The sequence below is a fragment of the Vibrio sp. genome (assembly GCF_038138445.1).
GTDB lineage: Bacteria > Pseudomonadota > Gammaproteobacteria > Enterobacterales > Vibrionaceae > Vibrio.
Genome location: NZ_JAYQDQ010000019.1, coordinates 1 through 54,250 on the forward strand (window position 1 = coordinate 1; position 54,250 = coordinate 54,250).

Below are 54,250 nucleotides of genomic sequence, written 5' to 3' on the forward strand. Positions count from 1 at the left end.
AGGTTTTTAGCTGGTGCCAGCTTTCAGTTAAATGGGGTTTACCGCCAGCTTACAATCAAAGCGGCAACGGCAGCAAAACTGTATGCGCTGGTGACAATTCTTCTTTTCATTCCATGCTCATGAAGTAGGCTGTCAATGTCAGTGTGGTGTACATGCTCATAAGCCATTATTGCATGAGGCTTGGCGCAATATTGTTCAAGAGTTTTCGGTGGCGTCTGCTTATCTGGGTTGAAAAAGCAAACATCTTGATCAGTCAATATTTTGGTTTGAATCAAATCAGACTCGTTACTGGTGAGTTCTGGAGTCAAAACTAAATCAACATCCCCCGCTCTTAGTAACGAAGCCCACTTTTTCTGGGTACGAGCTGGTGCAATATGTAAATGACTTAAAGGCGCCTGCGTTTGAAACTGGTCAAACATGGGTTTGATGATGGTCTCAATTTCGTAATCATTGGCGGCGACAATAAAGCCTTTCTCATCGTGGGAGGGATCATAAGTTTGTGGGCATGAGAACTCCTGCATTGCAAGGATAATCGCTCTTGCTTGCCCAACTAGGTCATTGGCTTTTGGTGTCGGTGCGATACTGCGTCCACAGGCAACAAACAACTCATCGTTAACGATCTTACGTAATTGATTGAGTCCATGACTCACCGTCGATTGCGTTACTCCCATACTTGCTGCTGCCTTAGTAACGGATTGGTGCTCGTAAACGCAAATAAACATACGAAGTAGCCGTCCATCAAGTGAAGAGTAATCGAAAGTGTTCATAGGTAATAGAGAACTAATGAAATTTGTTGTTGAATCTGTTATAGCATGATTTTCTGAAATCAGACAAGTAGGCTTTTCTTTAATAATCTTTTAAGGGCTTGATTAGGTTCTGTTGAGCATAGAGTTGTCGTGTATATGTTCTATGATTTCAATCCATTTACAAAAATAATGATTTAATCCATTCGTTTAACTCTGCAATAGTCAATAGTGCGAGTGTGAGTAGGCTTGCTTATGGAGGCGCTTTTTATCTTCTAGTTGATTTTTCAAAAGCTTTAGTAGGTGTTAGTTATGAAATGGTCTTTGGTAATACTCTCTCATTTTTTCGTTGCTTGTTTTACTATGCCGGTACCTTATGCAGGTTCCCACGACTCAGAATCCGCAAGTCTAGACGAACAAGGTATTGAACTCATCGATGTTGAAGATATCGATTTCGAACAGCAGAATGAGGCTTCTTCTGAAGCATACAAAACAACTACGACATACGTAAGGTGTTGGTATCGAGCATCTGACAGCCTAGAAAAGCCTAAAACTAAATGGAAATGGGCATTAGATGACAAGGGTAAGTACTTTCGTTTAGAGGGCTATTGGTGGTCTTCATATAGCCCCAAAAATATGTTTTACACGAATACAACTCAAGAAGAGATAAGAGAAGTTTGTGAAAATACTCTAGAAGACAAAGTACGAGGGTATGAGCACGCGGATATTCGTTTCTATGCCTCTGATCACAGAGGATCATACAACCACACAATATGGACTAACGATAAGAAAATTAACTCAGCATCCTTTAATCGTATTGTCGCTTTTGGCGATAGCATATCCGAGACAGGGAACATTTATAATGCTTCACAGTGGCTTTTCCCCAACTCTAATTCATGGTTTGGAGGGAATTTCTCCAATGGTTTTGTCTGGACAGAGTATCTTGCTGCAAATATGGGTATTCCCCTCTATAATTGGGCTATTGGAGGAGCAGCTGGTTCTGATCAATATAAGGAGTTGAAAGGTGTTTCATCACAAGTCGATTCTTATGTATCTTATATGAAAAAAGCCAAGAATTATGATCCTGAGTATACTCTCTTTACACTTGAGTTCGGCTTAAATGATTTAATGAACTACAGAAGGGATGTCTATAAAATAAAAGCGGATCTGAGCCGGGCCCTAACTAAGCTTACTGAAAATGGTGCGAAAAATATTCTTATGCTGCGATTGCCTGATGTGTCTAATGCACCTCTGTTTAAAAAAGCACCGGATGAGCGTAAGATGCAGTTAGCCAAAGATATCGGTGAACTCAATGAATTTTTTATTCAGCACACAGGGCACTATTTGGCTGATAGGGTGAATGTTATGCTCTTTGCTGCTGATGAGGTTATGAATGATCTGTTAAAGAATCCTACCAACTATGGCTTTGAAAATTCGAGTGATGCATGTCTTGATCTAAAAGGAGACTCTCCAACAGGCTATTTTTTTAATCATAAATTAACTAAAGACTGCATGGAAAAGGGTTCTGATAAATATGTCTTTTGGGATGTAACCCATCCAACCACTGCAGTGCACGAGTTTCTTGCCAAAGAAGTCCTCGATCGATATCAGCTCATACAAAATTAAAATATGTAATATCAGTTCAATGTAATTCTTTTAACTCTAGAATATCAGGGCTTTGGTAAATACCAAGCCTTGTTATCTATCGTGCCAATTTTCAAATAAAAGTGGTGCTATAGGAGAAGCATCTATGTATAGTATTAAGCAGTTGAACATTGGGTAATATGGTAGATAAGTATGATTAACTGCATTGTATTTGACTTTGATGGAACCTTAGTTGACAGCGAATATATAAATAACTTCGCACTAATGAAAATTTTCCAACGTTATGGTATTGAATATGATGTGTCTGTATCTGCTCAACGTTATAAGGGCTATAAGTTAGCAAAAATTATTACAGAGGTTGAAGAAAGAAGCGGTGTGGCTGTTGATACGGATTTTATTGATCATTATCGGGAACTGGTGGAAACATATTATAGTGAACGTTTAGAGGCTATGCCGGGCGTAAAATGTTTTCTTGATGCGAATGATCTTCCCTTATGTATTGCTTCAAGTGCCCCAAAGAAAAAAATCTTACATGGCCTTGAAGTGACTGGCTTATCGAATTATTTCAGTGAACAGACAATATTTAGCTCATATGAAATCAATAGTTGGAAGCCGGAGCCAAAAATTTTTTCTCATGCAGCTTTTTCGATGGGCGTTGAGTGTAACCACTGTATTGCAGTTGATGATGCAGATATTGGTATTAAAGCAGCGGTCGCGGCTGGAATGAAGGCTTGTTATTACAACGTTGATGGCCAAGTACATGATGATGATAATGTCATTTCGATTTCACATATGTCGGAGCTTTTTAAATTATTGTCTTAAGTTTTCACATTATACTTTTAGATGTCGTTCAAATATAAAATAAAGTATATTTTTATAGTTAATACGGCGGATAAATATCTAGCTAATCATGTTTACAAATAGCCATTGATGGATCAGATTGCTATTTCTATATCAAGTAATACAATTCCCTTTATTTCATCTAGGAAATGTAATGTCATTGATAAAGGTTGAACATTTGGTAAGTAAGTTAGGTCTCAAACCTCATCCAGAAGGTGGGTATTTCAGTGAATCTTATCGCTCTAATGAAATTATAAAATGCCAACCCGAGAGGTTTATGGGTGAACATGTCTATACCACCTCGATATATTATCTTTTGCAGCAAGACAATGTGTCTATGTTTCACCGACTTAAACAAGATGAGCTTTGGCATCATTATGTAGGAAGTAGTGTCGTGATACATATTTTGCACCCAGAGGAGGGGTATCAGAAACGAATTCTAGGCTGTACTTTTGAAGACGAGTTGGCTGATTATCAAGTAGTAGTTCCGCAAAACACATGGTTTGCTGCAGAGGTGAAAGATAAAACGCACTTTTCTCTGGTCGGGTGTACGACAGCACCTGGTTTTGACTTTTCCGACTGGGAGTTAGCCAATCCAGAAGAATTGACTCAGCAATATCCACAACATCGCAGTTTAATAGAAAGAATCATGATCACTCATGAATGTTCCCTTGCGTAATAGAAAAAACCCGTACAATGGGCAGACTGTACGGGTAAATAAGGGCAACAATTTTTATTTAATTTTGTTCGTTTGGAGGTTGTTGGCTAAATATCCATATCCAAACTGTTATAAAGTATTCGTGACTCTTTGGAATAACTTCGTACCAGTGTAACCAACGTTAACTAAAGTAACACTTCTGTTACTTTTGGTTAAATGATAAATATGAAATTATAAATTTCATTTGTGAAAGCAATATTTGGTAGACAGCTCTCTAAGAACAGTCTAATTTCCTGTCCTTACGTCAGTTTACCTAAAACCGCGTTTACAACTTTTTTTGAATAACCGAGAACAAGGGCGATGATTGGTACTGGATTGGGTCTGGTTCGCCTTTTTCCTGCGCTTTCCAGTAATCCCAACCTACAGCCTTTGTTGCGCCTAGCTTATAATTCATGCCATCCCACTCATCTTCACGAAAGGAGTAAAATGCCCAGTGTAGGTTATTTTTGTCCAAAGCCTTGATGTCATCATCCAAGTAAGTTGCGCAATTGTTGAGTTTTCTTACGCACCCAAATTCACCCGCTAACAGCCTGTTCGTCGGAATTCCATGCGCTTTTGCCCAGCTAACAGGGCTATGTAAATATTCGCTTACCTTATCTGCGTTCCACATTACTTTGGGCTGATTAGCAAACGGTACTAGCCCAGGATATTGATATGGTTTTTTTCTCCTGAGGTTATACGAGCTCGTTGCTTGGTAAGGTTCGTACATATGGAAACTGTATAAAACCTTGTCATCACTGAGCGCTTTATTCCAATAGGTAAAACTGTCTGCTGTAGCGTACCAGCCAGCATCAACCATAATGGGCGTGGCGGGGTCGACCTTTCTTATTGCCTCGATAACTTTTTCGTAGAAAAGAGGTAAATCACGACTTCCTCCTTGATTTATCCTGTACCAAGTCTGCATTTCTTGATGAGATGCATGTTCTTGTAATCCACCATTTTTCTCTGGGGCAGGCTCGTTAACGATATTATAAGCGGCGATGTAAGGGTTATCTTTTAGCTTTGAAGCAAGATCGACCCAAAACTCTATCGCCTTATTCCAATTATGTTGATCTTCGAATAAGCGACCATCATAGCGACGTCCATTATTTTGTGACCAGCGCATGAAAGGCAATGATAAAGGTGTAATAACGACTTTGAGTCCTGCTTTCCCAGCCTTATTTATCTCGTTTACCAATACATTGAGATCTTGCTGGACTAAGCCCTGATAATCGTCGGCATTACCTATTAGGAAATCACGGTGATCTGATTTCCATTTGTCATACGCTAGGCGAACCCAAGTCGCATTATATGCTTTAAGGTCTGGATACAATTTTTCGGTTGCCGGCATTCGATTGAACACATTGGCACCGTGTTGCGGGGTGTCCCAAAAACTTATCAAATCCCCCGCTGTAGTGGATTGAACCGAAAGGCAGCTTAGTGCTAGTGCCATAGACTTAATTACATTTTTTAACATAGATAAACCATAGTGAGTGGTAGGAACAAGCCCAATATTAGAGAGTTGGTGGCAGGGTTTGTCCCCTATATGTCACTATTGGAATACAAGTTTATTGTTCTATAACGTAACCACCAGAAAACAACCGTTTCATGTTTAATTTTTTCTTTCCAAGGTTATTGGAGAAAAAGGTATAGATATTCTTTGCACGTACCCAACTTTAATGCCTTGCTGATATTCGTATACCGATACAGAAGCGCTTAGATGCTTTGCTTTTTGGTATTGACTTACTGGTATTGGCGCTATCTTAGCATCAATAGGTATTTTACTGCCTAGCATGGCGTAAGTCGTATCAAACCATTGCCACGATGAGAGTGCTTGACTGCAGCTGTCAATTGATTTTGGGGGAAGAGTATGAACCGTATTTGCTGTGCTGTCATAGGTAATCCAGCTTTTATTGTTTGGCATTGTGATGAGCAGCAAGTAAGGCTTTTGATTGATATTTAATGTGTAGATACCAGCCATGGGTTTATTCAGCATTTCTTCTGTTTCAAATTCCTGATATTCAGTCTTTTTAGATAAACTGGTATGCAGGAGTATTTTAGAAGAGGGAGATATTAGTTCGACTATGCTGTCTCTTGTGGTACCTTCGGCCGATAATTTAATCTGAAATCCCTGTGATGATAGGCCCGAACGTCGTATGAAGGTGACACTGATCTCTGCGGGAAGAGACTTATCACGGTTAAAAAGCTCCTGACCACAAGACGTTTGTTTGAGGATCTCTTGCTTTGCTGGTAGCCAATATTGACTATCAATATTGTTATTGCTTATGGCTAAGATAAGCTCCTGCCATGCGAGTTGAGGCTGCTGGTTGACAAGCGCTTGATACACTGGTTGAAGAGGCGTGTCCGCAAACCAGCTCGCTTGTGCACTATGGATTTGGCTAAAAGTAGAAAGCGCAATTAATAGGGTTTTTCTCATCATAATGCTTTATTAAGCCGATAGCCGACTCCACGGTGAGTTTCAATATTGAGCACAGGTAGTTTTTGCCTCAAGCGCAAAATATGATTATCTACTGTCCGAGTACTTGGGAATGCTTGATAGCCCCATACTTTGTTAAGTAATTCATCTCGATGGAATACTCGTCCTTGATTCTGGATAAGTAAGACCAATAGCTGAAATTCTTTTGGTTTGAGAGAAACGGCTTGATCCTCAAATATGGCTTGTCTTTTGGCGAGGTGTATTTCGATACTGGAATAATATATATAACTTTCACCCAAAGGCCTTAGCTGGCTTGCAATTCGCGCCAAAAGCTCTTGGTTTGAAAAAGGCTTAGTGACATAGTCTTTTGCACCCGTCATTAGTCCTTCTATTTTTTGCTGTGTTTCAACTTGAGCGGTGAGTATGATGACGGGTAGAGCTTTTAACAATAACCAAGTAGGAAGATGCTTTAAGCTGTCTCCATCACTGAGTTGCCTGTCAAGGATAACGAGATCGGCTTTATACCAGTATTTCTCTGCCTTACTCGATTCTTGAGCCCACAAGCACTGGTATCCATTAGACTCGAAAAAAGCCACCAGACCTTGGCCAAGTAAGATGTCATCTTCAATTAAAAGTAATGTTTTCATAGTGGTAGGACCAAAATACAGCGAGTTGGGTGACGATAAATTTTTAGTTTACCACCCATCATAGTTATTAAATGCCTTACAATACTTAACCCAATTCCCATGTTGTCTGAATTTGGTTTGGTCATAGCTCCGTTGATAAAGCGTGATATAACGCTAGGAAAGTCTCCTTGGTCTGATACCTCTATTTTAAGTTTGTCAGTCAAAGTGACTGCAACCAAAATGTCTCCTTTTCCATGTTGCTTGGCATTTCTCACTAAGTTATCGAGGCAAATTGAAAGCCAGTAAAAGGGTAAACTTAGCTCTCTATTCTGGTTAAGTTGATAAGCCACGCCATGTTTCTCGCACATATGATCTAGCCAATCCATGATATAGGCACTTTGTTCTAACAATTGATGGGAGCTGTGTGTGCTTAAGTAGACTTTACTGTTTTCTGTGAGTTGGGTCAGTCTTTGGTGATCAGAGACTAGCCTCCATACTACTTGTTGAGTTTCTTCTGTTAACTGTTCAAATTGATCACGCAGCATTTCAACAGTCAACCCTAAGCTGGTAATCGGTGTACGAAGTTCATGAGTGAGTAGCTGCAAAATAAAGCGTTTCTCTCGGTTTTGTTGTCGTTTTGAGTATACACCTTTACCAAATAAAAATAGCAGCATGAGTGAAATGTAGACCGTTAGAAAACGTTGTAGCAACAGGGTATTGTTTTGCTGACTGATGCAGAGGTTACTATATCTAAGCTCACAACTTGGACCTGTAAATGTGATATTTAATTCATGGGCAATAGGGCGCCATGTTTTACTGGGTATTGCTTTCCAGCCTTGTTCTGCGATCAGCCACAGTGTGTCATCTTCCATCCAAGCTCGATACCCATTAAGCAATGCTTCTCTTCCCTCAACAGAGAGGGTTGAAAGAGATTTATATAGGGGATGTCTTGAGTCATAGAGAGTTAAATAGCGCCTTAGGTTATCATCTAGAACATTTTTTGATTTCATAGACAGATAGCGCTCTAAAAAGCTACCACCAGCGGGATGTCTAGATTCATGTTTGACGAACCATGTATCATCAAGAGGCTGGTTGTTACAAAGGGCAAGCTCAAACTCGGTCGCAGTTGACAGATGTGTTTGGATAGGGCCGATAGCTTTACAAGTTTTTGAAACCTCGTATAAAAACTGGATATCCTTCCAAGAGTAGTGTTCAAAATCAGGATAACGGGCGCTTGCTCTAAGTAGTTTCTGCGAAAAAAGATTGAATTGCTCAGCGGTTACGACGAGCGAACCTGCTTGCCAATTACGCTGATAAAACGATTGCCACTGCTCTTGTACACTTGTAGCTAAACAAACACAAGGAAATAAAGCCGTGAACAAAATCGTTAGATGGAAGGCACGCATTCCTATACTCGATTGAGGAGAAGTTAATAGATTTTATAGGATAAAGAATAAAAATTGTAACCTATGTGTCAACAATGGTTCGTTTACACACTCTCTATATCAGTCGAGTTCAGTTTTTACGTGGTGTGATAATCTATAGTATTTATAGACAGTCAGATAGCTACCGATAGAAAAATCGGTAGCTATACAGAGTTTCAACATTGATACACCAAGCAATTTAATCTTGGCGATTGTTGTTTTGCTGTCTACTGATACTGACTCTTAATTTTATCTAATTCACCCGATTGCGCGATTTGGTCAAGGCCTTTTTGTAACTTGTTGACATATTCATCTGGAGTGTCTGGACTCAAACTATAGTAAAGCTGTCCTTCACTGAGAGTGTATGCAACATTAAACTTACCTGGATCAACGTTTGCAGACTTCATTAGATAAGTTGCGACACTCTGTTCATAGGCCAACATGTCAATTCTACCTGCGGCAAGTTGTTTTATTAACAAGTCGGCGCCTGGTGATACTTTCATCGCAGAAGCTGGGACACCTGCTTTTTTCAAAAGTGCTTCTCCAACATCGTCCCTAACCACGCCGATTTTGTATTTACTTAACTCCGATGGGTCGCTAATGGTGACATTTTTATTTGAAAAAACGACAACTTTTGTTGCGATAATTGGACCTACCCACTTAAACTTAGACTCTCTTTCTTCTGTTCGGGTTGTAGCAAAAAGCGCGACCTTCGGACCTTTCAGCGCAGCGTCATACCCACGGGCCCATGGTTGAAGTTTTACTTTACTGCGTGATACTGGCTCGCCTACTGCTTTAGTTGCCGCCTCTAGAACATCAACAGAAAGTCCTTTTAACTCTCTGTTTTCATTATAGTTAAATGGAGGATAGGATTCGGTAATATAGTTAAGATCATCTAGGTTATTTGCAAAGATAGATGCAGAAAAAAACGTACAAATAAACAGCAGAACTCTCATGGTTGAACCTCATTTATTGGTTAGTACACAATGCAGTATAGTTGCTTTTTATAAAACCAAGTGGGGTGATGAAATATCTGAGGGTAATTTAAAAGAATTGACTGATACTATTTCATTGTTTATTCGTAGTGTGTCGTTCATCTACTGCTACTGAAAGTATTAAGAGTATTATTGTGGATTAAACATCGGCGGATCAATACCCATTATCTCCTTATATTCTCCTGACTCAACCAAAGCTTCTAATCCTTGGGTGAAGGCTTCATTTAATAGCTTACTTCTTTCTGCGTCTTGCAGAGAGTACATTATAAACATCTCGGTCTCCATAATGGGTTTAGGGTGAATATGTAGATGTTCTGTTTGGTCGTGGGTAAGTAGAGTGGCGAGCATGTAGCTCCCGCGCTTTGACGCTGCTGGGTAGGCATCGATTCTGTACTTAGCTAGTTTGATATAGTTGGTTTCATCGGAGTTGGCAATTTCTAGGTTAACATTCTCAGATAGAAGATAATCTGTAACCGTAAATGCTTGAGTAGCTCCAACCCTGTAGTTGTTTAAATCATCTATGTCTTGCCAATCAAATTTGCTTTCCTCATGGTAGATAAACATCACTTTCTCTAAAAATAGAGGGGGAGAGAACATAAAAGATGATTCACGCTCCACTGTTCTAAACCAAGGAAATGTTCCATCATATCGTCCCGATTGAACATAGCGATATGCTCGAGCCCATGGATGGTGATCTATGGTGACCCTATACCCTTGGGTTTGATAAGCTGCTCTGACTAACTCTTCAGATATTTTGTATTTTGGGTTACTAAAGCTACTTGTATAGGGCTCCCATTCACCAACAACTAACCTGACAGACTTGTTTGTCTGACTAGCTGCGATCATATCTGAGGACAAGAAAAGTAGAAGTGTAACAAGTAACTTAAGCATATAGTGTGTCTCTGTCGCCCTTAACTTCAAAGTTAGCTGAAAAAAGAAGCTCAAGTGAGTTTGATTATGTTTATTGTTTTATTTTTATAAAAAACAATACATTATATTTTTCTAGAGGATGGTCCAAATAGGCGTAATCCATCAATCGATGCATACTAGGAATGTCAATTAGACAGTCTGCATCACTAATTTAGGCTAATTTCAAAGACTTGGTTCATAATTATACAATCTTTCATATAAATAGGTTCGACAGTGGGGCGTTGGAGAATTTGGCTGGTAGTTTATGCTCCAGCACTAGCATGGGCAGGTTTGTCACTTCTTGAATTTAATTGGTGGGTAGAGAATATTGTTTCCTATCCTGGATTGTTTTTGATTGTATATTCACTATTGACGCTGCTAATGATGTTAGGCCAAAGATGGGCTCCAAGTGCAATATGTATTGTTTTGGCTGGTGCGTTTGGGTTAATGTCCCCTAAGCCATACGAACATCTCGTTTCACAGTGTGCTAATTCTGTATCTATTATTCAGTACAATCTTTACTACGAGAACCCAAGTATCAACTCTTTTATTAATTACTTGTTGACCAAGCCTGCGGATTTGGTGGTAATGCAAGAAGTTGCTCCGGAAGTTGGGGAAAAGTTGAAGCTACTAGATGATGTTTACCCCTATTCTTATGGGGGACAGGAAGGTGTGGGCTATCCTTCGAGTCAAATGATTCTTAGTGTTTCCCCTTTAAAAAATATGTCGGTATTCAAAACTCCCGACTCTCAGAGCATTATTCGCGGCACTTGGCATCCGAACCGTCAGGCTCCCATTTCTCTCATCGTAGCTCATCCACCATCCCCACGGACAGAGGAGTTATGGTATCGACGTAATGCTCTCATCAAAACTATTGAATCTTTACTTGCTGTATACCCAAGTGATGAAGCTCTTGTGGTTGGAGACTTCAATTTGTCTGCAACAAGTTTACGCTTTGCTAGGATGCTTCCAACTTTTCAGAAAGCACCTGTGGCGAGTTGGCCGAACTGGATTGCGTCATTTAGAGCACCGACTGCCTCCATGATAGCCATTGATCACCTATGGCTGCAGTCGGTTAACGCTGGCAGGAAGATATGTCAGCGGCGCAGTTTGCCAAGGCCAACGGGGTCCGATCATTTGTTAGTCAAGACTGAAGTTGGCTATTGAAATCTCGAGTAACTATTTGCCGGCCTCCTATTATCGATTACCTTGGGGCTGGCCTATACAAAAAGCTACACCGGCGAAATCTTAATATAGTCCCTAGCTGTTTTTTATACTTGTTATTCAGCGACACCGCCCTGAGTTAGTTTAACTGGATCAAGTAAGCGCTCAAGAGTTGCTCGGTCGAGTTCAGTTTCTTGTTCCGCCACATCAATAATTGCTTGCCCATTCTGATATGCTTTTTTAGCGATCTCTGCTGCCCTCAGGTAACCTATCACTGGGTTTAATGCGGTAACAAGGATTGGATTTTTTGCCAAAGCAACTTGTAAGTTGTCCTCACGGACAGTGAAAGAAGAAATGGCTTTGTCTGCTAACGCTAAAGCACTGTTAGCAAGCAATTGGATACTTTCTAATATATTATGTGCAATAACAGGCAGCATTACATTAAGTTGAAAATTGCCTGACTGACCAGCGATGGTAATAGTTGTGTCATTACCTATTATCTGCGCTGCTGACATTGCAACGGCTTCAGGGATCACTGGGTTTACCTTGCCTGGCATAATTGAAGATCCTGGCTGAAGGCCTTGAAGTTCAATCTCACCTAAACCCGCTAATGGGCCTGAATTCATCCAGCGAAGATCATTTGAAATTTTCATCATCGACACAGCAGCGGTTTTGAGTTGCCCTGAAAGCGCGACAATAGCGTCTTGACTGCTGAGATTATAAAAAAAGTTGCTGCTTGATGTGAAGTGTAAACGTGTCGCTTGAGATAAGTTATCAGCAAATGCAGAGGCAAACCTTGGATCTGCGTTAATCCCTGTGCCTACGGCGGTACCACCTTGTGCTAGGGCCTTTACATTAATAAGGCTTTGCTCAATACCTACTTTCGCTTGCTCAAGTTGATACTGCCAGCCACCAAGTTCTTGATCAAACGTGACGGGCATTGCGTCCATTAGGTGAGTTCGGCCTGTTTTGGCAAGGTGTCCAATCTCATTTCGTTTGCTTTTTAATGCGGCAATGAGGTGATTTAACGCTGGAATAAGCTGTGCTTCGACAGACAGTGCACAACTGAGTTGGATCGCGGTGGGGATAACATCATTACTGCTTTGCCCCATATTAACATGGTCGTTTGGATTCACATCTCCGCCAAGTGTTTCACTTGCTAAGGTTGCAATCACTTCATTGGCGTTCATGTTGGAACTGGTTCCTGAACCAGTTTGAAATACATCGATAGGAAACTGGTCTAGATATTGACCATCAATAATATTTTGAGCAGCGTTTGCAATTGCATTGGCAATATCACCTTCCATCAAGCCAAGTTGTGCGTTAGTCAGAGCCGCAGACTGTTTGATGTAGGCTAGTGACTGGATAAAAGAGTTTGGCATGGTGTGACTACTAAAATGGAAGTTGTCTACAGCTCGCTGTGTTTGTGCTTGATAAAGTGCATTGGCGGGTACTTTTACGTCACCCATACTGTCTTTTTCAATACGAAATTCTGATTGAGAGGAGGTTTGTGTCATGAGAGATCCTATAAATTTAGTCAAGCGGCATGCGAATACGCTGCAAGTTTTGCTGTAGTTGTAGAAACTTTTTATCACCATCTTCTAATTGGTGGTAATAACGTTTTAAGCATAAAAGAGGTGTATGGATGGCATCTAAGCAGACTCGACGAAATACTTTACCTCTACACGGATCTTGAATAGCATCAATCAGGTGAAAGTAGACTTGGCGCAGATAGAATTCGCAGAGCAAAGTATTTTCGTGTTCAGTGCCTTGCTCATAGAAGGATGAAAGAGTTATTGCTGAATGTATATATTCATGAACGATATCGGGTTCAAACCCATAAGGGGTATAGTTATCTACAAACTTGTCTTGAGCTTTAAAGAATGCATTGTAAAGCGGTTTTTGTGAATCCATACTGACCTCTATTTTTTGTAATGATAATTATTATCGTTTTGGTGGTTATAATCAACCTTGTTTGTTATATCTATATCACAAGAGTGTGACTGAGCGCATTTAACCGATACATAACTATCTAATAAATCAGGACTTACTATACAGTTTGAGCACTAAATATAGACGCTATTTTTGGTATCTAGGTTTGTTTTGAATCATTGAAAAATCGAATTTTTGGCATGACTTACGGTAAGCAGGGATTAAGGTCTTTGGAATACTATCGATGGCAATCGGTTTGGTTAACCGACAATAGGTTAAACTATAACATAGCTTAGAGCAGTAAATTGATGTGTTAGAAGCTCACTTGTTAAGCAAAGATTCGTGTGAGTTTTAGTAAATGATTGAGGAAAGTCTGTGCTTACGAATAAAAAACTGACATTTGCGACGGCTAATCTTTTTAATTTTATTGAGCCACCTGGTGCGTTTTATGATTTTGAGAATATTTATACTGAGCAAGAGTGGAAAAATAAATATCGCTGGACAATGGAGGCCATCAAAACCTTAGATGCTGACATCATCGCCGTTCAAGAAGTGTTTAGTATAGACTGTATCAGAGCCATGTTGTTGAAGTTGGGGTTTAATTATTTTGTGAGTGTCGATGAGGCGCATGTAGAAAATGAGTATATCCATAGCCATCCAGTTGTTGCTTTGGCCTCGAAATACCCAGTGTTACATTATCATGCTGTGACGACCCCAATTAGCATGCTTGAAGGGTATGGCATTCAAGATTTAGCATTTAGCCGTCAGCCTATCTATGCAGTGGTTGATATCCCAGATATTGGACAAGTGGCTGTATACGTTTGTCACTTAAAATCACAGCGAGAAACACAGGCAAAACCAGACGCAAAAACTCATTCTATTCTGGGGCAATGGCTGTCGAGCCAACAGCGAGGTTGGGAGGCTTTGATGATTAGGATAGCCATGGAGCAGACCTATAGTAAAAAGCCTATGCCCACAGTGCTTATGGGAGATCTCAATCAGTCTATAAATAGTGAGATGGTGGGTTTGCTGACTAAACCAATAGAATGTGAAAGTCACCATTTAATATTGCGAGATAGTTGGGACATTATTAATCCAGACCTTTCCAGTACTTCTCGCCCAGCAACACACTATCATTTCTCCACTGGTAAGGTACTAGATTACGTACTGCTTTCTCAAGAGTTTCAGGCAAGCTCACACTGCTCCATGGCCGATATCATCCAGTACCGAACCTTAGATTCTCATCTCATTAGCCCTTGTTTTGAGAAAGATAATCAAGCCAGCGACCACGCTTTTATTGCGGTCACTGTGCAGTTCGTTCTATGACAGCCTATAAGGTTATGGCAGAAGAGACAATATCTTCTGCCTATATTGCATTTAGTTAGTGAACTCTGTTTCCAGCTCTTGTTCTGCTAATGCGAGCATCTCAAACTCTTCCTTTGCAGTTGAAGCTACAAGATTGTGCCTGCTATAAAGCAAGTAATAAGCTATGCCAATGATATATAGGCCCAGTGTCATGAAAAAAGCTGGCGGGGAAAAGGCATAGACACCCGTCATAGCGACCAAAGATAAAAACAGAGCAATACTTGGTGTCACTACACCTCCTGGGGTTTTATATGGGCGTACCAGATTTGGCTGCTTGTAACGCAGGAGTATATGACTTAGTGACATGAGGGCATATGACACTGTGGCACCGACTACGGCCATTGCGAGTATAAGATCGCCTTCACCTGAAAGTGATACGGCAAGTCCCAAAATACCCGGTAGGACTAATGCTTGAGCAGGCACTTTGTTTTTATTGGTCAAGGATAAGCCTTTGGGGAGGTAACCTGCTCGAGATAGAGCAAAGACTAAACGGCTATAGCCATAGATAATAGAAAAGAAAGAAGCGATAAGCCCGGCAAGGCCGAGTAAGTTGACTAAGGTCGCTATAGATGAATAACCACTTATATTAAGAGCGTCGACTAATGGAACTGGGCTATCTCCTATCACTTTGGCACCGACTGCACCGGCAAGTAGAAACACAACGAGTGCTGCTGTAAACAACAGAAACACCATGGCGCCTATGATGCCCTTGGGAACATCCTTTGCTGGATTCTTAGCCTCTTCGGCAGCAAGCGGTACTCCTTCAACTGCCAAAAATAGCCACATTGCGAATGGAAGTGCGGCCCATACTCCATACCATCCCATAGGTAAGATTTGTGTTGCTTCATAATTTTCTGGTGAGATATCAAAAAGATTATTGACGTCGAATTGCCCAATCAGGGCGACAGCGGTCAGTAAGATGGCAATAACGGCAAGAGCGCTGATTACCATCATAACTTTTAGAGCTTGGCCGATACCAGAGAGATGAATAGCAATAAAGATAGAGTAGAAACAAGCGTAGACAATAGGGCCATCAATACCGATCAGTTCGTTGACTGCGGAGCCGATAAAAATCACTATCGCTGCCGGCGCTAAAGCATATTCAATTAATACGGAGAGCCCGGTTATATAGCCGCCCAAAGGCCCCATTGCTTGCCGAGCAAAACTATAGCCACCACCTGCTGTTGGTATTGCAGCGGACATTTCAGCGAGGGACAACACAAGAGTGAAGTACATCAAAGCCATAGCTATGGCGGCAATCAGAAATCCTACCCAGCCAGCTTGAGCAATGCCAAAGTTCCACCCGGCAAAGTCGCCGGAAATAACATACGAAACACCTAGACCTGCAAGTAAAATCCATCCTGCAGAACCACGCTTAAGCTGTCTCTTAGCGAGATAATTCTGACGTTCATCAGACATGATAATTCCCTCTATCATTATTTTTTGGGTGAAGTTAAAAAGTTGGTTGAAGACTGGTTTTCGAGTGTTTGGCTGTTATCATCGCCACTACGATCTTTTAAATCTATGCCTGATACTTGTCTCTTAAGTGACTCATTGAGCAAATAATAGGCCTTCTGGCAGGCTTCTTCATATCCAAGGCCTTCAGGCCTTATGTTTGAGATACAGTTACGGCTCGAGTCTTGTTTTCCTCTAACCGGTTGCCAAGTAATATAAAGGCCCATGCTATCGGGCGAAGTTAAACCGGGGCGCTCACCAATAAGAATTAAGGTGATTTTTGCTTTAAAGCACTCTCCAACATCGTCTCCACAAGCCACTCGTCCTTGGCTAACAATTGTTATCGGAGCCAGAGTCCAATTGTGTTTGGGGTCTACACAAAGAAGGGAGATCAATCGATCAATCACAGGCGCTGCATGGTTTTGTATCGCGATAGATGAGAGACCGTCAGCGATTACAATTGATAAGTCGTAGTTGGTTTTATTCGTATCGTGGTAGTTTTGGATTTTTTCCCATGACTCTTCATCGAGTTGGCGACCTAAGTCGGGTCGCTGTAAATACATGAATCGATTAGAAACCTTACTGCTTACGACCATGGGTAAATCAGGTGTGTGTTCGTTAATATTTTCTTTCGTGCCAAGTTGTTTCACCAAGTCTTCTATATTAAGTGCCCTATGTACTGCGTCTTTCGCTCGTGCGTGATCAAGCTGAAATGCGAGCATTTCATGAGTGGGTATGCTAGTTCCTGCTCGCCCAAGTGCTATCCTAGCAGAAGTAAACTGGCGCAAAGATTGCCAAGGGTTATCTGTGACTTGTGGTGATGCTTTATCATTTTGGGTAGGGTTGTTAGCCATTTGCCTAATCCTTACTTAAAGTAGGAAGCGAGGCGGAAAAAGGTTTCGCTATACCTTGGGTGAGAACAACTTTATCTATGTCATCAAAAATGTGCATCTTGATGAGCCACTGCTCGAACTCGGGGGCGGGTTTTAGGCCAAGAACTTTCCTCGCGTACAATGCATCATGAAAAGAAGTCGTTTGGTAGTTAAGCATGATATCGTCAGAGCCGGGTATCCCCATGATAAAAGAACAGCCCGCGACACCAAGTAATGTCAGAAGATTGTCCATGTCGTTCTGATCAGCGTAAGCATGATTGGTATAACAAACATCGCATCCCATTGGCAGACCAAGCATCTTGGCACAAAAATGGTCTTCTAAACCTGCACGTATAATTTGTTTTCCATCGAATAAGTATTCGGGGCCAATGAAGCCAACTACGGTATTAACTAAAAGTGGGTCAAAATGTCTTGCAACGGCATATGCTCTCGTCTCGCAAGTTTGTTGATCTACACCAAAATAGGCATTAGCGGACAGGGCTGTCCCTTGACCAGTTTCAAAATACATGCAGTTGTTACCTACCGTGCCACGGTTTAGAGAAAGGGCGGCTTCATGGGCTTCTTTAAGGATACTAAGATTAACTCCAAATGCTTGATTAGTGCCTTCTGTTCCACCAATAGATTGGAATACAAGATCAACCGGTGCGCCTTTATCTATTGCTTCGATAGTGTTCGTCACATGGGTAAGCACGCATGATTGAGTCGGTATTTGATAGTGTTGAATCACTTCATCTAGCATTCCAAGCAATCTGATGGTCTGTGGAACATTATCTGTCGCTGGATTGATACCTATTACAGCGTCACCATTGCCATACATCAAGCCGTCAAAAATAGTGGCGGCTATGCCATCCAGAGAGTCTGTTGGATGGTTGGGCTGCAATCGAGTTGATAGTTTACCGGGCAGGCCTATAGTGTTACGAAAAGCTGTCTTCACATGGCATTTTTTAGAGATCGCGATAAGATCTTGGTTGCGCATTATTTTACTAACAGCTGCGACCATTTCTGGTGTTAGACCGAGACGGATTTTACAGAGTGTATTGTGATCGGCTTTGTCACTTAGTAACCAGTCACGAAAATCTCCCACTGTTAAATGAGAAATGGGGGCAAAGGCTTCCTTGTCATGAGTATCGACAATGAGGCGTGTAATTTCATCATCTTCATAAGGGATAACCGATTGTTGCAGAAATGCTTTGAGCGGCAGTTCTGCTAGTGTCATTTGAGCAGCAACACGTTCTGTTTCTGAGTTAGCACTCACACCAGCTAAAGCATCCCCTGATCGTTCTGGAGTCGCTTTGGCCATTAAGTCGGCCAAAGAACGGAATTGGTATATCTGGTCTCCTTGCTGCCAGCGATACCTTGATGTCATTATGCTCTCCTTTACCTCTGCGCGGTTGTGTATTTGTGCTTGATGCGAATGATTCGATCTGCGTAGTAAACAACTGGTGCAGTTAATGAACCAACCATAGATTTTTTAGAGTTACAACCAATTAAAAACTATAAATATCAATAACTTATAAGAATGCCATGCATGGCCGTTAAGAATAAAAAAGTGGTGACATAAAAACTGAGATAAGTCTCTTATTTTTCTTATCTCAGTTGCCATTGCATGCTGTTTGTTACAAGAAGTGTATGATTGAATTGTTTTAGCGGGATTTATGGCGGTTTATCAGTTCTTCTTATTTACGGTTAACAAATATTGGACTATCTGGTTGCAGCGTTTTCTGGATAGCTTAGTGCTATCGGACAGGTAGTAAGATTTTCGCTGTAATAGTTGATCTGCAATAAGCTTTATCTCGACTGGAAGGTGCTGTGTCGTTCTAAAGTAGAGGTCATCTATAATCGCAGGTGTAGCATCAAAGTCCCTCAAGCAGTAGATCATTTTCTGATTGATGACACTACGTTTTAAAAGCTGATTGTGCAGCTGCGTTTCAATTTTGTGGTCAAAACTTGAGACTGGCAAGTCAAACAAACGAGCAAGCCACTGTTTATTCTCCATCCCTTTGCTATATGAAGATACATTTGTATTAAGCCCCTGATACCATGAGTGTAATACTTGATTTAACATGTAGTGCTTAACCCATATTTCACATTCCTCGGGGGATAGTTTGCGGATAAAACGCCACACAGAGGCTTTAATAACACGAGGAGCTTTTTTGGTGTGCCAAATCTTTTCACTAAGGTATTGAGTATCATGCTGAATGATTAAGGTGTTATTGGGGGAGAGCTTTGATAGCCAGGGTCCAGGCCTTTGATAAGATTTGCTAGTATTCATTACAACTTTTATTGACTTGTCTAATGGAAGCGAAAAGTGAGAATGTCGACCTAAAGAGTCAGACATTGCAGTAATTGAGATAATCTGCATCTTTGTATTATTTTGATATAGAGATGGCATCAGTAAACCATGCAAAGCATAGTCTTGGTAAATGAAAAGTCTTGAATTATTGAAGAAATTTACGTTTGATAAAAATATGCCATAAATGCAACTATTATGTATGCGAGTGTTCGATGATTGAGCAAACAGGCTAAATCATGGAGGTCTATAATTTGATTTAATTATTTTTCTACAGTTCAGTGGGAACAAAAAAAGATAGCTTCATCATAATTCATGTTTTTTCTTGAAAATAAGTCGCTATTTTGAAACAAGGCTCTTTTTTTAATGGCGCCTTTTTTGGGGAAAGCTCTATATTTTGATATGTGTAGCGTATTTATATGTCTCTAGCAATATTACTTGTCATATGTTCCTGATATCATAAATAAATGTGGTTGGGTTATGTTTGCCTAAAATTTGATCGGGGGGGGCATATGAAAAGCAACAGTGAGCAACTGGCTATATTAAGAGATAATATCCAGTTTGGTTTGCATCAAGGGAAAGAAACTAAAGCATCATTAAGCAGAAAAACGGGTATTACTCGCTCTACAATATATAAAATATTGGATGGTAAAGTAGAACGCGTGCAAGCTGCGACGGTTGAGAAAATTGCAGATTTTTTTGGGACTACTTGCTACATCATTCAGAATGAGTCCCTTGAATCGCACTTTATTGGCTCTCCTTTAATGTCTATTGATGGCAATAAAAATCCTATCGCTGTCCCTATATTGACCGAGCATGAGTTTGTGCTGAAAGGAGACCATTTTATTAGTGAAATGGTCACTGATTACCCATTAACTTACCATTTTTCTCAGAGCAAGAATGTTGTGGCTATTCAAATAGGAACCTCACTATCTCGATATTACACAAGAGGTAATCTATTGATCATCGATCGCTCAAATCGTCATGTAGAACTGTCTAACAAATTGATTGTTCGTAACGGTTATTTATGTTCAATACCCTCTGATGAACCATTAGAGCGCAATGATTACTTTTTTGGCAGTATTCTTGAGGAGCGCTACTGTGTTTAACAGCAAGTACAAGTTAATTGGCTTTAGCGAAAACCCTAGTATGACTGCAAGCATTATGATAAAAGGTACGGGTAAAGTTGTTGATATACCACCTGCTGAACTATTAAAAAGTGATGTTGCAGATGATCTCAATCGTAATGAGTTGGTTGAGGTTTGTAAGAAAGCATACTCAAAATCGAGCTTTGAAGGCGCTTATGAATTAGAAGACCGCCATGAAAACTACTGGATGAGTTATTCATTTTTGGTTTTATGCCTTTGCTCGCTTTTTACTCTATCGAATCTTACAGGTATCAAACCGATAGAAATTTTCAACACAGGTTTAGTTGTACCGATAGCTATTTTTCTTTACCCAATATCATTTATTTTTGTTGATATTTTAAACGAATTTTATGGTCTTCGGTTAGCAAGAAGAGCGATTATTAAGTCAACAACGGTTAACGCTGTCATTCTGGCATTTATTTATTTGTCAACGCTTGTTCCTAGTATCGAGCCATGGAGAGTGATGGATGAACAATACTTAACACTTGTTGCGAGTATGATGTCAGTTTTTGTCGCATCACTTAGCTCATATTTTATTTCTGAGAATGTTAATGCATATATTTTGAACAAAATTAAGCGGATAACAAATTCTAGATGGTTAGCGGTTAGGGTTATTACAAGTACGAGTATAGCTTCAGTAGTAGATAGTGCTTTGTTTATTGGCATTGCGTTTTATAATGTGATACCTAATGATGTGTTATTGGTTATGTTTTTTAGCCAAGTATCCATTAAGGTACTTTATGCCTTAGTTAGCGTAGGGCCTATATACTATGCCAGAAAGTTGTTTGCTCGGTTAATCAATGTCAAGGAGTCATAATCAATGGCAATCTATAATAAGAATCTAGGCAAAAAGACAGAGTATGTCTCTCAATATAAACCAGAATTGCTTGATCCAATTCCGAGAGCAAGAGGGCGTGCTGAGATTAAGGAGCGCATTCAGGCTAACCATGTTGGGTTCGATTTGTGGACAGCTTTTGAGATTTCTTGGCTCAATAACAAAGGTAAACCAGTGGTAGCTATTGGAGAATTCGTCATTCCCCATACATCGGATAACTTGATTGAATCTAAGTCTTTTAAACTGTACCTCAACAGCTACAACCAAACTCGATTTGATTCTCAAGATCAGGTTATGCAGCAAATGAAACAGGATCTCAGTGAGGCTGCAGAAGCCGAAGTATTGGTATCTTTTGTTTCTGTTGATGTACCTCAAGAGACGTACGTTGATAAAAATGTATGTTGTATTGATGGACTGGATATTACAGTAGACTCATTTGATTACAATGAGGACTCTTTGTTAGGGTGTACGGAAGATCAATATGTTACAGAGTCTCTTTGCTCTCACCTCCTTAAATCTAATTGCTTGGTAACCAACCAACCAGATTGGGGCAGTGTTTATATCCGCTATACAGGAGCAAAAATTGATCACGAGGCATTACTGCGTTATTTAATATCATTCCGTGAACATAATGAATTTCATGAGCAATGTGTAGAGCGTATCTACTCCGATATTAAACGCTGCTGTAAGCCGGAGAAACTCACCGTTTTTGCTAGATATACAAGGCGAGGTGGGCTTGATATCAATCCTTACCGGAGCGATTTTGAAAGCGAGATATGTTCAGCAAGAAACCCTAGACAATAAATAAGCTCATACTGCTTTATTGTCTATAACATGGAAGTCAAGCCAACTGACTTCCATACAGCCATGGAGTGGAGTATCGCTGTCACCGCATGCATCACTCTTTCTAAAGTAACTCAGAAATTAAAATGAATGATAAGGCTGCAGACTAGGTTTAAATCAGCTCTTTTTTCGTTTATGTCTGATGTTGCCTATACTTAACACAGGACAAACTGGGCAAACCTGTCGTGAGGCGGGGACGCAAAGTGACAGCACAGCATTAGCTTTAGGGGAACCTGACTATGCTTACACTACCCACTTCATTAACTAATCAATTCAAACAGTGCATCCTAACGACTCGGATTTTGAAAAAAGAGTCGGTGCCATTTCATCAGCTAATTAATGGCCTAAATGGCTATTCAGGCCTTTTGGCTATGACTAATGAACATCTTTTATGCTGCTGTGATAAAGCGACACTGAACGAATTTCGTGAGACAGGAGTACTCTTCAGTGGCCATTTGTTTAAACTCAATGAGCTTGACGCATTGACTATTACGGAGGCTCCAGTGTTTGCTAATGCTACTAAAGGCATCAAATAGTGTAGTCAATGAGTATTCTACTACTTTCTAACTTTTAGCTTCTTTGAGCTGAATATGGCAGTTAGGGAGGGTGTTGTACCATAGAGTAAATATTCTGAATATTTTGAGCAATAGCTTGAATTTTTGTTTTAACCATCTGATTATAAAGGCTTTAAATCTGAAATTTGCTGAATTTATGTGATGGGGCCGCATCTGCTTTGGACTAGTCCAGCTGAGTTTTTGGTGGGTAGATAAAAAAGCGAAAAACAAAACTTCACATGTATTCATGTCACAATATTCCATCAAGCGTTTATATTGATGGAGTCTAATTCAGCTAGGAAAATAAATATGATAACAATAGAGCGTAATGAGTCCTTGTTTCAGAACATGGTAAGCCACACTGATAAAGATGATTCAACAGTTGGTGTGACTATATTTATGGGAGAGAAAATTTTAACAGGAGAACTCATATCTGAACGCCGGTACTTTGAGCTAGTTAATGAACACCTTTGTGATAGTACAGAAAATCTGGCTTTTGATTGCCAACTGGCATTGAACACCAATAATTCCGGTGACAGCCAATACTTTCACCTAAAGAATGCGATTTATATCGATTCTAATGGTCGTTCTATGCCAGCAGAAGGATGCCTCCTTCGAGGAAGAGTGTCGGGTGTGCAGGCTGTTTCTATTGGGTCATGGTTGTTGCCAAAGGGATAAGTGTACATAGCCGCATTGGTGTCGTATCGAGTCCGTATACGAGCTGAGGTTTATCTTAGTATATTTGATTCAAACGGTCGTATTCTTTTGGTGCTTAAAGCCGTTAAAAACTATTATAAAAATCGACTACTGAATACAGGTACTCTTAACCCCAAGAAACGAACTTTATTTAGAGCTTAGACCTGCTCAATTGCTGATAAACAAATGGTTTGAGTAATAAATTGAAAATAAGCAAGTAGCCCTCTTTTTGAGGGCTACTTGAGTATAAAAGTTATCTGTAGTAATTCAGGAATTACTTAGATTTTCTTTGTTGTTCCTTACGTGCAAGTTTTTCTTGTCTACGCTTCATTATTATTTGATCAGCATCTCCACCAACGTGGGATTCGCCGCGTGTCTTTGCCAACTGAACTTGTTTTTCACGTTCGCGGAACCGTGCTTTTTGCTCATCTGTATGCTCAGCAGCACATTTAGGGCAGCTTACTCCTTTTTCGTATAATGGTGACATTATATCCTGTGGAGTTATAGGTAGACGGCATGCATTACACATTTCGTAACCGCTTTTTTCTAACTGATGATTAACCGCAACTCGTCCATCAAAAACGTAGCAATCACCCTGCCACATACTTTCCTCTACTGGGATTTCTTCTAGGTATTTTAGAATACCTCCTTCGAGGTGATAAACTTCTTCAAAACCTTGCTCTTTCATATAGGCCGTCGACTTTTCACAGCGAATGCCCCCAGTACAGAACATGGCGACTTTCTTGTGCTTTGATGGGTCCATATTTGCCGCAACATAGTCGGGGAATTCACGGAAAGTATCTGTGTTAGGATTAACCGCATTTTCAAACGTTCCAATTTCTATTTCGTAGTTATTACGAGTATCGACGACAAATACTTCTGGATCTGATATTAACTCATTCCATTCATTGGGTTTGACATAGGTTCCAACTACATGGCGAGGATCTATCCCTTCGACACCTAAGGTGACAATTTCTTTTTTCAATTTGACTTTGGTACGGTGAAAAGGCTGGTTTTGGTCGTACGATTCTTTATAGACGATGTCAGCCAGACGTGAGTCTTGTTTAAACCAGGCCAAAAGCGCGTTAATCCCATCTCGATCAGAAGCTACTGTGCCATTAATCCCCTCGTTGGCTAGTAGCAAGGTTCCTCTAACCTGATGCTTTTCCATAAGCAGTTTTAACGGTTCTTGAAGGTTTTTGTAATCTTCCAAGCGCACAAATTTATACAGTGCGCATACTACGTAGTTAGTCATGGTTTTCCCCATTTAGCGAGCTGGATCGTAAATCCAGAGCCGTTGTTTAAATCCAATGAAGTATATCGAAGTGTTTGGTAAATAAATACGTATATTTATTAAGGGAAAAGAGGACTTGGGGATATAAAGGCAACCTGCCATACATTCCATATGACAGGTTTACAAAGACTATGGTTTCAGATTCAATACTTTATCAATGTCTTGAGCAGAGTGCCGCTCTGGAGCTTGTTCCCAGCTTTCTCCCCAAGTACGGTTCACAATACGCCCTTGTTGAACTGCAGGACGACTCTCAATCTTTTCAGCCCAGCGCTTAAGGTGTCTGTAGCTACCCACATCCAGGAATTCAGCAGCGTCGTATAGCTTGCCTAGTACAAGGTTCCCGTACCAAGGCCAAATTGCTATGTCGGCTATGCTGTAGCTATCGCCAGCAATAAAATCATACTTTGCAAGCTGTTTATCCAATACGTCGAGTTGGCGTTTTGCTTCCATAGAAAAGCGATTGATAGGATATTCGAATTTTTCTGGTGCATAGGAGTAGAAGTGTCCAAAGCCCCCTCCAAGATAAGGTGCAGAGCCTTGAAGCCAAAACAACCAGTTCATCACTTGGGTTCTTGCTTCTATTTGTTTGGGAAGGAAATGGCCAAATTTATCGGCGAGATAGAGAAGAATGTTTCCAGATTCGAAAACCTTGATTTCACTACCATTTGAACCATCAACCAGTGCAGGGATTTTTGAGTTAGGGTTAACGTCAACGAAGCCTGAGCCAAACTGATCTCCTTCACCAATTCTGATCAAATGAGCATCGTACTCAGCATCTTTTATGCCAATTGCGAGTAATTCTTCTAGCATAATCGTTACTTTTTGACCGTTTGGTGTTCCCATAGAATATAACTGCAGCGGATGCTTACCCTTAGGTAAGACTTGCTGATGGCGGGAGCCAGAATTAGGACGATTAATACTCGACCATTGGCCACTATCACTATTCTCCATTTTCCAGACGGCAGGTGGTACATATTTATCAGTCATTGTCATTCCTTATGTAATATGATTATGCCAGTAATAGAAGAAGTTGGGGCTGATGGTATGAATCCAAGCCTTCAGTGGAAATTTTGTTATATCTATGAGTTACTGGTCTAAATATTCTGAGTATAAAGAGTCTTATAATCTTATGTTTATTCGTTTGACTTGAGATAATCCATGACATGTAGGAGTGATGGAAAAACATTATGTCCGAATGATCTAACTTCATCACAAGGCTCGACCAAATCAGGGATTTGAAAGGTCGTCATCTGGGCTGAGATAGCACTACGAACACCATTATTGGAGTCTTCAAATGCCAGACAGTGCTGACTTTTAACCCCTAATCGCTCAGCGGCTAGCAGGTAGATTTCTGGATCTGGCTTTCCTTTTGAGACCTCACAACCGCAAGTCAGACTATTGAAGAATTTATCTAATCCCGACAATTTAAGTTTAATTTTAGCCACATCCCGCTGAGTAGAGGTTGCAACAGAAGTAGGGATACCATTTTCTTTTAGCCAAGCCAAAAGCTCCACAACCCCTTGCTTAATTGGAATAGGTTGATGTTTGACGATTGCATCATAGTTGCGCCGCCATTCATCATGGAGTTTATCCAGATTATTTCCGTAAGCTCGGCGAAGAATTTTGTCTATACCTGCCGAATTTCTACCGATAATTGACAGATAAGTATCCTCATAAAAAGGTAGATTAACGGTTGAGCACGCCTGTTTAAAAACATGCATGCTTACTTTTTCGGTGTCGAGTAGTAAACCATCCATATCGAAGATGGCTGCTTGGAACTTCATTGAAATGTCTTAATCAATTTTTAATGGTGCTCATTTTTACACACTACACAATATGAGTAAATTCATCCATGTTAATGACTATTACTTGTCGGACTATGGATTTGGCAGGTGCTGATTTTTGATTGGTTTAGACGTGCGTTGAATTGTATTAACACCCAACGCACGTTTCGTTCACTAGGTTAGTAAAATATGAACAGCTCTTGTGTATCAAATAGCTTAAAAAACTCGAACCCTTTCATCGCCAACTCTCCTTATTGACCCACCTTTGGTGGACAGGTTGTATAACGCTTTATGAGCTTGGTTTTATATTGGCTGCTACTTTATTAAACCTAGCTTATTTTTGTGAACTTGCCAGAAAGGCAGGCATAATTGATGGCATAGCCCCGTGGTCATGCCCACGGGGCTGGTTTATTACTGATTGAGGTCAAAGCGATCGGCATTCATGACTTTTGTCCAAGCTTTAACAAAGTCTTGCACAAATTTCTCTCTGTTGTCATTTTGTGCATATACCTCAGCATAGGCCCTTAATATTGAATTAGAGCCAAATACTAGATCCACCCTAGTTGCTGCCCATTTCTCATTACCACTTTTTCGATCGACAATTGAATATGAATTGCGTCCAGTTGGCATCCATGTGTAGCGCATATCGGTTAAGTTAATGAAAAAGTCATTACTTAACACACCAACCTTATCAGTAAACACGCCATGTTGTGTGTTTGAATGGTTTGTTCCAAGTACGCGCATCCCTCCGACCAGCACAGTCATTTCTGGAGCAGTTAATCCTAATAATTGAGCGTGATTTAGCATTAGCTCTTCAGGTCCTACCGCGTAATCCTGTTTTTGCCAGTTGCGAAACCCATCTGCAAGTGGTTCTAACACGCTAAACGACTCAACATCTGTCTGTGCTAACGTTGCATCGCCGCGACCAGAGGAAAATGGCACAGTGATATTTACACCAGCAGCTTTGGCCGCTTGTTCAATACCAATATTTCCGGCTAATACAATCGCATCGGCAATACTCATTTTGAATTCACTTGCGATGGTTTCAAGTACACTTAGAACTCTCGATAACCTCTCTGGCTCGTTGCCTTGCCATTGGTTTAGTGGAGCTAAGCGTATACGAGCACCGTTTGCTCCACCGCGCTTATCAGAGTTGCGGAAAGTTCGCGCACTATCCCATGCAGTAGCTACCATATCCCCAATGCTTAATCCGCTAGCTTCTATCTTGGCTTTCACCGCAGCAACGTCGTAACTTGTACTGCCTTTTGGTACGGGATCTTGCCAAAGCAAATCTTCAGTAGGTATATCTGGGCCATAATAACGCGATTTCGGTCCCATATCGCGGTGAGTCAGTTTGAACCAAGCTCTTGCAAAGGTTTCTGAGAAGTATGCTTGATCTTTATGGAAGCGCTCTGAGATCTTATGGTACTCAGGGTCAATTCTCAGCGCCATATCTGCATCGGTCATGATTGGGTTAACACGCACATTTGGATCTTCCACATCGACAGGTTTATCTTCATCATTTATATCAGAAGGCTCCCACTGCCATGCACCTGCAGGGCTCTTTTTTAAATCCCAATCATATTCAAGTAGAAGACGGAAGTATCCGTTATCCCACTGTGTCGGGTGTGTTGTCCATGCTCCTTCAAGACCACTTGTCATGGTATCTCGACCAATCCCTCTTGAATTATGATTATTCCAGCCTAGACCTTGTTCCTCTATTTTTGCTCTTTCTGGCTCAGGGCCAACATTTGATTCACTACCATTACCATGCGCTTTACCTACGGTGTGACCACCCGCAGTTAGTGCAACCGTTTCCTCATCGTTCATGCCCATGCGCTCGAATGTAGCTCGCATATCATGCGCAGTTTTAAGTGGGTCTGGCTTACCATCTACACCTTCAGGGTTGACATAGATAAGGCCCATCATTACAGCGGCTAGTGGATTTTCCAAGTCTCGTTTACCTGAGTAGCGGCTGTTTTCTGATCCGCTTGGCGCAAGCCACTCTTGCTCTGCTCCCCAATATATGTCTTTCTCTGGGTGCCAGATATCTTCGCGGCCAAAAGCAAAACCAAAGGTTTTGAGTCCCATTGATTCATAAGCCATATTACCAGCCAAGATCATAAGATCTGCCCAACTGATCTTATTACCGTATTTTTGTTTGATTGGCCATAATAAGCGACGAGCCTTGTCTAGGTTTGCATTATCTGGCCAAGAGTTGAGAGGAGCAAAACGCAGATTACCAGTATCCGCACCGCCTCTACCATCACCTATACGATATGTACCAGCTGAGTGCCAAGCCATTCGAATCATAAGACCGCCATAATGTCCCCAATCAGCTGGCCACCAGTCTTGGCTGTCTGTCATGAGTGCTTTCAAATCGTTCTTCAGGGATTGGACATCAAGTGTTTTAAGCTGTTCACGATAATTAAAATCTGCTCCTAATGGATTCGACTTTTGGTCGTGTTGGTGAAGAATATCTAGATTTAGGGCTTTGGGCCACCAGGCCACATTCGATGAGTCGGAGGAAGTCGCGCCGCCGTGCATGACAGGGCATTGACCACCAGATTTCGAGTGTTTATGTTCCATGACTTACTCCTTTGTGTCATGTCTTTTCTTTGGCCATCTGATATGGCTAAGAAATCCAAGCATTTTATGTTTAACCAGTCGCTCGATAGTTGCGTACCTAGCATTGAGCATAGTTGGCATGCTGGCGTATAGAAAACAGTTTATGACTATATTATTAATAGATGTTCTCTATTTCGCCGATTAATCACTTCTTTAAGCTTTTGAGGTGTTAGAGCTAGGCTTTCAATAAAGCTCTAGTTGTATGCGAATTGGATTAAATGGGGTTTATTCTGTTAAGTATGAAAAAAATCAGGCGATATTCTCTGAGAATATTACTATTAACACTAGGGAAAACAAAAAATCACACCACGTGTGTGCGTTTATACCCTTTTTAGTGTGCCCACTGCAAAACGCAATGAGCCTTTTGGAGGAGTCTGGATGACAAAAATGCGAGTGTTTATACTCATATGCGCCTTGCTCGCTATTAGGCCCGCTGTGGCAGAACCAGTAGAATTGGTGACGCTTGAATACCCTCCCTATATTGAAACAAGAAACGGTCAGGTGTCTGGTGTGGCGGTTTTGCTTGTCAGCTATATTTTCCACCAACTTGAAACACCCGTTAATATTACCGTTTTGCCTTGGGCACGGGCATTAGCCTTAGTGCAACGAGGCAAAGCCGATGGTATTTTTACGGCTTTTAAGAATGCTGAGCGTGAGAAGTTCGCAGACTACAGTAAAAATATACTTTTTGTCCAAAACATAAGCTTGATGGCCCTTCGAGGTAGCGGCTATCGTCCAGAAGAAATTTTGGTCGGTGACGTTTCAGATATCGCTTTGTGCGTGGTAAATGGGGTTAGCTATGGTAAGCGAATGGATTCAAAAATTGAGCAGGGCGGTTTTAGGGCAGTCTTTCAAAGAAACAGTGCTAAAGAGTGTGCTCATTTAATTCGGACCAAGCGGGCAGATATATGGGTTAATAATGAGTTCGGTGCACGTAGCATATTGGTACAAGAGAGTTTAGACAAAGCGATTGAAATTCTATCGCCTGCTATTGAGGCTACACCGAGTTATATCGCATTCTCTAAAAAGCGTGATCGTAAAGCGCTTTTGAACCGTTTTGATGAGGTATTAGCTGAAATGAGGCAAGATGGACGATATGAGACTATCATTTATGGCTATTTTGAAAGTATGAGAATCAAATGTGAATCTACTTTTGAGTAAGGATAATGAACCGCTATTTGAATAGCGGTTTTTTATTAAATCAATGGAGTAATTCGAAAGTGATGACATACAAGTCATCGTCATTAGGGTAAATATTACGTATCAACTGCTTTAACTTTGGCAATGGAAGGGACTCCTGCTGCGCATGGTGTTGATTGATGTCGTTAAATCGAAGGGGTTCTACTGAGACAATCTTGATGTCGCACACTTTCTTGTCTGTCTCCAAAATAAACACTTCAACTTGGCTACCGGGTACATAGTAGGACTCGGACTTGTCACGAATGGTGATGGTCTTTTTACCAGAGGTAATAAGTGGCGTTAACGACTCAAAAAAGGTAATCTTGGGTGGTACTTTCACTGGTTCCCCTTGCCTTGACGTTTATTTTTGGGAACATAGTTGAGAATAGATACAGGTACGGGCTTACGTGGTTCAAATCCTTCGATTTCGCGACGCTCAAGCAGATGCCCTAAGCGAGACTCAATCATACACAAGTTCTTGAAGTTATCTTTGGATACAAACGAGATGGCTTCACCTAAAGCATCGGCACGACCAGTTCGGCCTATGCGGTGTATATATTCATCAGCCGGAAAAGGAAGATCATAATTGACTACACGAGTCAGCCCTTCAATGTCAATACCACGAGCTCCAACTCCCGTTGCAACCATATACTTAATGCTCCCAGTCTTGAAGTCTTCCAATAACTGAGTTCGAACTACTTGACTTCGGCCACTGTGGAAGGCCTCTGCTTCTATTCCTCGTTTTTCGAGTTGTTGTACAAGTTTAGCCGCGCCATGCTTCGTCTCGATGAAGATCAATGCCTGATCCCAGTTATTGGTTTTTATTAAGTGGCTAAGAAGTGCCGATTTTTTATCTTTATCAACAGTAATCAACCACTGTTCGATATTCTTCTTTGATGCCTGGTTTGCGGTGATTGAAATCTCAACAGGGTTATAGACAGCGGTTTTGGCTAGGTCACGTACCTTGTGAGACAGTGTGGCCGAAAACAATAGGGTTTGGATATCTTTGGGTAAGAGACTTAAAATTTTGTTGATATCGTCGATAAAGCCCATATCAAGCATACGATCGGCTTCATCAAGTACCAACATTTCGACTTCATCAAAATGTATTGCACGCTGACCATACATATCGAGCAGTCGTCCGGGTGTTGCAACCAAAATATCAACGCCTTCAATCAGTGCTTGCTTTTGACTTTTATCATCCACACCACCATACATAGCCAGTGATGTGAGTGAAAGATTTTTGCCGTATGTTTTTACTTTATCGTCAATTTGAATTGCTAACTCACGAGTGGGCGATAGTATCAGGCCTCGAACACGTTTTTTTCTTTGCGTCGCCCCTTGGCTTAGCTTCTCAAGCATTGGGAGTACAAAGCTTGCCGTTTTACCTGTGCCTGTTTGAGCGGCTGCGATGAGGTCTACACCTTGTAAAATTTCAGGTATAGCTCTGGTTTGGATATTGGTTGGTTTATTATAACCCTCTTTTTCAATAGCTTGGGATATAGGTTGGCTTAAGCCAAGATTCGCGAATGGCATTGATACACTCATAAATGTTAGTCGATATGGTAAGTGTTTAACTGCGAGTTTAGCACGTTGAAAGCTGTTTAGGGTTGATTATTTGAAGATGTATTATTGAATGTGGATATCAACCGGAACGTAGGAGTACTGGTTCCTTCCATCACTTTTACTTTGGTAGATTTGTTCATCAACTTTACTGAGTAAACCTTCCTCATCTTCTTCTATTCTGGTGATGGCGCCAAGACTTAGGGAAATAGAAATTTCTTTTTCTTCAAATTCAAGTGGGGAATTACTCATGGTTAACATAATCGCATCGAGGAAGCTTGTCACTTCTACAGGTTTAATTCGCTCAACCATAATGAAAAACTCATCGCCACCGAGACGATAAAATCCGTCTGTTTCGTGTAGAAAGGGCGCGATGACAGATACTATGTGTTGTAGAGCTTTATCTCCAGCAGTATGGCCAAAATTATCGTTGATCCCTTTAAATCTATCAACATCGAAACCAATCAAAGTAAAGACTTCATCATTTAAGACCCTACGTTTCATTGTCTCATTAAATGCTCTACGATTTTCAACACCGGTTAAACTGTCATGATAAGCCATGTAAGACAGCTTTCGTGTTTTGTTGGCAATGAGAGTTTTTAATCGTTGCCTATCCCTAGCTTGTTTGAAAGCAAGGTAACTGACAAGCAGCGCGGCGAGGTTGCCGAGTGTGAATGTTGTGGTGAGTGTCATTAGTTGGTTATATTCTAACTCTCCACTTACGTGAGTGCGGATATCCCAGTTACGGTTGGCAATGTTAACAGAATCGACGTAGACTCGGCCTTTGGACTCTAGCCACATCTCACTTTCATACACTACCGGTGCATCATGAGAGTAATGGCCTTTATCAACGATTTGAAATTCAAATCGTTTAGTGGGAAGTAAGGAAGCTAGCGTATTAAAATATCGATTCAGGTCGATGGCTCCTATTACTATTCCAGATAGTTGGCTTGGATTCGTACGATTAAAAACAGGGTAATAAACTAAAGCACTTTTTTTGTCCTTGTCCACTGTAGGGTCATGTTGCAGTAGGTGAAGCTTATCGGAAATAAAGGCTTCCCGTGTTGATGTGATAATTTTGAGTGCATGGGAAAATCTTTGGTTTTTGTCTCTGGTTAATGGTTTAAAATCCAATATTTTTTGCGTTTCTTGGTTGTCTGGAAACACTTGGGTAACAACAAACTCGTCGGGCTGCGGAGGTGAGTTGCTATTTGAGGATGTGATAGTTCTTGGCATCCATTGTAATGATGCGAGAGAGCCTATGTCGTCTTTCAATGCGTTTTGGACAAATAAGGAAAAGTTGTGCCATTGCTCTGGGCTGGTTGCGTAAAAAAAATGCACACTAGAGCCTATGATTTGGATGTCCTTTCTGAGTAGGTTGATCAGAGTAGCATTTTGGTCTTTTGCAAAACTTACCTCCAGTTCATAACGGCTATCTTTTTGAACCCGGTATAGAGAGTACGTAAATAGGTTGATGATAAGTAGCATCAATCCCAAAATGGCTAGGGAGTATCCATATAAGCCGATAAACCGGCTCAGCATACTTTTTTCAATGGTATCGCCTTCAGTGCTCATCCAATCGTCGTTTTTAAGAAATCTACTCAATTAACTATAGAATAACTTGTGTCTATTTTTGACCTTAGTCACCTTATTTGCTTGTATGCCAGATATATTATCGATTTAACTAATTGAGTAAACCAGCTAGGCTAAAATGAAGGCCTAGCTATTATATTTTTGAATGGAACATGGGCAAACACATCCCTGCTGTTTTGGTCAGCCTCTGCTTTACTTTTAGCATTCAAGCGGCAGGCTTTGCCGATATGGTATTAACTAAAGCACAGATATATAAGCATCCAATGGCTGATTCGATAGCGATTAGTAAAGGAAATATAATCGCAATAGGAAATCGTGAGGAACTCAACTATCTAACTGAATCATCGACCCGGCTAGTTGATCTCGATGAAGGCTTTATTTTGCCTGGTTTTATTGATAACCATAATCATGTATTTGAGGCTGCCTCGCAGGTTGGTGGAGACTGTGAGCTAGATAGATACGCAAACCTTGAACAGCAATTGCCTAATTTGAAACTATGTAGACAAGAAATGACAGGAAAAAACTGGTTAATTGGCTACGGCTATTCCATTGACTTATTGTTATCAGAGGAGAATAAACGTACGCCTCTAGAAGTGATTGATTCTATTTTTCCTGATGTTCCTGTCGTTATTATGGAGCAAACTTCACATTCGATGTGGGTAAACTCAGTTGCGCTCGGTTTGGCGGGTATAAACGATCGAACTCCTGACCCTGTAGGTGGAAAATTTCTCAGAAATGCCAAGACAGGTAGTTTGAATGGCATATTGCTTGATAATGCGGGTGATATATTGATGGAGCTTGCTTGGAATAGTAGTGAGGAACAGTTCGACAAGAGCTATCAAGGTTTAATGACAGGTTTGCTCGAAGCGCGTCGCCATGGTATCACAACCATTGGAGACGGTCGCCTTTATTGGCGGCGTGGCTGGTATGAAATATGGAAAGAGGCAGAACGCAAAGGGGATTTGACGGCAAGAGTGTCGCTTCGACCATGGATTTATCCAGAACATCCGATCGAGCCTCAGTTGTCGTTTTTGAAAAAAATAGTCTCTGCAGATAAAACAAAATTACTTTGGTCTGATCAAGTTAAAATATACAGTGATGGCATATTGATTAACGGAACAGCAAAGCTTCTCCAACCGTACCGGAAAACTTATCTTCCATCACATCCGCTCGGCATTAATTACATCGACCCTAAAGCTATGAAACAATGGCTTGAAGCTCTTGATAAGATTGGATATGGTGCTCATATTCATGCAATCGGTGATGGCGCTATTCGAGAATCACTTGATGCTATTGAAGCTTTGCGAGAGCAAGGAAATCAAAACAACTACACACTGACTCATGTAGAGATGGCAAATCCTAGCGATACTGAGCGTTTCTTTAAACTGGGAGTCAGTGCCGATTTTCAAGTCGGGTCAGATTATATTGCTTACAATGACCACAAGTGGGCTGAAGCCTTCATAGGAGCGAAACGAGCTCGTACAATGATGAACCTAAGAGTTTTCTTTGATTCTGGGGTTAACGTGTCTTTAAGCAGTGATTGGAATGTCCATGATATTAACCCGCTAGTTGGTATTGCAAATAGCGTGATGATGGGAAAAACGGGTTTACCTAGTATTGAAGATGCAATAGACAGTTATACGATTAATGCCGCCATTAGCCTTGGTATTGCTGAGCTGACTGGTTCAATTGAGGTTGGAAAAGCAGCCGATTTTGTGGTTTTATCCCATGATATTACTAAAAGAGCAACGCAGGATATTGTGCAAACAGAGGTATGGATGACCTTAGTTGGTGGTCGTATTGTTTTTGATATTGCCACAGCTAATTAAAACCACAGGTACCACTAGAATCGAGATAAGAATATTTTTAATAAAAATGTAGTAGATAGGTTCATAATGATTATGCTTTTATTCAATTTATAGAATAAAAATCCTTATATCGTTATTTTTAAAAAATAATATTAAAAATTATCAATTTATTATAATAACTATCTTGGGATATGAATGATAATATTGTTGGTTTTACTTGAGTATAACATCTTATTAGCTTAGGTTTATCGTTTGGATAATTATAATCATTGATTATTTCATTTATTTTCTGTTAGAGGAGGTGTGTTATAAACCCAATAATATGTGACGTTTTTGTCAGTAATACCGCTGTTGGCAACCCTGCTGCAGTAGTTGAACTTGATGCATGGCTAAGTGATGACGAACTGCTAAATATCACTAAGGACCTTGACCAACCTATTACTGCTTTTGTCGTGAACGATCTCGATAATTACCATATTCGATGGTTCTCTTTGTCAGGAGAAATTAATCTTTGTGGTCATGGTAGTTTGGCTGCGGGGGCAGTTATGCTTGCTCATTACTCAATACAGGAGATTAGTTTTCAAAGTCAGTATGGGCAAGTCTTCATTTCTAGAGTAAATAATAGTTATAGCCTTACCTTGCCAAGTTGGTCTGCAGTTTTCCCAGCCAAACATGATGAAGTAACTGAATCCATATTGGAATCTATTGATTTATTTTCTACTCGCGACTTAGTTGTTGTTTTGCCTTCTGTTGAATCCGTGAAGGACTTCAAACCAGACTATAAGAAAGTAGCTCGAATGAACAATCATCATGCCTTAATAGTGACAGCTCAAGATGGTGATAGTGGATATGTACTCAGATATTTTGCCCCAAAAATTGGTATTGATGAAGATATTGCAACAGGCTCAGCGCAATGTTCACTTGCTCCATACTGGTTTGTCAAGCTTGGTAGAAATAGGCTTCAAGTGAATCAGTTATCCCATATTGGCGGTTATTTTGAAGTTGAAAGGCTATCAGAACATGAGATTAAGCTGTTAGCGCAAGTTGAATTTCGATAATTGATACACCTAATGATAGTTATCTATACTTTAATAAAATTAAATTGGCAGGAATATTTTTAATGTATAATGTTTTTGTTAATTTTAATATCTATTCTAATTTTATATTTACAAATAACCCCAGAGAATTGAGCTGCTATTAAAGGCGTGTTCACGTATCCCTTTTTTAGAGATTTACAGATAAATAATGCTTGCCTATATTCCTATAGCCTTAGATTGATGCTCTAACAAAATATTAACAAAGAAATTGTATATGACGAAAAAAGCATTAATTTTATCAGCAATATTGATGGGTTTGACATTATCTCCAGTTGCTTTAGCAACCAATGATGTTGTAACCGCTAGATAAAATAATCCCATAACAAATAGTGCAGCAATGATTACTAACGAAGTACTAGTAAAAACATCTGAAAATGAGTACATCTATCAATTTAATTACAAAGGGCAGTCAGTCGAAAGCTATGCCAAAAAAAGGGGTGATACTGTTTCCTACCAAGTTTATTTTGATGGTAATTTTCTATTTGAGCAAGAATATAGTGTTAACAACCAAGCAAAAGCTTTGGCAAATTACAGTATCGTTCCGTCAAGTAGTTCGACTGATACAATGCTAGTAAATGAGACCTCTTGGTTTGATGGGCTGCAACATGTTAAATCTCGCAGTGCTACTTATAAACACCCTGATAAAGAAAAGTACGATCTCGATATTTTTGAAACTGTATATGTGAATGGAACGGATTATATTCACTTGCAAATAGGAAAAACAGCGAGTGGTATACTGGTTAATGCACCAACGTGGATGGTAGGTTCCATGATAGGAGCTGGTGCAGGAGTTGTCATTGGGTCTTTGATTGGGCCTCCTGGAGCCGTTACTGCAGCTGCGGGGGAGTTGCTGTTGGTGCCGAAATTGGTGCTCTAATTTCTGTTGTAGCTGGTGAAATTTTGAGTGAACATTTCAGAGACGAAGATGGTAATATATGGCTAGTCGTTGATCCGTATAATGAGAATGATTATCTCCGTATTGATGAAGAATCTGATTGGTTTGGGACAAGCTATTACCTTAGAGGTAGGAAATTATTCAGACATCTGTCAATTGGAAAGTATAGTATCCAAAATTTCAGCATTGAAGTTGACCAGAAACTATAAATATATATTTTAGGTCGTTATATAATCAGTTTGTTAATAAAATGAATGGGCTACTAACATTACTCATTAGTATCCCTATTTCTACGAGAAATTTAATTGAATCCAATGTCGCACTGAGATTAACTCACTTTTAATCTTATCGCATTGAAGTTAATATAAATTGTTTTAAAACTAAAATATTCTTATAGTTGTGAATAATTTAAATTTTTTGCTTCCATCTCGAATCGGTCTGCTGGATTTACCTGATACGATTGAAGTTCAACATACTGGCTTTGATGTTAATGAATATCATCAAAGTTTGTTTGGCTACCATCAAGTTGATTTCCCAGCCAATCTAGGCAAGGCAGTTGATAAGCGATGTGCGGAATATCTTGCAGGACGTATTGTTGCTCGAAAGGCAATAGAGCGAATTAATGGCACTACGCCGCAAATTGGTACACATAAAGACCGCTCTCCTATATGGCCACAGGGATTAATTGGTTCGATTACTCACTCTGATGGAGTTGTGATAGCTGCCGTGGCAGAGCAAAAGCACCATAGATTGCTTGGTATCGACTTTGAACATTGGATGAGCGCACAGCTCGCTGATGAGCTTTGCGATCAGCTATTAGATCAATCCGAAAAACAGCTGCTTTTGCAAAGTGACTTGGCATTTGAGCGTGGCGTCACCTTGATTTTTTCGCTGAAGGAAAGCCTTTATAAGGCGCTCTATCCTCATGTGAACACTTTTTTTGGTTTTGATGAGGCAAGAGTTCGCAGTATAGATACCACCAATGGAGCTTTTATTATCGAGCTTTTGACCTGCTTTGACAAAGACTATCAGCAAGGCTGGTCAACAGAAGGTTACTTTAAGGTGCTGCCCGATGGCGTACTCACCTATATCTATGAATAAACTCAGACGTCTATGTATTTGATTTATGAAAGGGTAATTTTATAAAAATAAGCGCATACTGTTTTTATGGGCAGTTCTGTGGTGTATCCTTCTCACTTCATCTAGAGGGATACAATGCATGAATTTGATTTATAAAGAAACTCCACCAAGTCCAAGTGAATTTTGCGATTTGCGTGTCAAGGCTGGGCTGTCGGCCAAATCACTAAAAGCCGCTACTATCGCACTCCCAAATAGCTTGTACGCTATTTCAATTCGAGATGGTGAGTTGCTTGTTGCTATGGGAAGAGTAGTCGGAGATGGGGCCTGTAATTTTGAAGTGGTGGATGTTGCGGTTGATCCAGAGTACCAAGGAAAGGGGCTAGGTAGAAAGGTAATGGAATATATTGATGGGTATTTAGCATCAGTGGCGTTAGAAGGCTCTTATGTGTCAATGATTGCTGATGAGCCTGAATTTTACCAAAAATTGGGTTATCGCTTGGTATCTCCAGCATGCCAAGGAATGACAAAGAAGTTTAAGCCAGCAGAACAATAATATGATTCAAAAATGTCGATATGATTTTTTGCCTGCCATCGCAGGCCCATATGTACACGCAGCAAGACACAACCAGACACTTTACATTTCCGGACTGACAGCACTTGGCACAAATGCTCAGTCAGGTGGACTGATTGAACAAACTGAGGAAATATTGTCCCAGATATCACGAATACTTGAGGCTGAAGCCTGTGCTATATCTGACTTAATCAAGTTAACCATATTTGTTACCGATATTAGTTTACTCGCATTGATAAGAGAGCAGTTATTTGATTTTTACCAAGGGCACTTACCTGCTTGTTCTTTGGTGGAAGTTTCAGCATTGATTCACCCTGATTTGCAGATAGAAATTGAGGCCATTGCTGGGCTTTAGTATACCCACGGGGTGTAACACCCAAACCTAAACTCTTTTTTAGAAGGATGTTGGCTGATGGCCAAAAGGATTATTTTTGTGCACGGCCGTGCGCAAAAACCATCGAAAGATGATTTACAACAGCTATGGTATGAAGCAATCAACCACGGATTATTAAGAGATGTTGGCTTGCAAGCCATGGAACGATTTCAGGAGATCAACAAAGATTTCATTTATTATGGTGATTTGTCGAATGATTTTTTGGATCAGCCAACGGAAGACATAGGGTTACGTTATCAATCTCTGGAAAGACTTAAAAGTTACACCAAGCAGCAGTTTAATAAAGTGTCATATCATGCACTAACTCAAGCAGGTTTTCTTAAAGAGGCGCTGGCAGATATTTTTTCTGCTCCGCTAGGAAAGCTTGGTGTCGCCACTCCCTTAATAAAACTTGTCGCTCCGGACATGGCTCATTATTGGAATGGTGACTCCTATTTCGCGAGTGATGTAAGAAGTCGCCTAACACCTGTACTTAAGAAGGCGTTAGACAGAGGGGATGATATTATGCTTGTCGGGCACAGTTTAGGCTCTATGATTTGCTTTGATAATCTATGGAAGCTCTCACACTATGGTGAATATCGTCGGCTGTATGGGTCTGATAAAAAAGTAAACCTGTTTGTAACCTTGGGATCCCCTTTGGCGGATGAAAACGTCAAACAGCAGCTTAAGGGAAGCAGAAACCGAGGATTTAAAAAGTACCCAACCAATATAAAAAGATGGTGTAACTTTGCCGCAGAAGATGACTTTATTTCTCATGATACTCGGGTAAGTAATGATTATGACGAGATGTCTAAGTTAGGTCTGCTTAAAGCCCCTATTGAAGATTTTCACATCTACAACCTGACCGTTATGGAAGGGCGGTCCAATCCTCATGCATCGATTGGGTATTTAATTCATCCAGACTTCATCTCTGTGGTTAATCATTGGATTAATAATTAGACGATATAGAGCTCTGGTTGAGAAAAATTACCAATAGAGATAGAGAAAATGGCGATGAAATTGAGATGTATGTAAAAGTTTGTAATTAATAACTTGATCTATCACTTATATCTATAAATCAGGTATTTATCATTGGGCTCTGATCACCTAATTTGTGTTGCAAATTTGTTAACAATAAAGGTGTCGCAGTGATCTTACCGTTTAAAAAATACGCTTATCTATCAGGTCTATTGACCTCATGTTTGCTTGCTCAAGCTAATGCCTCACTAGATAATATACAGCCTAGAGGTGAGGCCTTTGAACAAGCGATGGGTGCTTGCTCGGATTACAATGTCACCTTGAGTCTCAATACTGACGATTATGGAGCAGAGACAAGCTGGAAGATTAGAAATAACCAAGAGAAGACTCTGTATACAGGATCGGGTTATGACAATAACCAGAGCTACCAAAAGTTAATGTGTCTAGAGGCTGGTCAGTACACGCTTGAATTTTTGGATTCAGAGGGGGATGGTATCTGTTGTCAATTTGGCGAAGGTGCTTACAGTTTGAGGGTGAATGATCAGCCACTCGCCTCTGGAGGAAGATTTAACGACTCTATTGACCACCATTTTGTTCTGGGTGAGAAGAGTGGTGAAGGCAAAGATTATTATCAGTCAGCACAGGGAAAATCAGGTTATGAGCTGAAAACCGCATTACACAATATTATCAAAAATCATCAGCGGCAAAGTTATTCGGCAGTATGGAGTTTGGTCAAATCAGCAGATATTGATCGCTACTATGAGAATGACGGCAGTATCCTTGATATTTACTCCGAAAATGTATCGGGGCCCGATTCAATCAATTATGTCGCTAGAGTTGACCAGTGCGGTAACTACCGCCGTGAGGGAGACTGCTATAATCGAGAGCACTCTTTTCCTAAGAGCTGGTTTGGCGGTAAGGTGGCGCCGATGAATACTGACGGCCATCATCTTTTTGCTTCAGATGGCTATGTGAATGCAAAGCGGGGTAATTGGCCTTTTGGAGAGGTCGGTATGGCGACTTATCAATCATCAAATGGATCCAAGCTTGGTTATGCGACGAGTGATTTAAACTACTCTGGAACAGTATTTGAGCCAGTTGATCAATTTAAAGGCGATCTTGCGCGTGTTTATTTCTATATGGCAACACGCTACGAGCATGACATTGCCTACTGGGAAGGAAACACCAGTAGCTCTGATGCAGTACTTAATGGAACCTCGGATCAAGTTTTTGAAACATGGGCACTTGAGATGTTCAAACGCTGGCACCTAAGCGATCCTGTTGACCAAAAAGAGCGAGATCGAAATGAAGCTGTGTTTCAATTTCAGAACAACCGTAATCCTTTTGTCGATCACCCAGAATTTGTTGAGCAAATTTGGGGCCATTAACTGACTATGATTTCACAGTGATTGAATTGGCAGATGGAACTCCTTTATAAAGTCATTCTGGGGTTCTGTCTGTTTAAACCCAAGCTTAGATAGCACGGCGATACTGCTTTTATTCCAAGTGTGGACGCCTGCCCAAATACTGCCTTTGTAGCCTATATCTATGGTGTATCTGAGTACTTCTCTGCACATGGTTGTCGCATAGCCACGCCCCCTTTTTTCTGGTGCCACCCAATAGGCGAGCGCAACATCTTTAAGCCTGGGAAGCAGTGTGACTTGCCCAACAAGTGATAAGTCCACCCGATGTCGGCATGTCCAGACAAAACATTGATTCGTTTGCCAGTCTCTAGATCGATCCCCACACCATTGCCTTGCTTTATTGAGCGTATCAAGTTTTGAAAGGACTAAGTCTGGATGAAATGCATTAGCACTGAAGGCATCAAATAACTCCTTACCATCAGAAGCGGAAACTGGCTTAAATATCAGGTTTGAGGTGGTAAAAAAACTGTTTTGTATCGTTATATTGGGTAATTCAATCTGCATAATAAAACAATATTATCATTAGTGCTCTAACTATTGGTTCTTGAGTGATTCCTAGGCGCAAGCGAAAGCTACTAAACCTTAAGTTAAGCTAGTACTGGCTTTTTTCGATTAACTATACGTTTATCAGCTTTTTATAGGTAATTACAAGTAAATAATTGTTGGAAAGATATGAGTTTTCCCCGTTTTGTATCACTTATGAACGGGCATATGTATCATTTTTGTGATAATTGATTTGAACTCTAATTAATAATCAGGCATTTTATTTTTAATCGAACGTTCAATTAAAAAAAGGAAAAGGGCTAATGCCTAAGGTAGGGATGCCTGATATTAGAAAGCCTCAGTTGGTTCATGCGACTATGTCTGTGATAGACAGAGTGGGTTTGCACGGTGCAAGTGTTGCGTTAATTAGCAAAGAAGCGGGCGTATCGACGGGAATCATTAATCACTATTTCGGAGGTAAGCAAGGTTTATTGCAAGAGACAATGCGAGAGGTCCTTCGTCAGCTGTCTCACACGGTAAAATCACGTCTTAGCCAACTACCGAAGAATGAACACCACCAGAGAATAAACGCCATTATAGATGGTAACTTCGTAGGCTATCAGGCAGAAAATAAAGTGGCAAAAACATGGCTGGCATTTTGGTCGCATTCTATCCACGATCCTCAGCTGAAAAGACTTCAAAGAGTCAATGAAAAACGCCTTTTATCTCACCTGAAAACCGAACTTAAAGCCTTGTTTGATAGTGAGCAAGCAGAGATTGTTGCCCATGGAATTGCGGCATTAATCGACGGCATTTGGCTACGAGGAACACTCAACCCTGGTGGTATTGATGCCAGTAAAGCTCGATTGATTATTAATGACTATTTAGACAACCAACTGAACCACTGTTCAAGAAAATAACTAGAGTGCTAAACATAACATGAAAATGAAATCTCAGTATATCGATGGTTGTGCATGCTATGCCACATCAAACGAAACTTTTTTCACCTACAACCCTGCAAACGGCGAGCCATTGGCAGAGATAGGCCAATCAAATGTTGACGATTTACACATGGCAATCGAGTCTGCTAAGAAAGGCTTTCAAATATGGTCTGCGATGACGCCTACCGAGCGCAGCCGCATTTTATTGAAAGCGGTCGAGATCCTTCGCCAGCGAAATGATGAGCTTGCTGCACTGGAAGTTGCAGATACTGGAAAGCCTTTGCAAGAAGCCATTGCAGTCGATATTACAACAGGTGTAGATGTCATAGAATATTATGCTGGACTTGCTGTTGGCTTGCAGGGCGAGCAGCAACCGCTAAACGAAAGTCAGTTTTTTTATACTCGACGTGAACCGCTTGGAATATGTGCTGGGATAGGGGCTTGGAATTATCCGATCCAAATTGCAATGTGGAAATCTGCGCCTGCTCTAGCCGCGGGTAATGTAATGATATTTAAACCCTCTGAAGAAACGCCGCTTTCCGTTTTAAAACTGGCGGAAATCTTTACACAGGCTGGTTTGCCGGATGGTGTATTTAATGTGGTTCAAGGTGATTATCGAGTAGGACAAATGCTGACAGCACACCCTGATATTGCCAAAGTATCATTTACTGGTGAATCGGGTACGGGCAAGGCTGTAATGGCCGATAGCTCAGCAACGCTCAAACATGTGACTATGGAGCTTGGCGGTAAATCACCTATGGTTGTGTTTGAGGATGCCAAACTCGATGATGCGGTATCGGCAGCCATGGTCGCAAATTTCTACACTCAAGGTGAAGTGTGCACTCATGGAACCAGAGTCTATGTGCATGAATCACTGTATGAGGCTTTTTTGAGCCAATTAAAACAAAGAAGCGAAAAACTGATTGTGGGCGATCCTATGGATATGGATACCCAAATTGGTTCGCTAATTTCACGTCAGCATCTTGATAAAGTATTAGAAGCGATTGAAATGGCCAAACAAAGCGGTGCCAAACTGTTGATTGGCGGTAATCAAGTGACTGATAATGGGCTGTCTAATGGTAATTTTGTCGCTCCTACCGTCTTTTTTGATTGTTCAGATGACATGCCTCATGTCACAAATGAAATCTTTGGCCCTGTGATGTCCGTGCTTAAGTTCTCCGATGAACAAGAGGTGATTCGACGTGCCAATGATACTGACTATGGTTTAGCGGCTGGGGTGTTTACTCAAGATCTGGCCAAAGCTCATCGAGTGATTCACCAGTTAGAAGCAGGGATCTGCTGGGTGAATACTTGGGGTGATTCTCCCGCTCAAATGCCAGTTGGTGGCTACAAGCATTCAGGTCTTGGCCGAGAAAATGGCCCGGAAACTTTGCGTCATTACACTCAGACCAAAAGCATATTCGTTGAGCTGGGCCCTTACCAAAGCCCCTATGCCTAAGCCATTATGACCTGAGAGGTGAGATATGAAACAGAGCTACGATTATATCATCATAGGTGCGGGTTCTGCGGGTTGCGTGCTAGCGGACAGACTGACAGAAAGCGGTCAACATCAGGTGTTGCTGCTTGAAGCCGGCGGCAGTGATAAAAGCATTTTTATTCAAATGCCAACCGCATTGTCGTACCCGATGAATAGCGAAAAATACGCTTGGCAGTTTGAGACGGTCTCGGAACAAAGTTTAGATGGTCGCAAACTTCATTGTCCGCGAGGTAAAGTATTGGGTGGCAGCTCTTCTATTAATGGCATGGTGTATGTCCGAGGTCATGCCTGTGATTTTGATGAATGGGAAGAGCAGGGCGCTAAAGGTTGGAATTATCAAGCTTGTTTACCTTACTTTCGGCGCGCAGAAGCATGGATTGGAGGGGAAGATGACTATCGTGGTGGCGCTGGTCCATTAGGTACATGCAGCGGCAATAACATGACGCTAAACCCATTATATCAAGCCTTTATCAAAGCAGGTGAGGAAGCTGGATATCCGACGACATCTGATTACAACGGCTATCAACAAGAAGGCTTTGGCACCATGCACATGACGGTTGATAAAGGGGTAAGAGCATCAACCTCTAACGCTTACCTAAGGCGTGCCTTGAAGCGTTCTAATTTGACCTTATTGAAAGGTCTACAGGCTCATAAAGTATTGCTTGAGAATAGAAAAGCAATCGGTGTTGAATTTGAGCACAGAGGTAAGTTGGTACAATGCCTTGCCAACAAAGAAGTGCTACTCAGCTCTGGCCCTATCGGGTCTGTACAGCTTTTACAGCTTTCTGGTATCGGCCCCAAGGCGGTGCTTGAAAAAGCGGGGGTAAAAGTTGAGCACGATTTACCGGGTGTTGGTGAAAACCTTCAAGATCATCTTGAGGTGTATTTTCAGTATCAGTGTCATAAGCCAATAACACTCAACAGTAAGCTTGGCTTAGTCAGTAAAGGAATGATTGGCGCTGAATGGATTTTGACCCGTAAAGGTTTGGGTGCGACCAATCATTTTGAGTCGTGCGCGTTTATTCGCTCTCGTAAAGGACTCAAATGGCCCAACATCCAGTACCACTTCTTGCCAGCGGCGATGCGTTATGACGGGCAAGTCGCTTTTGATGGTCATGGTTTTCAAGTACATGTGGGCCCAAATAAGCCGCAAAGTCGTGGCCGAGTGGCAATTAGGTCTAGCAATCCTAAAGAGAAGCCAGAAATCCAGTTCAACTACATTTCAACTGAGCAGGATCGCCAAGACTGGCGTGATTGTATTCGTTTAACTCGTGAGATCTTGGGCCAGCCTGCGATGGACGAATATCGAGCCAATGAAATTCAGCCTGGTGAGCACATCACCAGTGACCAAGCGATTGATGGATGGGTTAAGCAAAACGTAGAGAGTGCGTATCACCCTTCATGTAGCTGTAAGATGGGCTCTGACGAGGATCCTATGGCGGTCTTAGACTCACAATGTCGAGTGCGAGGTGTAGAGGGCTTAAGGGTTGTCGACTCTTCTGTATTTCCCACCATTCCTAATGGCAATTTAAACGCGCCAACCATAATGGTAGCTGAGCGGGCTGCAGATTTAATTTTGGGCTTACCAGTGTTGGCTGCTAAGGAACTTCCAGTATGGATAGCGCCAGATTGGCAAGATAATCAGAGAATTAATACCCCTGTGAGAGAGGTTGAGCCTCAGGCTTAGGGGGACAGATAATGATAAGGAAACCATTATGTCTATGATAAAAAAGTCGCTGGCGATGATAGTGCTCAGCGCAACGACAATGAGTGCTTACGCCAATCAATGTTCAACGGTTCGTTTTGCTGATGTTGGCTGGACAGACATCACCGCCACTACGGCGGTTGCAAGTGAATTACTAAAAGGAATGGGGTATAAAACCAGAACCGATTTACTCTCGGTCCCCGTCACATACTCTTCGTTGGCCAATGGTGATATCGATGTCTTTTTAGGTAACTGGATGCCAACCATGGAAGCAGATATTGCTAAATATCGTGAGGCAGGAACCGTTGAAACGGTGCGAGCTAACCTTGAAGGGGCTAAATACACCTTAGCGGTACCAAAATATGTTTATGACGCTGGGATTAAACGCTTTTCTGATCTAGTAAAAAACGCAGATAAGTTCAAAAACCGCATCTATGGTATTGAACCGGGTAACGATGGTAATCGACTTATTCAATCAATGATCGACCAAGACGCTTTCGGTCTCAAAGATTTTAACCTCGTAGAGTCGAGTGAAGCGGGCATGGTTTCTCAAGTTGCTCGCGCAGTTCGTCGCAATCAGTGGATTGTGTATCTAGGCTGGGCACCCCATCCAATGAATCAGGCTGTGGAAATGGAGTATCTAGCGGAGGGAGACGAATTTTTCGGCCCTAATTATGGCGGTGCGAATATTTACACTAACGTCAGATCTAACTACTTGAATGAATGCAAAAATGTGGGTCAGTTGTTGAAAAATCTTGAGTTCAGTCTCGAGATGGAGAGTGCATTGATGGAAGACATACTGAATAAAAAAATGAAGCCATCTAAAGCCGCTCAGCAATGGCTTAAAAACAACCCTCAGCTTCTGAATAAATGGCTTAACGGCGTGCAAACTCTCTCTGGTGATAATGCCATTAAGGCGGTTTCTGACTACGTCAATGCTAACGCATAAGGTAATTGGCGGGCTTAGGCCCGCTCCACAAAATAAGGCTGTATTGTGAACTTTATTACAAACAACAAAATCCCTTTTGGTCAATGGATGGAGCAGGGCGTTGATTGGTTAACCATTAACGCGGCTGGCTTCTTCGATGCCATTTCTATTTTTCTTGAAACTGTTATTTTGTCTGTCGTTGATCTGTTTAAATGGATGCCACCCGAGGTGCCAATTATCGCCACAGCGGCCATCGCTTGGTACTTGCATCGAAGTATTCCGCTTGTTGTATTTGTGATTGCGGCTTTGTTAATGATATTAAACTTGGGTTATTGGCAGGAAATGTTAGAGACTTTTGTGTTAGTCTTTGCCGCCACGACCATGTCCGTTCTGATAGGCGTCCCTGTTGGAGTAATGGCTGCTCACAGGCCATGGCTATACACATTATTACGGCCCATTCTGGATTTAATGCAAACAGTACCCACCTTTGTATACTTGATTCCGACTCTCGTCTTGTTCGGTCTCGGTATTGTTCCTGGGCTAATATCAACAGTCATTTTTGCCATCGCAGCGCCAATTCGACTCACCTATTTGGGGATAACCAAAGTGCCTGAAGAGCTTATTGAGGCTGGGCAAGCTTTTGGCGCGAGCAAGAGAAAGCTGCTGTTTAAGGTTGAGTTGCCAGCAGCAATGCCAAGCATTATGGCGGGTGTCACTCAATGCATTATGCTGTCACTGTCTATGGTCGTGATTGCGGCGCTTGTAGGCGCTGATGGGCTAGGTAAGCCTGTGGTACGAGCACTGAACACAGTCAACATTTCCCAAGGTTTTGAAGCTGGTCTTGCGATTGTGTTGGTGGCGATAATCTTAGATCGTTTATGTAAATCACCTAATCAAAAGGAGGCTTAATCATGGATGCAATTACGATTAAAAACCTTGATGTGGTATTTGGCGATCAACCACAAAAGGCATTGTCGCTATTAAATGAAGGCAAAACTCGTCAAGAGATCATCGAGCAAACAGGGCAAGTGGTCGGTGTGGATAACGTCACCATGAGTGTCAAAGAAGGCGAAATATGTGTTCTTATGGGCTTATCAGGCTCGGGAAAATCAAGTCTATTGCGCGCTGTGAATGGCCTAAATCCTGTTACTCGCGGCTCTTTACAAGTCAAAGATGGCGATAGCCAAGTTGAGCTATCTTCATGTGATGCCAATACGCTTCGCCACCTTCGTACTCATCGAGTGTCGATGGTGTTTCAAAAGTTTGCCTTAATGCCTTGGCTGACCGTTTTGGATAATGTTGCTTTTGGGCTTGAAATGCTTGGCATGCCCAAAGCGCAAAGACGCGAAAAAGCGCGCGAGCAGCTTGCCATGGTTGAGCTTTCTGATTGGGAGAATAAATACCCACATGAACTTTCAGGTGGCATGCAACAGAGAGTAGGGCTAGCAAGAGCTTTTGCGATGGACACCGATATCTTACTCATGGATGAGCCTTTTTCAGCGCTTGATCCCCTTATTAGAGCACAGCTGCAAGACGAACTTATTTCCCTACAGAAAAAACTCAATAAAACTATTTTGTTTGTCAGCCATGATCTTGATGAAGCGCTCAAAATCGGTAATAACATCGCGATTATGGAGTCGGGTAAACTTATTCAGCATGGCAAACCTGAACAAATAGTCTTGGCGCCTGAAAATGATTATGTCAAAGATTTTGTCGCGCATACTAACCCCCTCAATGTGCTTAAAGGGCGTTCATTAATGCAACCCGTAAGTCAATTAGAGCGCGAAGCCGCAAGATTGCAGATTTGCCCTGTGCAAAAAGTTTGGGTTGAAGAACGCGATAGCAAACTCTACCTTGATGATAAAATTTCATTAACACTTATCGATTGGCGAGATGAAAAAGTGAATCTTGATGACATATCACATCAAAGTGTAGTGATAGCTAGCCCAGATATCGGCATGAGAGAAGCAATTAAGCTAAAGCAGCTCAGCGGACAGCCTATTCTATTGGTCGAAAATGGTGAGTTGGTTGGGGTGCTAGATGACAACGACTTTTACTCTGGCTTGCTAGGTAAACATAAGGCGGCATGATGATTTGACCAGCGCCCTAAGCCGATATTACTTAGTGGCGCTGGTTTTCCTTATCGGCTGCGGTGTATAAAACTGTTTGTTTTAATAAAATGGTCGATTTGTTTTGGCACCGCAGAGTTATATATCATAGTGGTGTGGGCGCTGCGCATCTCGATATGGTCTGTCATGCCTTCGATTTTGGTTTCTTCGACCGTTACAGTACCATCTGAGAGAGTGTTATCTTCCATCATCAGTAAGCTTCTTGCGCCAATAGCTAGTGTTCCAGCAATACTTCCCAGCTTTTGTGGATGGTTCCAATAATCTTCATGTTGCTCTAGACCAAATTTAGGCGCATTACCTAATACAGCTCCCATACCCAAATCTTGAATTCGATTCACGATTGAAGCGCCTTGCAGTGGCGAACCCACGGCGATTACATGAGATATTCGCTCAATATTTGGGGCACGAGAGGTTAGGTAATGCTTAATGATAAGTCCGCCAAGGCTATGCCCAACCAATACGTTTGTTTGTGCTGCTGACAATGCATGATCAATGACATCAAACACTTTGTTTTCGTCTATCGCTAGGCTATTGTAGCTAACCGTTTTTGTATCATAACCATATGATCTGAGCTTTTGACTGAGCGGCTTCATGACCAAGCCATGCATATACAGCCCATGAAGAATAACAATATTCATTGGTGGCCCTACTTATCAAAGAAAAGCCATTGTGCCAATTCTCACTGTATTTATCCAGCATGCACATATTAAAGACGCTTTTAGGTGTCGATTAGAACACTTTTCGGTATTTATAAATTGTTTTTATATCACAAATTTGTTCACTCTAGTCATAATATTTTTAATAGAAAAACCAAAAAGGGATCATATCTTTATACGTATGACCAATATACTTATCTTTTCTTTTAGTACGAATATAAAACTTTACAGCAACAACCAAGCTATATACTGAAAATATTCCGGAGATAAACGCTCCAAACAGTTCCTCCTTATTTATCAATACCCAAGCTGCTCCCAATATCAAGATTGTGACCAGCAAACAAGTAATAGACATAATGCGAGAGTCTCTTTTATATTTATCCCAGTCTCTAACCAACCATTCATCACAAAATTTATTACATTGTAAGCATATCCTGTTTGAGGGAAGAACAGGGCTGTTTGTTTTACATTTGGAACATACATATGATCGGTTCATCTATCCTCACTTAACTTCAGTAGTAATATATTCGCTATCTCTATATGTGACCATTGTCACCATAATGACGAATATCATTAAAAAACAAATGTTTATTTAATATCTAGTCTATTAAAACAATTTTTAGTTGATATATTAACCTCTTGGGAAATTAAATAAATCAATAATTACTAGGAGAGTTGTTTAATGGTGGTATCTGAAAATCAATATTATTTTGGTTTGGGCGAAAGTGCAATGATAGAGGCGGTGGCACATGCTGAAGCCCAAGCGAGCATTGGTAACTCGGGTGAAATTAACTTTGGTAGTATATATGACCACTTTGAAGAAAAAGTAGCTGGTGCTTGGGATAGTATGAGCGAACTTCAAAAAACCTCAGCTATTGCTGGAGGGTTAGCTACAGCAGCTCAGAAAATAGTAAGCAAAATTCCATTAGCCAATATTGTATTAGCACCTTCTGCTCTTACTAAGTTAACAAGCTCTTTAGCCCACTTAACGGATTCAGCTAAGTCAGGAACTGTAAAACCTTCTGAGGTTACTGCTGTTATTGGAGGTATAGCTACCATTATTGGTGCTGTGGCTGCTGCTGGAGCTGTGGCAGTTGCAGGTACCGCATCAGCGGTTGCTCTTGGGACTGTAGTGGGTATTGCTGGGGCAGTTTCTATAGGTTCTTTGGCTGGTGGTGTTGTACTTGATTGGATATTTACAGATGATGACAAAGTGGTTTTAAATGATGTACTTGAAGATTCCGTGAACATTAAAAACAATTTGCAGAATGCTGAATGGGACATTGACAATGATGGCATTCCAGATTCAATAGATCCTGACATTAATAGTCTTGGGCTTGACCGTATGAGCTTAGACGATAGCCATTCAGATATAACGGATAACGGGTTGGCTGGGTTTACCCGCTTGAGTGCAGAGCAAGTCCATGTTGCCGCTTCGGACAAGTCTACACAAAACGTTAGCTTGGAAGTGTCATCGCTTGTGCAAGCTATGAGTAGTTTTGAGTCTCAGGAGGCGTCAGTTAGTTTTTCGCACGCAGCAATTAAACCTCCAATGGAAATACTTGCCGTGTCAGTACGGTGAAAAATGATTAGTCCGGTTTAATGGTAAGCGTATAGTAAGGAGTGAGAGCAGTGTCGATGAGCAGCTCCATCGACACTACTACTTTTGAAGGGTCTTAGACTATTGAAATAACCCTTTAAAAGATTGCTCCTGACTTATCGATATCAACATAGAACTCAGTGAGTCAAGCATTACTTCGTGTACAAAATTTCCCATACTAATGCGTTTTACGCCGAGGCTTTTGAGTTCTGAAAAAGTGGGCAGGTTTGGAATACACATGACATTGATTGGCAGTGATGTACTAGTGACTACTGATTGTATATCGCTGGAGGTTTCGATACATGGTAGAAAGATTCCATCGGCGCCTGACTGTTGATATTTGCTTATTCTATCAATGCTCTCTTCGAGAGGGTGTGTGACATTGAGTAGATAGGTGTCACTTCTGACGTTAATAAAGACGTCAATATTTGCATCGCTAAGTTGCTTTCGTATTTGTTCCAGTCTTTTGGCAAATACCACTTGATCACAGAGTTGTCTTTCGCCTTTTATTACAAGGCTGTCTTCAATGTTTATGCCAACAACACCAAGGTTGGTAAGCTTTATAATATTACCTGCTATGGCCTCCGGCGTATGTCCGTAACCAGACTCAATATCTACAGTTAAAGGTAAGGTCGTTGATTTGAGGATGATATCGACAATCGACAATAGGCTCTCAAAGCTAATATTTTCTCCATCTTCCTTACCTAGGTTTTTTGCTATCGCAGCACTGGAAGTACCAATCGCTGAAAACCCGCTGTTTTGGGCGATTACCGCACTTGCAGCATCCCAAACATTACAAATAACTAACGGATTTTCCATATTATGCATACTCTTAAACATTTTATGCCTTCCTTATATTTAGTTGGGCTTGATGACTTCAGGAGTATGCTAGCAATAAGGCAGCCGTAGAGTTCGCCACTTTCGGAACTGAACAATATTGAGTAAAGCCACGATATTAGGAATAAGCCGTCTGACCTCATTGGCGTTTCTATAATCTATGACGTTTTTTGAGTATTCGTGTCTTTGAACGAACTGATATTGACCAGAAAGTTCCTTAGCGTTTGCACAAGCTGCGTTGGGTGGGCTACCGGACCATAATCCTCCTTGATCATGACAGATGGTTTGTCGAGCTTTTGGAAACTCAGACCAACCATGAGCGGACACATAAGTCGGAAAAATAGCTAACAGCGACGTGCCTACTGTAATTCTTAAAATATTTTTACTTGGTTTCATTTCTTCTATCCCATTAGATTAATACAAGTTACTCTTTGAGTTCTTTAAAGTTAAAAATAGAGATTCTTTATTTTTATTTCTGTCAGCATTAGGTTTAAATTTAATTTAACGTTTAACTTTTGAAAGTGTTTTAATTGTTTTTGTGAATTGATATCGCAAATGATAAAATAATTACAAACTTGACTTAAATTTTTCTTTTTATCTTAAAGCTATGATTTAAATGGATTTTTATTTTTGCTCTTGGTCTGTGCGTTAAATTTTTCAATGAGGTTTTATTTGTTATTTTTGATTAATAGTTAATTAAGTAAAGGTTAATTTACTTAATTAACTAAATTATATATTTTAAGTGAAGAGTGGTTTTAAAAAACATCACTCTTTTTATTCACATACTTAAATCATTAAAAGGAATAACTATGAAAAAAAATATATTGTCTTGCATTATTCCAATCGCTGCTAGTATCACAATTTATTCTTCTCAGGTTTACGCAGTTTATAATGGAGTAGAAGTAAGCCCTCAAGACGAATCTTATATGGTGTTTTTATCTACTGCCTCTGGTGGAACTACGTGTAGTGGGGCGCTTATTGCTCCAAATACTGTTTTAACCGCTGCATATTGCGCTGTCGATAACATGGATGCTCATTTTCTATACTCTACGAATAATGATGGAACTGTAAGCGGTGAAAGTAAAAAGGTAGTTAAGCATTATTTTGCTAATGACTTATACACTTTTGACGAGCCAGGTCAGTACTACGACATTGCTATTTTGGAACTTGATGGTACGCCGGATAATGTCGAGTATCTTCCTGTTGCAGAAGGGGGTATCCCATTAGGTGCGGATGTATACCCTCTGGGGTATTCTTCCGGCCAATTGAAAAAAATGCCCATCCCTGCGAAAGTAGCCGCCAAAGAGAACTCTAAGGCTTATTATATAGAGGCTTATTTCTCTGAATGTCCAAATTCTCCTAATTACTCAAATAACTACTACAACCAGTCAAGCACAACAGGTGATGAGGCTAGGTGTAACTATTTGGAGTGGGCTTTTGAAAACCGAAGAGAACCGATAAGTCAGACACAGTACACTATTAGTGTCGAGAACCCATCTCTGCCACCCTCTCATCCTCAGTATTCACTAGATGAAAGCAGTGGTTTTGTCACTAAGTATGGAGCTACTCGAGGTGATGGCGGAAGTCCTCTTATATTTGATGGCAAAATTTATGGTGTAGCCAGTACGGTCACGAACATTTACTCGGCACGACATAATGTGGCAACTTTCTATGAAGGCTTCGAACGTGAGGGAGCTTTTAACGTATGCGCCCCATGAACCCACGGGGCGGTGTTGTTAATGTTTGAAGTTCCAA

The 54,250-nt window shown here is 40.9% G+C and carries 50 protein-coding genes and 1 pseudogene; 27 read left to right on the top strand and 24 right to left on the bottom strand.

Annotated elements, in window-relative coordinates:
- Window positions 1-38: 38 nt before the first annotated feature.
- A complete protein-coding gene (locus AAFM34_RS07460; RefSeq protein WP_341661478.1) occupies window positions 39-767 on the bottom strand; it encodes a LysR family transcriptional regulator in 729 nt (242 codons plus the stop codon).
- 288 nt (window positions 768-1,055) lie between these two features.
- Between AAFM34_RS07460 and AAFM34_RS07465 the strand changes: the two genes are divergently transcribed.
- The 3 genes from AAFM34_RS07465 (at window position 1,056) to AAFM34_RS07475 (ending at window position 3,867) form a co-directional block, all read left to right on the top strand.
- The gene (locus AAFM34_RS07465) at window positions 1,056-2,369 is read left to right on the top strand and encodes an SGNH/GDSL hydrolase family protein (protein WP_341661481.1); all 1,314 of its coding nucleotides are present in this window, start codon (window positions 1,056-1,058) and stop codon (window positions 2,367-2,369) included.
- A gap of 171 nt (window positions 2,370-2,540) precedes the next feature.
- Entirely contained in the window at window positions 2,541-3,170 is a 630-nt protein-coding gene (locus AAFM34_RS07470) for an HAD-IA family hydrolase (RefSeq protein WP_341661483.1), read from the top strand.
- Between the two features lie 172 nt (window positions 3,171-3,342).
- Entirely contained in the window at window positions 3,343-3,867 is a 525-nt protein-coding gene (locus AAFM34_RS07475) for a cupin domain-containing protein (RefSeq protein ID WP_341661485.1), read from the top strand.
- A gap of 304 nt (window positions 3,868-4,171) precedes the next feature.
- On the opposite strand, the gene AAFM34_RS07480 is transcribed toward AAFM34_RS07475, so the two are convergent.
- The 6 genes from AAFM34_RS07480 to AAFM34_RS07505 form a co-directional block, all read right to left on the bottom strand.
- Window positions 4,172-5,362 (bottom strand): cellulase family glycosylhydrolase, encoded by a 1,191-nt coding sequence (locus tag AAFM34_RS07480; protein WP_341661487.1) that lies wholly within the window; start codon window positions 5,360-5,362, stop codon window positions 4,172-4,174.
- Window positions 5,363-5,497: 135 nt separating this feature from the next.
- Window positions 5,498-6,325, bottom strand: coding sequence for a DUF2861 family protein (locus tag AAFM34_RS07485; RefSeq protein ID WP_341661489.1), 828 nt, complete (start codon window positions 6,323-6,325; stop codon window positions 5,498-5,500).
- Window positions 6,322-6,969 (bottom strand): response regulator transcription factor, encoded by a 648-nt coding sequence (locus tag AAFM34_RS07490; protein WP_341661491.1) that lies wholly within the window; start codon window positions 6,967-6,969, stop codon window positions 6,322-6,324. The genes AAFM34_RS07485 and AAFM34_RS07490 overlap by 4 nt, the downstream gene beginning before the upstream one ends.
- Entirely contained in the window at window positions 6,966-8,354 is a 1,389-nt protein-coding gene (locus AAFM34_RS07495) for a DUF3404 domain-containing protein (RefSeq protein WP_341661493.1), read from the bottom strand. Before AAFM34_RS07495 ends, AAFM34_RS07490 begins: the two co-directional genes overlap by 4 nt.
- Before the next feature lie 245 nt (window positions 8,355-8,599).
- Window positions 8,600-9,328, bottom strand: a complete 729-nt coding sequence (locus AAFM34_RS07500) for a transporter substrate-binding domain-containing protein (RefSeq protein WP_341661495.1) — start codon at window positions 9,326-9,328, stop codon at window positions 8,600-8,602.
- 168 nt (window positions 9,329-9,496) lie between these two features.
- Window positions 9,497-10,258: a transporter substrate-binding domain-containing protein gene (locus tag AAFM34_RS07505; RefSeq protein WP_341661497.1), complete on the bottom strand. Its 762-nt coding sequence runs from the start codon at window positions 10,256-10,258 to the stop codon at window positions 9,497-9,499.
- 252 nt (window positions 10,259-10,510) lie between these two features.
- Between AAFM34_RS07505 and AAFM34_RS07510 the strand changes: the two genes are divergently transcribed.
- Window positions 10,511-11,443, top strand: coding sequence for an endonuclease/exonuclease/phosphatase family protein (locus AAFM34_RS07510; RefSeq protein WP_341661499.1), 933 nt, complete (start codon window positions 10,511-10,513; stop codon window positions 11,441-11,443).
- Between the two features lie 113 nt (window positions 11,444-11,556).
- Here the strand turns inward: AAFM34_RS07510 and AAFM34_RS07515 are convergent, their stop codons facing one another.
- Window positions 11,557-12,957 carry a class II fumarate hydratase gene (locus AAFM34_RS07515; RefSeq protein ID WP_341661501.1) on the bottom strand — a complete coding sequence of 467 codons (1,401 nt, stop codon included), beginning with the start codon at window positions 12,955-12,957 and terminating at the stop codon, window positions 11,557-11,559.
- A 16-nt stretch (window positions 12,958-12,973) separates the two neighbouring features.
- Window positions 12,974-13,354 (bottom strand): hypothetical protein, encoded by a 381-nt coding sequence (locus AAFM34_RS07520; RefSeq protein ID WP_341661503.1) that lies wholly within the window; start codon window positions 13,352-13,354, stop codon window positions 12,974-12,976.
- A 393-nt stretch (window positions 13,355-13,747) separates the two neighbouring features.
- On the opposite strand from AAFM34_RS07520, the gene AAFM34_RS07525 reads away from it, so the two are divergent.
- A complete protein-coding gene (locus tag AAFM34_RS07525) occupies window positions 13,748-14,698 on the top strand; it encodes an endonuclease/exonuclease/phosphatase family protein (protein WP_341661505.1) in 951 nt (316 codons plus the stop codon).
- A 51-nt stretch (window positions 14,699-14,749) separates the two neighbouring features.
- Here the strand turns inward: AAFM34_RS07525 and eat are convergent, their stop codons facing one another.
- The 4 genes from eat to AAFM34_RS07545 form a co-directional block, all read right to left on the bottom strand.
- Complete coding sequence (gene eat, locus AAFM34_RS07530) at window positions 14,750-16,156, bottom strand: ethanolamine permease (RefSeq protein WP_341661507.1); 1,407 nt, start codon at window positions 16,154-16,156, stop codon at window positions 14,750-14,752.
- 17 nt (window positions 16,157-16,173) lie between these two features.
- Window positions 16,174-17,046 carry an ethanolamine ammonia-lyase subunit EutC gene (gene eutC, locus AAFM34_RS07535; protein WP_341661509.1) on the bottom strand — a complete coding sequence of 291 codons (873 nt, stop codon included), beginning with the start codon at window positions 17,044-17,046 and terminating at the stop codon, window positions 16,174-16,176.
- Window positions 17,047-17,050: 4 nt separating this feature from the next.
- Window positions 17,051-18,451: an ethanolamine ammonia-lyase subunit EutB gene (locus AAFM34_RS07540; protein ID WP_341661511.1), complete on the bottom strand. Its 1,401-nt coding sequence runs from the start codon at window positions 18,449-18,451 to the stop codon at window positions 17,051-17,053.
- A 300-nt stretch (window positions 18,452-18,751) separates the two neighbouring features.
- A complete protein-coding gene (locus tag AAFM34_RS07545) occupies window positions 18,752-19,357 on the bottom strand; it encodes a hypothetical protein (protein ID WP_341661513.1) in 606 nt (201 codons plus the stop codon).
- A gap of 530 nt (window positions 19,358-19,887) precedes the next feature.
- Between AAFM34_RS07545 and AAFM34_RS07550 the strand changes: the two genes are divergently transcribed.
- The 5 genes from AAFM34_RS07550 to AAFM34_RS07570 all read left to right on the top strand — a co-directional run bounded on the left by AAFM34_RS07550 (window position 19,888) and on the right by AAFM34_RS07570 (window position 23,433).
- Window positions 19,888-20,484, top strand: coding sequence for a helix-turn-helix domain-containing protein (locus tag AAFM34_RS07550; protein ID WP_341661515.1), 597 nt, complete (start codon window positions 19,888-19,890; stop codon window positions 20,482-20,484).
- Window positions 20,477-21,340: a queuosine precursor transporter gene (locus AAFM34_RS07555; RefSeq protein WP_341661517.1), complete on the top strand. Its 864-nt coding sequence runs from the start codon at window positions 20,477-20,479 to the stop codon at window positions 21,338-21,340. Before AAFM34_RS07550 ends, AAFM34_RS07555 begins: the two co-directional genes overlap by 8 nt.
- Before the next feature lie 3 nt (window positions 21,341-21,343).
- A complete protein-coding gene (gene queF / locus AAFM34_RS07560) occupies window positions 21,344-22,162 on the top strand; it encodes an NADPH-dependent 7-cyano-7-deazaguanine reductase QueF (RefSeq protein WP_341661519.1) in 819 nt (272 codons plus the stop codon).
- A gap of 278 nt (window positions 22,163-22,440) precedes the next feature.
- The gene (locus tag AAFM34_RS07565) at window positions 22,441-22,737 is read left to right on the top strand and encodes a hypothetical protein (protein WP_341661521.1); all 297 of its coding nucleotides are present in this window, start codon (window positions 22,441-22,443) and stop codon (window positions 22,735-22,737) included.
- Window positions 22,738-23,064: 327 nt separating this feature from the next.
- Window positions 23,065-23,433 carry a hypothetical protein gene (locus AAFM34_RS07570; RefSeq protein ID WP_341661523.1) on the top strand — a complete coding sequence of 123 codons (369 nt, stop codon included), beginning with the start codon at window positions 23,065-23,067 and terminating at the stop codon, window positions 23,431-23,433.
- Between the two features lie 292 nt (window positions 23,434-23,725).
- Here AAFM34_RS07570 and AAFM34_RS07575 read toward each other — a convergent pair whose 3' ends face one another.
- The 4 genes from AAFM34_RS07575 to katG form a co-directional block, all read right to left on the bottom strand.
- On the bottom strand, window positions 23,726-24,706 hold the full coding sequence (locus tag AAFM34_RS07575) for a rhodanese-related sulfurtransferase (protein WP_341661525.1): 981 nt from the start codon (window positions 24,704-24,706) through the stop codon (window positions 23,726-23,728).
- A gap of 168 nt (window positions 24,707-24,874) precedes the next feature.
- On the bottom strand, window positions 24,875-25,732 hold the full coding sequence (gene yghU / locus AAFM34_RS07580) for a glutathione-dependent disulfide-bond oxidoreductase (RefSeq protein WP_341661527.1): 858 nt from the start codon (window positions 25,730-25,732) through the stop codon (window positions 24,875-24,877).
- Between the two features lie 146 nt (window positions 25,733-25,878).
- Window positions 25,879-26,529 (bottom strand): HAD family phosphatase, encoded by a 651-nt coding sequence (locus tag AAFM34_RS07585; RefSeq protein ID WP_341661529.1) that lies wholly within the window; start codon window positions 26,527-26,529, stop codon window positions 25,879-25,881.
- A 411-nt stretch (window positions 26,530-26,940) separates the two neighbouring features.
- The gene (gene katG / locus AAFM34_RS07590) at window positions 26,941-29,118 is read right to left on the bottom strand and encodes a catalase/peroxidase HPI (protein ID WP_341661532.1); all 2,178 of its coding nucleotides are present in this window, start codon (window positions 29,116-29,118) and stop codon (window positions 26,941-26,943) included.
- Window positions 29,119-29,535: 417 nt separating this feature from the next.
- On the opposite strand from katG, the gene AAFM34_RS07595 reads away from it, so the two are divergent.
- A complete protein-coding gene (locus AAFM34_RS07595; RefSeq protein ID WP_341661534.1) occupies window positions 29,536-30,318 on the top strand; it encodes a transporter substrate-binding domain-containing protein in 783 nt (260 codons plus the stop codon).
- Window positions 30,319-30,358: 40 nt separating this feature from the next.
- Here AAFM34_RS07595 and yqfB read toward each other — a convergent pair whose 3' ends face one another.
- From yqfB to AAFM34_RS07610, 3 genes are all read right to left on the bottom strand, one after another.
- Complete coding sequence (gene yqfB, locus AAFM34_RS07600; protein ID WP_341661536.1) at window positions 30,359-30,676, bottom strand: N(4)-acetylcytidine aminohydrolase; 318 nt, start codon at window positions 30,674-30,676, stop codon at window positions 30,359-30,361.
- Entirely contained in the window at window positions 30,673-31,872 is a 1,200-nt protein-coding gene (locus AAFM34_RS07605; RefSeq protein WP_341661538.1) for a DEAD/DEAH box helicase, read from the bottom strand. Before AAFM34_RS07605 ends, yqfB begins: the two co-directional genes overlap by 4 nt.
- A 93-nt stretch (window positions 31,873-31,965) precedes the next feature.
- The gene (locus AAFM34_RS07610; RefSeq protein ID WP_341661540.1) at window positions 31,966-33,474 is read right to left on the bottom strand and encodes a sensor domain-containing diguanylate cyclase; all 1,509 of its coding nucleotides are present in this window, start codon (window positions 33,472-33,474) and stop codon (window positions 31,966-31,968) included.
- Between the two features lie 170 nt (window positions 33,475-33,644).
- On the opposite strand from AAFM34_RS07610, the gene AAFM34_RS07615 reads away from it, so the two are divergent.
- The 8 genes and pseudogenes from AAFM34_RS07615 to AAFM34_RS07650 all read left to right on the top strand — a co-directional run.
- On the top strand, window positions 33,645-35,321 hold the full coding sequence (locus tag AAFM34_RS07615) for an amidohydrolase (RefSeq protein WP_341661542.1): 1,677 nt from the start codon (window positions 33,645-33,647) through the stop codon (window positions 35,319-35,321).
- A 287-nt stretch (window positions 35,322-35,608) separates the two neighbouring features.
- Window positions 35,609-36,358: a PhzF family phenazine biosynthesis protein gene (locus AAFM34_RS07620; RefSeq protein WP_341661577.1), complete on the top strand. Its 750-nt coding sequence runs from the start codon at window positions 35,609-35,611 to the stop codon at window positions 36,356-36,358.
- A 376-nt stretch (window positions 36,359-36,734) separates the two neighbouring features.
- Window positions 36,735-37,274 carry a hypothetical protein gene (locus tag AAFM34_RS07625; protein WP_341661543.1) on the top strand — a complete coding sequence of 180 codons (540 nt, stop codon included), beginning with the start codon at window positions 36,735-36,737 and terminating at the stop codon, window positions 37,272-37,274.
- Between the two features lie 417 nt (window positions 37,275-37,691).
- Window positions 37,692-38,393 (top strand): 4'-phosphopantetheinyl transferase superfamily protein, encoded by a 702-nt coding sequence (locus tag AAFM34_RS07630; protein WP_341661545.1) that lies wholly within the window; start codon window positions 37,692-37,694, stop codon window positions 38,391-38,393.
- Window positions 38,394-38,511: 118 nt separating this feature from the next.
- Complete coding sequence (locus AAFM34_RS07635; RefSeq protein ID WP_341661547.1) at window positions 38,512-38,925, top strand: GNAT family N-acetyltransferase; 414 nt, start codon at window positions 38,512-38,514, stop codon at window positions 38,923-38,925.
- Between the two features lies 1 nt (window position 38,926).
- On the top strand, window positions 38,927-39,298 hold the full coding sequence (locus tag AAFM34_RS07640) for a RidA family protein (RefSeq protein ID WP_341661549.1): 372 nt from the start codon (window positions 38,927-38,929) through the stop codon (window positions 39,296-39,298).
- 57 nt (window positions 39,299-39,355) lie between these two features.
- Window positions 39,356-40,276 carry a hypothetical protein gene (locus tag AAFM34_RS07645; RefSeq protein ID WP_341661551.1) on the top strand — a complete coding sequence of 307 codons (921 nt, stop codon included), beginning with the start codon at window positions 39,356-39,358 and terminating at the stop codon, window positions 40,274-40,276.
- Between the two features lie 266 nt (window positions 40,277-40,542).
- A pseudogene (locus AAFM34_RS07650) lies at window positions 40,543-41,682 on the top strand (endonuclease); the annotation flags it as partial.
- A gap of 12 nt (window positions 41,683-41,694) precedes the next feature.
- Here AAFM34_RS07650 and AAFM34_RS07655 read toward each other — a convergent pair.
- Window positions 41,695-42,222, bottom strand: coding sequence for a GNAT family N-acetyltransferase (locus AAFM34_RS07655; protein WP_341661553.1), 528 nt, complete (start codon window positions 42,220-42,222; stop codon window positions 41,695-41,697).
- Window positions 42,223-42,524: 302 nt separating this feature from the next.
- Here AAFM34_RS07655 and betI point away from each other — a divergent pair, with 302 nt between their 5' ends.
- The 6 genes from betI to choV are packed head-to-tail and all read left to right on the top strand — an operon-like array spanning window position 42,525 to window position 49,363.
- On the top strand, window positions 42,525-43,121 hold the full coding sequence (betI, locus tag AAFM34_RS07660; RefSeq protein ID WP_341661555.1) for a transcriptional regulator BetI: 597 nt from the start codon (window positions 42,525-42,527) through the stop codon (window positions 43,119-43,121).
- Between the two features lie 19 nt (window positions 43,122-43,140).
- Window positions 43,141-44,601: a betaine-aldehyde dehydrogenase gene (gene betB / locus AAFM34_RS07665; RefSeq protein WP_341661556.1), complete on the top strand. Its 1,461-nt coding sequence runs from the start codon at window positions 43,141-43,143 to the stop codon at window positions 44,599-44,601.
- 25 nt (window positions 44,602-44,626) lie between these two features.
- Window positions 44,627-46,327, top strand: coding sequence for a choline dehydrogenase (betA, locus tag AAFM34_RS07670; protein ID WP_341661558.1), 1,701 nt, complete (start codon window positions 44,627-44,629; stop codon window positions 46,325-46,327).
- Window positions 46,328-46,355: 28 nt separating this feature from the next.
- Window positions 46,356-47,294 carry a choline ABC transporter substrate-binding protein gene (locus AAFM34_RS07675; RefSeq protein WP_341661560.1) on the top strand — a complete coding sequence of 313 codons (939 nt, stop codon included), beginning with the start codon at window positions 46,356-46,358 and terminating at the stop codon, window positions 47,292-47,294.
- Window positions 47,295-47,339: 45 nt separating this feature from the next.
- Window positions 47,340-48,182, top strand: coding sequence for a choline ABC transporter permease subunit (gene choW / locus AAFM34_RS07680; RefSeq protein ID WP_341661562.1), 843 nt, complete (start codon window positions 47,340-47,342; stop codon window positions 48,180-48,182).
- A 2-nt stretch (window positions 48,183-48,184) separates the two neighbouring features.
- On the top strand, window positions 48,185-49,363 hold the full coding sequence (gene choV, locus AAFM34_RS07685; protein WP_341661565.1) for a choline ABC transporter ATP-binding protein: 1,179 nt from the start codon (window positions 48,185-48,187) through the stop codon (window positions 49,361-49,363).
- Window positions 49,364-49,413: 50 nt separating this feature from the next.
- On the opposite strand, the gene AAFM34_RS07690 is transcribed toward choV, so the two are convergent.
- Complete coding sequence (locus tag AAFM34_RS07690; RefSeq protein WP_341661567.1) at window positions 49,414-50,040, bottom strand: triacylglycerol lipase; 627 nt, start codon at window positions 50,038-50,040, stop codon at window positions 49,414-49,416.
- A gap of 700 nt (window positions 50,041-50,740) precedes the next feature.
- On the opposite strand from AAFM34_RS07690, the gene AAFM34_RS07695 reads away from it, so the two are divergent.
- Entirely contained in the window at window positions 50,741-51,640 is a 900-nt protein-coding gene (locus tag AAFM34_RS07695) for a hypothetical protein (RefSeq protein WP_341661569.1), read from the top strand.
- 99 nt (window positions 51,641-51,739) lie between these two features.
- Here the strand turns inward: AAFM34_RS07695 and AAFM34_RS07700 are convergent, their stop codons facing one another.
- Window positions 51,740-52,498, bottom strand: a complete 759-nt coding sequence (locus AAFM34_RS07700; RefSeq protein WP_341661571.1) for an isocitrate lyase/phosphoenolpyruvate mutase family protein — start codon at window positions 52,496-52,498, stop codon at window positions 51,740-51,742.
- Window positions 52,499-52,546: 48 nt separating this feature from the next.
- Window positions 52,547-52,891 (bottom strand): hypothetical protein, encoded by a 345-nt coding sequence (locus tag AAFM34_RS07705; RefSeq protein ID WP_341661573.1) that lies wholly within the window; start codon window positions 52,889-52,891, stop codon window positions 52,547-52,549.
- Window positions 52,892-53,304: 413 nt separating this feature from the next.
- On the opposite strand from AAFM34_RS07705, the gene AAFM34_RS07710 reads away from it, so the two are divergent.
- Window positions 53,305-54,213, top strand: coding sequence for a trypsin-like serine protease (locus AAFM34_RS07710; RefSeq protein WP_341661575.1), 909 nt, complete (start codon window positions 53,305-53,307; stop codon window positions 54,211-54,213).
- The last annotated feature ends 37 nt before the right edge of the window (window positions 54,214-54,250 follow it).

Bases quoted from the DNA above. Each gene is read 5' to 3' on its own strand.
- AAFM34_RS07460 (WP_341661478.1), bottom strand. From the start codon at position 767: ATGAACACTTTCGATTACTCTTCACTTGATGGACGGCTACTTCGTATG.
- AAFM34_RS07465 (WP_341661481.1), top strand. From the start codon at position 1,056: ATGAAATGGTCTTTGGTAATACTCTCTCATTTTTTCGTTGCTTGTTTT.
- AAFM34_RS07470 (WP_341661483.1), top strand. From the start codon at position 2,541: ATGATTAACTGCATTGTATTTGACTTTGATGGAACCTTAGTTGACAGC.
- AAFM34_RS07475 (WP_341661485.1), top strand. From the start codon at position 3,343: ATGTCATTGATAAAGGTTGAACATTTGGTAAGTAAGTTAGGTCTCAAA.
- AAFM34_RS07480 (WP_341661487.1), bottom strand. From the start codon at position 5,362: ATGTTAAAAAATGTAATTAAGTCTATGGCACTAGCACTAAGCTGCCTT.
- AAFM34_RS07485 (WP_341661489.1), bottom strand. From the start codon at position 6,325: ATGATGAGAAAAACCCTATTAATTGCGCTTTCTACTTTTAGCCAAATC.
- AAFM34_RS07490 (WP_341661491.1), bottom strand. From the start codon at position 6,969: ATGAAAACATTACTTTTAATTGAAGATGACATCTTACTTGGCCAAGGT.
- AAFM34_RS07495 (WP_341661493.1), bottom strand. From the start codon at position 8,354: ATGCGTGCCTTCCATCTAACGATTTTGTTCACGGCTTTATTTCCTTGT.
- AAFM34_RS07500 (WP_341661495.1), bottom strand. From the start codon at position 9,328: ATGAGAGTTCTGCTGTTTATTTGTACGTTTTTTTCTGCATCTATCTTT.
- AAFM34_RS07505 (WP_341661497.1), bottom strand. From the start codon at position 10,258: ATGCTTAAGTTACTTGTTACACTTCTACTTTTCTTGTCCTCAGATATG.
- AAFM34_RS07515 (WP_341661501.1), bottom strand. From the start codon at position 12,957: ATGACACAAACCTCCTCTCAATCAGAATTTCGTATTGAAAAAGACAGT.
- AAFM34_RS07520 (WP_341661503.1), bottom strand. From the start codon at position 13,354: ATGGATTCACAAAAACCGCTTTACAATGCATTCTTTAAAGCTCAAGAC.
- eat (WP_341661507.1), bottom strand. From the start codon at position 16,156: ATGTCTGATGAACGTCAGAATTATCTCGCTAAGAGACAGCTTAAGCGT.
- eutC (WP_341661509.1), bottom strand. From the start codon at position 17,046: ATGGCTAACAACCCTACCCAAAATGATAAAGCATCACCACAAGTCACA.
- AAFM34_RS07540 (WP_341661511.1), bottom strand. From the start codon at position 18,451: ATGACATCAAGGTATCGCTGGCAGCAAGGAGACCAGATATACCAATTC.
- AAFM34_RS07545 (WP_341661513.1), bottom strand. From the start codon at position 19,357: ATGAATACTAGCAAATCTTATCAAAGGCCTGGACCCTGGCTATCAAAG.
- AAFM34_RS07550 (WP_341661515.1), top strand. From the start codon at position 19,888: ATGAAAAGCAACAGTGAGCAACTGGCTATATTAAGAGATAATATCCAG.
- queF (WP_341661519.1), top strand. From the start codon at position 21,344: ATGGCAATCTATAATAAGAATCTAGGCAAAAAGACAGAGTATGTCTCT.
- AAFM34_RS07565 (WP_341661521.1), top strand. From the start codon at position 22,441: ATGCTTACACTACCCACTTCATTAACTAATCAATTCAAACAGTGCATC.
- AAFM34_RS07570 (WP_341661523.1), top strand. From the start codon at position 23,065: ATGATAACAATAGAGCGTAATGAGTCCTTGTTTCAGAACATGGTAAGC.
- AAFM34_RS07575 (WP_341661525.1), bottom strand. From the start codon at position 24,706: ATGACTAACTACGTAGTATGCGCACTGTATAAATTTGTGCGCTTGGAA.
- yghU (WP_341661527.1), bottom strand. From the start codon at position 25,732: ATGACTGATAAATATGTACCACCTGCCGTCTGGAAAATGGAGAATAGT.
- AAFM34_RS07585 (WP_341661529.1), bottom strand. From the start codon at position 26,529: ATGAAGTTCCAAGCAGCCATCTTCGATATGGATGGTTTACTACTCGAC.
- katG (WP_341661532.1), bottom strand. From the start codon at position 29,118: ATGGAACATAAACACTCGAAATCTGGTGGTCAATGCCCTGTCATGCAC.
- AAFM34_RS07595 (WP_341661534.1), top strand. From the start codon at position 29,536: ATGACAAAAATGCGAGTGTTTATACTCATATGCGCCTTGCTCGCTATT.
- AAFM34_RS07605 (WP_341661538.1), bottom strand. From the start codon at position 31,872: ATGCCATTCGCGAATCTTGGCTTAAGCCAACCTATATCCCAAGCTATT.
- AAFM34_RS07610 (WP_341661540.1), bottom strand. From the start codon at position 33,474: ATGAGCACTGAAGGCGATACCATTGAAAAAAGTATGCTGAGCCGGTTT.
- AAFM34_RS07615 (WP_341661542.1), top strand. From the start codon at position 33,645: ATGGGCAAACACATCCCTGCTGTTTTGGTCAGCCTCTGCTTTACTTTT.
- AAFM34_RS07625 (WP_341661543.1), top strand. From the start codon at position 36,735: ATGATTACTAACGAAGTACTAGTAAAAACATCTGAAAATGAGTACATC.
- AAFM34_RS07635 (WP_341661547.1), top strand. From the start codon at position 38,512: ATGAATTTGATTTATAAAGAAACTCCACCAAGTCCAAGTGAATTTTGC.
- AAFM34_RS07640 (WP_341661549.1), top strand. From the start codon at position 38,927: ATGATTCAAAAATGTCGATATGATTTTTTGCCTGCCATCGCAGGCCCA.
- AAFM34_RS07645 (WP_341661551.1), top strand. From the start codon at position 39,356: ATGGCCAAAAGGATTATTTTTGTGCACGGCCGTGCGCAAAAACCATCG.
- AAFM34_RS07655 (WP_341661553.1), bottom strand. From the start codon at position 42,222: ATGCAGATTGAATTACCCAATATAACGATACAAAACAGTTTTTTTACC.
- betI (WP_341661555.1), top strand. From the start codon at position 42,525: ATGCCTAAGGTAGGGATGCCTGATATTAGAAAGCCTCAGTTGGTTCAT.
- betB (WP_341661556.1), top strand. From the start codon at position 43,141: ATGAAAATGAAATCTCAGTATATCGATGGTTGTGCATGCTATGCCACA.
- betA (WP_341661558.1), top strand. From the start codon at position 44,627: ATGAAACAGAGCTACGATTATATCATCATAGGTGCGGGTTCTGCGGGT.
- AAFM34_RS07675 (WP_341661560.1), top strand. From the start codon at position 46,356: ATGTCTATGATAAAAAAGTCGCTGGCGATGATAGTGCTCAGCGCAACG.
- choV (WP_341661565.1), top strand. From the start codon at position 48,185: ATGGATGCAATTACGATTAAAAACCTTGATGTGGTATTTGGCGATCAA.
- AAFM34_RS07690 (WP_341661567.1), bottom strand. From the start codon at position 50,040: ATGAATATTGTTATTCTTCATGGGCTGTATATGCATGGCTTGGTCATG.
- AAFM34_RS07695 (WP_341661569.1), top strand. From the start codon at position 50,741: ATGGTGGTATCTGAAAATCAATATTATTTTGGTTTGGGCGAAAGTGCA.
- AAFM34_RS07700 (WP_341661571.1), bottom strand. From the start codon at position 52,498: ATGTTTAAGAGTATGCATAATATGGAAAATCCGTTAGTTATTTGTAAT.
- AAFM34_RS07705 (WP_341661573.1), bottom strand. From the start codon at position 52,891: ATGAAACCAAGTAAAAATATTTTAAGAATTACAGTAGGCACGTCGCTG.
- AAFM34_RS07710 (WP_341661575.1), top strand. From the start codon at position 53,305: ATGAAAAAAAATATATTGTCTTGCATTATTCCAATCGCTGCTAGTATC.